Below are 55680 nucleotides of genomic sequence, written 5' to 3'. Positions count from 1 at the left end.
ATCGACGCGGCGGCATCGACCTACACCTGGCAATGTACCTGATCCTCTCAGGCATTTTGGGCGCCTTTGGTGGCGTCGCCACCTTCTCGGTGCTGCGCGCCAACGGACAGCTCGATCTCGTCATTGCCGTGGGCTTTGTGGTTCTGCTCGGCTTTGTCGGTATTCTGATGCTCCAGGAAGCGGTGCGGGCGCTGCTGAAGAGCCGGCAGGGCGTGGTGGTGCGCGAACGCCTGCCCAACCAGCATAGCTGGATTCATGGCCTGCCCTGGCGGGTGCGCTTCAAGAAGAGCCGGCTCTATATCAGCGTGCTGCCCGTCTTGGCGATCGGGCTTTTTATCGGCTTTGTCGGTTCGCTGCTCGGCATTGGCGGCGGATTCGTCATGGTGCCGGCGCTGGTTTATCTGCTGCGCGTGCCGGGCAATGTGGTGATCGGCACTTCGCTGGCGCAGGTCGTGGCCATGATGGCGGCGACGACGATCATGCATGCGGTGCAGAGCCAGAGCGTCGATATTCTGCTCGCCTTCTGCCTGATGGTGGGGGGTACGGCCGGGGCGCAGTTTGGCGCGGCGGCGGGGCAGCATCTGCGCGGCGAGCAGTTGCGGGGCCTCCTGGCGCTGCTGGTGCTGGCGGTTGCCATTCGTTTCGGCCTGTCACTGGTGCTGACGCCGGACGATGTGTTCTCCATGGCCGTGACGAGTGCGGTGCGATGAACCGCCTTTTCGCGCTTTTGCTTATCGTCCTGTTTTCGGCAGTGCCGGCGGGTGCGGCGGCGCGGCTGGTTTCGGGCGTTTCCAACGACACGATCCAGATCACGTCGAGTTTTGACGGCGAGCGTTTGACGTTTTTTGGCACGATCGCGCCGGAGGCGGGGTCGGAGCAGCGCTATGTCGAGGGACCCTTCGACGTCGTGATCGTGGTGCTCGGGCCAACGCAGGACCGGGTGGCGCGCGAAAAGACGCATAATTTCGGCATCTGGCTCAATACCGAGCAGGTCGAGTTCAAGCGCTTTCCGAGCTATTTTCATGTGCTCTCGAGCCGGCGACTGCTCGAGATCGCCGACATTAACCTCCTCAACCAGAATTTCATTCTGCCCGAAGCCCACGCCATGATCCCCAATATTGCGGGGTTCATGAAGACGCTGGTTTTCGGACGAGAACTGATCCGGCTGATGTCGGAACAGGGTCTGTTCGGGGTGCAAGAAAATGGCGTGCGGTTTCACTCCGACACGTTCTATTCGGCGCAATTGACGCTGCCAAGCAGCGCGCCGCCGGGGCCCTATATCGCCCAGACCTATGTGTTCCAGAATGGCGAGATCATTGCGCGCAAGTCCGAAGGGTTTGCAGTGCGCAAGATCGCCTTCGAGCGGTTTCTGGCGCAGTCGGCGACGCAATATCCGCTGCTCTATGGCATTGCCTGCGTGGTGCTGGCGCTGTTTACCGGGTGGTTGGGCGGGGTGCTGTTTAGGCGGTAGTCCCCTACCCGTGTTTGCCGTCCCCACCGGGATGGATTGCCGGGACAAGCCCGGCAATGACGACGGCGAAGGAGCCCGAGGCTATCCGCGCACCAGGCGCTTTGTGGACACCGGATAGGTTCGGTCGCGGCCCAGCATGGTCACTTCCACCGAGGGCCAGTTCAGCAGGCCGAAGAAGGCGGGCGACAGGATATTGAGGGCGCCGGTGGAGCTGCCATAAGCAGGCAGGATCAGCACGCGATTGTCGTGGACGAAGCAGGCGCTGCGGGCGGTGCGGCCTTCCATGGCGATGCGGGCGGCCGGGTGGAGGTGGCCGGCAACGAGACCGGTTTTGCCTTTGATGGGCTCGTGCGAGAGGGTCAGGCCGTCGAGTTCGAGTTCGGCGCAGCAGAGCCCGCCGATGACGTGGGGCGCGGGGTCGTGATTGCCGGAGAGCCAGGTGCAGTCAACGCTTTCGACGATGGCGTCGAGGCGCAAGCGTTCGGTTTGTCCGAGGAGCGTGCTGGAATCGGCGCGATGAAAAGTGTCGCCGAGAGAGATGAGTTTTTTCGCGCCGGTGCGCCTGAGATCGGCCTCGAGGCGGGAGAGGGTCATGCCCGTATCATAGGGCGGCAGCATCTGGCCGCGGCGGGCAAAGCTCGCCATTTTCTCGAAATGGAGATCGGCGACGAGCAGGGTTTGGCGCGCGTGCCAGAAGAGCGCGCCGGACGGCAGGGGCTCGAAATTGTGGCCGGCGAAGCGCAGCAAAGAGGTCTCCAAAGCGGGAGCGAAGGCAACAGTGCTCATCTGGTAGCTGTTCTGTCCAATCCCAATAGTGCTGCCTTCGTCACCTGGAGATTCCCGCTTTCGCGGGAATGACGCCGTGATGAAAGGCGGCCTCAGATTTCGCCGATGGCTTCACGGAGCAGTTCATCGGCTGCATCAGCCATAGCCGATTCGCGGGCTTCGCCGAAAATCGGCTCCTTGCCGATGTCGAGCATGACCGGCACGGCGAGGGGCGAAATCTGGTGCAGGGGCTTGTGGACGATGTGGGATTTGACGCGGGCCAGCATGTTGCCCAGGCGCTCGATGTCGAGGAGGCCGCGGGCAGCGTCGCGGCGGGTAGCCTCGATGAGGATGTGGTCGGGCTCGTGCTGGTAGAGCACGTCGTAGATGATGTCGCTGCTCATGGTGATCTGGCGGCCGGACTTTTCCTTGCCGGGGTGGCGGCGCTCGATCAGGCCGGAAATGATGGCGCAGTTGCGGAAGGTGCGCTTCATCAGGGCTGACTCATCGAGCCAGGACTCGAGATCATCGCCGAGCATGTCTTCGTCGAAGAGTTCGTCGAGCGAGAGGCGATCGGTGCGGATCAGCGCCGAGAGATCGCCGAGGCCCCAGACGGCTAGGGCATATTCGCTGGCGACGAAGCCGAGCGGGCGGGCGCGCATGCGTTCGAGGCGGCGGGTGAGGAGCATGCCGAGGGTCTGGTGCGCGAGGCGCCCTTCGAAGGGGTAGCAGACCATAAAATGGTTGGTGCCACGCGGAAAAGTTTCGACGAGCAGACTATCGCGGCGGGGGAGGACGGAAAAATCGCGCTGGAGGCGCAGCCAGTCGCTGACCTGGTTGGGGAGTTTTCTCCACTCCCCGGGCGTGTCCATGATGCGGCGGACGCGTTCGGCGAGATAGGTCGAGAGCGGGAATTTTCCGCCCATATAGGATGGGATTTTCGGGTTTTGGGCGACGGCGCGGGAGACGAAAGCCTCGTTGTCCTTCATGCCTTCGAAGGCGACGATTTCGCCGCCGAACATGAAGGTATCGCCAACCGAAAGCGTGCCGAAGAAGTATTCTTCCATTTCGCCGAGGACGCGGCCGCCGGCGCCGATGAGGCCGGTGGTGCGGCCGCGCTTCTGCTCCTTGGAGCGGATGAGCCGGACGCGGACCATGGGCTCTTCGATGATGGTGCCGATGTTCAAGCGGTATTGCTGGGCGACCGAAGGGTGGGAGAGGCGCCAGGTGCCATCGGGGTTTTGCTTGAGGCGCGCATAGCGCTCATAGGCGCGGAGGGCATAGCCGCCGGTGGCGACGAAATCGAGGACGCGGTCGAATTTGGGGCGCGTGAGGTCGCGATAGGGCCAGGCGCGGGTGATTTCGGCGTAGAGGTCGTCGGCGAGGAAGGGTTCGGCTGAGGCCATGCCCAGGACGTGCTGGGCGAGGACGTCATAGCCGCCGGGATGGGGGTCTTCGCTATCCTGGTGATTTTCCGAAACCGCTTCGACGGCCGCTTCGCATTCCAAAACTTCGAAGCGGTTGGAGGGGACGAGAAGCGCCTTTGAGGGTTCATCGAGCCGGTGATTGGCGCGGCCGATGCGCTGCAGCATGCGCGAGGAGCCTTTTGGGGCGCCGACCTGCACGACGAGATCGACATCGCCCCAGTCGATGCCGAGATCGAGGGTGGAGGTACAGACGACGGCCTTCAGCTTGCCGTCGGACATGGCGGCTTCGACCTTGCGCCGTTGCTCCACTGACAGAGAGCCGTGGTGGAGGGCGATGGGGAGCATGTCTTCGTTGATATTCCAGAGGCCCTGGAACAGCATTTCGGCTTGGGAGCGGGTGTTGACGAAGAGGAGCGTGGTCTTGTGCTGCTTGATCGTTTCGTAGAGTTCGCGATGGGCATAGTTGGCGGAGTGGCCGGCCCAGGGGAGGCGCTCTTCGGTTTCGAGAATGGCGAGGTCGGGCGGAGCGCCGCCGATCATGCGAAGGAGATCGGTGGGACGGTCGGGATGCGGCTGGGCGATCCAATCGCGGAGGAGGTCGGGGCGGGCGACGGTGGCGGAGAGCGCAGTGATCCGCATGTCGGGCGCGAGTTTGGCGAGGCGTGCGAGGCCGAGGGAGAGGAGGTCGCCGCGCTTTGAGGTGACGAGGGCATGGAGTTCGTCGAGGACGACGCGGCGGAGGGTGCCGAACATCAGTTCGGCATGGGGATGGGAAATCAGGAGGGCGAGCTGCTCGGGGGTGGTGAGGAGGATATGGGGCGGCTTTACGCGCTGGCGGGTGCGCTTGCTGGCGGAGGTGTCGCCGGTGCGGGCTTCCACTGATATGGGCAGGCCCATGTCGTCGATGGGGTTGGAGAGGTTGCGGTGCACGTCGACCGCGAGGGCTTTCAGCGGCGAAATGTAGAGGGTGTGGAGGCCCTGGAACTTGCCGTCGACCAGTTCGGAGAGCGTGGGCAGGAAACCGGCCATGGTCTTGCCGGCGCCGGTGGGGGCGATGAGGAGTTGGCCGGCGCCGGACTGGTAGCTCCGGAGGACGTCGAGCTGGTGCTGACGGGGCGACCAGCCGCGCGACGCGAACCAGTTGGCGATGATTGGAGGAAGAGCGGAGTCCGCGAAAGTTGACAACAGGCACCTACTGCAAATCACCCACAAGCCTATATGATGGTCTCAACACTGCCAAACGGAGCCGACCGATGACAGAAGACAGCCGACCCGCATCTCGTTCCGGTCTCGAGCGCCTATTGGGCGATCGGCCGGGGTCACTCGCCATCAAGCTGGTGCTGATTTCACTGTTTGTCGGCTTCATCATGTCGGTGTTCGGGTTCGATGCTGCCGATCTCGTGCGTGGGGCCGTGGACGCCGTGCGCGATATGCTGCGCGATGGTGGTGCAGTGTTCAGGCAGTTGGGGACCTATGTGCTGACGGGCGCGGCGATCGTCTTGCCGGTCTGGCTGATCCTGCGCCTGATGCTGAGGCGCTGATGCTTGAGGGACGGCTGAAGCTGACGCCGATCGATGCGCTGACCGAATTAACATGGAAGGCGCAGGAGCTGGCCGAGAAGGCGCAGGGGCGGCGGATTGCCATTGGGCTGGCTGGTGGGCCGGGCGTTGGCAAATCGACGCTGGCGGCGGAACTGGTAGCGGCGCTGAATGTGTCGGCGCCGGGCTCGGCGGCGCTGGTGCCGATGGATGGCTTCCATATGAAGCATGCCAAGCTCGAGGCCATGGGGCAGACCGACTTCAAGGGTGCGCCGCATACATTCGAGGGCGGGGAGTTCGTTGCATTTCTCGGGCGGCTGAAGGCGGCAACGGACGCGGTGAGTGGGCCGGGTTATTCGCGAAAAATCGAGGATACGGTCGAGGACGCTTTTACAGTGGCGCCCGAGGTGAAGGTGCTGGTGGTCGAGGGGAATTATCTGTTGCTTGGCGATGCACCCTGGGCCGAGGTGAAGCCGCTGCTGGATTTTTCGGCTTTCATCACTGTGCCGCGCGAACTGGTGCGGGCGCGGCTGATGAAGCGGCATGGCGAAGAGGGGCTCTTCACCGAGGAGCGCAATCGGGCGCATATCGAGCGCAATGATTTGCCGAACTATGATCGCGTGATGCTGTCGCAGGATCGGGCCGATGTGGTCATCGCGCTGGATGTCGAGCAGTGAACGCCTGGATCGTCGCAGCGGCCATTTTGGTCGGATCTGGAATCGTTGCTGGCGCGATACTGTTGCGGCCGAGCCCGTTTCGGGAATGCGTTGGGATCATCTCGGCCGATATATTTCGGCAGAATCTGACGGCGACGCTTGATCCGCGCGATGTCGAGGTTGAGGCGGCAAAAGTCTGCTCAGGGGCGGCATTGTAGCCACGTCCTCGTGGTTTGAGGCTTCGTTTACGCGACGCACTGCACCATGAGGACTGAGGCGTGGCTACCCTTATGAAACGTCGCCCTCCCCCCTTGCCCAGGCGTCGGTCTTGATGCCGACGAGTTCGGAAATGTTCTTCTTGCCGGCCGAGCGCACGCCGGCGACGAGGCCGCGCTTGATGCGGTCGAGGAGGTCAAGGCCGCCAAAGACCATGGCCGAATAGAGCTGGATGGCGTTGGCGCCGGCTTCGATTTTTGTCAGAGCCGTTTGCGGAGAATGGATGCCGCCGACGCCAACCAACGGCAAAGTGCCGACGCGCTGGCGCATCTGGGCGAGGCGCTGGGTCGAAAGCGGGAAGAGCGGCTTGCCCGAGAGGCCGCCGGTTTCGCCGGCGTTTTCCATGCCGGCGACGGGATCGCGCGAAACGGTGGTGTTGGAGACGATCAGGCCGTCGAGATCGGTCGCGAGGATGACGCGGGCGATGGCGTCCATCGCGGTCTCGTCGAGATCGGGCGCGATTTTGAGGAGGACCGGCACGCGGGTTTTTGCTTTGGCGCGGGCGGAGAGCACAGCGTCAAGAAGCCGGGTGAGGGCTTCGTCGGCCTGGAGATTTCTGAGGCCCGGTGTGTTGGGCGAGGAGATGTTGACCGTGAGATAGTCGGCGAGGTCGGCGAAGCGTTTTACGCCCAGGACATAGTCGGCGACGAAGTCTTCGCTATCCTTGTTGGCGCCGATATTGACGCCGAGGGCAGCCGGGACGCGCAGCCCCTTCAGGCGCGCAAAAGCGGCGTCGTGGCCTTCATTATTAAAGCCCATGCGATTGATGACGCCATCGGCGGGGGCGACGCGGAAGAGGCGCGGCTTTGGATTGCCGGTCTGCGGGCGCGGGGTGACGGTGCCGATTTCGACCATGCCGAAACCCATGAGCGCCAGTGGGCGCGGCACTTCGGCATTCTTGTCAAAGCCCGCGGCCATGCCGACGGGGTTTTTCAGTTCGAGACCGCAAACGGTCGTCGCGAGTTCGGGCGGATCCTTGTGCTCCTGCTGAGGCGCGAGACCCAAGCGCAGGGCGGTGATGGTGGCGCCGTGGGCGGTTTCGGGATCCATGCGCAGCAGCGTATCGCGCGTCAGATTGGCAAGGCCGGCATTGCGCAGCAGCGGAGCGAAGGCAGAGAGGATCATTTGACACCTGCGGGCAGCGAGCAGGACCCATCGGCAGCAACGCTGATCGGTTCTTCCCAGACGATAGTCGAGAGTTTCAGGGCCCCGCCATAGAGGTGCGGAAAAAGTTCGCCGCCGCGCGAGGGCTCCCAGACCAGGTCGTTTCCGAGATCGGCCGTGGGGACCGCAAGCAGCAGCAGGCCCGCCTGCCCGGCAAAATGCAGGCGCAGGGTTTCGGACAATTGCGCCGCCGTCGAGAAGTGCATGTAGCCATCCTTGTGGTCGATGGGCATGCCTTCGAAATGGCCGGAAACGCGTGCCGGCGCGTAGGCCACGGCAGTGGTGATTTTGTAGATCAGCTCGGGTGTCGACATGGGCGCGAACCTAGTTAAGTGAGCAAGTCTGGGCAAGCGTGATTGCGCGGGCTTTACAGGGGAGTGGGCGGGTATTAATCTAGGATTAATTTCCTTAATCCTGATCAATGTCCTTTTAACGGCTTCGACAATGCTTTCTCACCGGGCCATCTGGGATGGTATCGACGCGCTGGCGCAGCGCCATGGCCATTCGGTTTCGGCCCTGGCGCGGCTCGCCGGGCTCGATGCCACCGCGTTCAATGTTTCCAAGCGCGTCAGCAAGGACGGGCGCGAGCGCTGGCCATCGACCGAAAGCATTTCCAAAATTCTGGAAGCGACGGGCGAAGGGTTTGACAGTTTTCTCGCCGGAGCGGGAGCATTCATGCAGACCAGTAATACGCCCTATGGGCAGACCGTGCCGCTGCTGGGCCTAGCCCAAGCGGGTGCGGGCGGCTTTTTCGACAGCGCCGGTTTTCCGGCCGGGGAAGGCTGGGACGAGGTCACCCTGCCCTCGCCGGTCGATCCCGGCATTTATGCGCTCGAAATCCAGGGCGACAGCATGGAGCCGCTTTATCGCGAGGGCGACCGGGTGGTGGTTTCGCCCACCGAACAGGTGCGGCGCGGTGACCGGGTGGTGGTGAAAACGCGCGAAGGCGAGGTGATGGCCAAGATCCTCTATCGGCAGAGCGCCAAGCAGATCGAGCTGCATTCGCTCAATCCCGCCTATGAACCGCGGGTGCTCAATACCGGGGATATCGAATGGATCGCGCGGATCATCTGGGCCAGCCAGTGAGGGTTGCGTCGGCAACAAAGGCGGATGCCGCGGACTGGTTGGCCATGCGGACGGCGCTTTGGCCGGGCGGTCGCGATGAAGAACATGCGGCCGATATTGCCGAACTGCTTGATGATGCCGGAGAGACGATCAACCTGATCGCGCGTGGTGCGGACGGGGTGGCCTTGGGCTTTGCCGAGGCGGCGCTGCGGCGTGATTATGTGAATGGCTGCAAGACATCGCCGGTGGCGTTTCTCGAAGGGATTTTTGTAACACCCGAGGCACGTGGGCAGGGCGTGGCGCGGGCACTGGTTGGTGCGATCGAGGCCTGGGCGCGAGAGCAGGGCTGCACGGAATTCGCTTCGGATGCCGCGCCGGAGAATTTTGCGAGCCTCGATATGCATCGCGCGCTGGGGTTTGAGGAGACCCAGCGGGTGGTGTTTTTCAGGAAAGTGTTGTTGTAGCAGGGGTTTGTGCGTGGGACTCCACCCCCTCCCATCCTCCCCCATCAAGGGGGAGGTGCTGCATCGAGTGTTTGGCACCATCCTGCGCCCACCCACAGTCCCTGCACCTCCCCCTTGATGGGGGAGGGTGGGAGGGGGTGACGTCCCCGGTGCCTCAAGTCCAATCGCCATTCGAGCATAGCTCTCATGGCCTTCGCGCCTCTAATCGCGCCACTGGCGCGATTATCCCCGCGGGACGGCTTGAAGCTCTTCAGCCAGCGCCTTGGCGATGAGCTTGCGGGTGTTGTCGATGCCGTAGAGTGCGGCGAAGGAGCCGAAGCGGGGGCCGCGTTCCTGGCCAATAAGAACCTGGTAGAGCATCTGGAAGAAATCGCCGGAGACGCCGGGACCGCCCGTGGGGCCCTTCTTCGTGTGGTCCTGATAGCGCTCGATGGTGCGGGCGACGTCGAGGGCCGCATTCTGGATCGTTTCGTTGCTGGCATCGGCCGGGAGTTCGGCGAAGGCAGCGGAGACGGCTTCGAGCGCGGCGCGCTCGACATCGTCGGGCGCGCGATAGGTCTTCTCAACGAAATCGCGGAAATAGCGCATGGCATAGCCGACGAGCGCGTCGAGATGCGGATGCGTCTTGGCGGAGACACCAGGCGCATAGGCCGAGATATAGCCCCACATGACTTCCGGGGTTTCCGGGTTGGATGCGGTAGCGAGGTTAAGCAGCAGCGCGAAGGTGACCGGCATGTCGACCTTGGGCACATTGCCGTAGTGGACATGGAAGGCCGGGTTTTCGAGGCGTGCGGCAGCATCCTGCTTTTCGTAGGCTGCGACGTGGGCAAAGTATTCGTCGACGGCGCGCGGAATGACATCAAAGTGCAGGCGCTTGGCGACGCGCGGCTTCTGGAACATGTAGAGCCCCAGGCTTTCCGTCGAAGCATAGGTCAGCCATTCGTCGATGGTCAGGCCATTGCCCTTCGACTTGGAAATCTTCTGGCCTTCGGCGTCGAGGAACAGTTCATACACGTAGTGCTCGGGCGGGGTGCCGCCGAGGATCGCGCAGATCTTGTCGTAGATGTGCTGATTGGTCTGGTGGTCCTTGCCGAACATTTCGAAATCGACGCCGAGCGCGGCCCAGCGCATGCCGAAGTCTGGCTTCCACTGCAGCTTGACGTGGCCGCCAGTGACCGGGACGGTGGTATCGCGGCCGTCTTCGTCGGCGAAGGTGACGGTGCCGTCCTTGGCGTTGACTTCCTTCATCGGCACATAGAGCACGCGGCCGGAAATCGGGGAGATCGGCAGGAAGGGCGAATAGGTCGCCTGGCGCTCGGCCCCGAGGGTCGGCAGCATCACATCCATGATGGCCTGGTAGCGCTCGGCAGCGAGGCGCAGCACGGTGTCGAACTTGCCGGAGCGATAATAGTCGGTGGCGCTGGCGAATTCGTAGTCGAACCCAAAAGTGTCAAGGAACCGGCGGAGCATGGCGTTGTTGTGGTGGCCAAAGCTCTCGTATTCGTTGGTCCAGGGATCGGGAACCGAGGTTAGCGGCTTTTGCAGATGCGGCTCCATGGCCTCCTTGGAGGGGACGGTATCCGGGATCTTGCGCATGCCATCGAGATCGTCCGAGAAGCAGAGGAGCCGAGTCGGAATTTCATCGCGCGTGAGCAGGCGGAAGGCGGTGCGGACCATGGTGGTGCGCGCCACTTCGCCAAAAGTGCCGATATGGGGCAGGCCCGAGGGTCCATAGCCGGTCTCGAACAGGGCCTCGCCCTTGCCCGACTTTTCCAGCCGTTTGACGATCTTGCGGGCTTCTTCGAACGGCCAGGCGCGAGCGGACTGCGCAGGCTCAAAGAAATCGGGATCGAGGGCGGGCAAAACAGCGGGCGACACTGGGCGGAGGCCTTTCGGGTGGTGCAAGGAGGATAGAAGTAGGGCGGTGTCGCATTCCCTTCGGCTTACGTCAATGTCGCAGGTGGTTGCGAAACACGGCCGGGCAGCCTAGTTCTTGGAGCACTGCTCATTGCTGGAAGGCGCCATGACCATCTCTGCCCACGACGCTCTCATTCACCTGATGCTGGTGGCTGCCTCTTCGGACAGCACGATGACCGAGCGCGAGCTCATTCGCATCCAGGCGCTGATCGACCGGCTGCCGGTGTTCGAGGGCTTTGACAAAGCGCGGCTGACGGCAGTGGCGAATGAATGCGCGGATCTGCTCAACGGGCCGGACGGGCTCGACCGGGTGATCGACAATGCGCTGGCGGCGCTGCCGAAAAAGCTCGAGGATACGGCCTATGCGCTGGCCGTCGAGGTGACTTCGGTAGACCTTCATCTCGAGCAGGAAGAGCTGCGCTATCTCGAAATGCTGCGTGACCGGTTGTCGCTTGATCGGTTGACCACGGCGGCGATCGAAGTTGCGGCGCGGGCGCGGCACCGACGGATGCCGAGCTAGCAAAAACCTATGCGGTCTTGAGATCGAGCCTTCGGAGCAGGCCCAGAAGGTCCTCTACGGACGCCAGCGGCCTGTTGCTGTCGATCCTTTCCACCAGCACCAGTGCCGAATAGCCGTGGATGAGGCTCCAGACCTGGGTTTCGATCGTGGCCGGCTCGACCCCGTCGGCCACGAAGGGGGCGCAGGCGGCGGCCAGCACCCCATAGGCGCGGGCGCCGGCGCGGCCCAGTTCCGGCTCCTTGCCTGCCAGTGACCAGATCTGCCGGAACATCAGGTCGTAAAGGGCCGGATTGGCCTTGGCAAAGGCGAAATAGGCGAGGCAAATCGCTTCGAGCCGGGCGCGCGGCTCATCCGGCCCATTGGCCGCTTCCGCTTCCATGGCATCGGCGAAAAGCGTGAAACCGCGCGCGGCAATCGCATCCAGAAGACCGGCAATGCCCTGAAAATGATGGGCAGGCGCGGCATGGGAAACGCCCGCCATGGCGGCACATTTGCGCAAGGTGAGGCCGGCTGCGCCCTCGCTGGCCAGGAGCGACAGCCCAGCACTGACCAGCGCCTCACGCAGATTGCCGTGGTGATGCGTGTGCTTGGCAGGGGGAGCTATTTCGACCATGCACGACTCTATCGACTAAAACTTGACATTGTCAAGTTGACTGATCTTTACAGTGTCAAGTTTGAGGAGGACGACATGCTGGCATCGACTTTGAGAACAGGACTGATCTGGTTTTTGTGCCTTGGGATAGCGATCGCCTCTTGGCGCTTCCTCTGGGCGGGGGTCGAGTCCTCCATGGGCCATGTGGCCTATCATGCCGATTTACGACCCATTGCCTTCTACACCCATGTCGTCCTCGCCCCGGCGGCACTGGCGCTCGTTCCCTTTCAGCTCTGGAACGGATTGCGCGCTTCGAAGCCTGGCCTTCATCGCCTGCTCGGCCGCGCCTATGGCATTGCCATTGTTCTTTCCGGGCTATCGGGGCTCTGGCTGGCCCTGACGACAGAGGCCGGCGCCGTTGCGGCCTGGGGCTTTGGTCTATTGGCCATTGCATGGCTGGCGACGACCATCCGCGGTATTGGCCTGGCCATGCAGGGCGACCGCCTGGCCCATCGGCGATGGATGATCCGCTCCATCGCCCTGACGCTGGCGGCCGTCAGCTTGCGACTGCAGGTGTTTGCGACCCTGCTGCTCGACCTGCCTTTCGACACCGCCTATTCGGCAATAGCCTGGCTGTGCTGGGTGCCCAATCTCATTGTGGCCGAGCTGGTCTTGCGGCGGGGCACATCACTGCGGCTGCGAGCGGCCTGATCAGTAAAAGCCCACTGGGAACCAGCGCAGGTAGAGTTCATCCAGCGCGCCGTTTTCCTTGAGACGCACCAGGGCCCAATCAATGGCGTGGCGGGCCGCGTCATTGCCCGCGGGGACGGCGATGGTGAGGCCTTCGCCGAAAAGTTCGGGGCGGAAATAGGGTTCACCGGCAAAGGAGCAGCAGGCCGGATTGTCGTTGAGCCAGAAGGCCGAGCGCATGGCATCGCCGAAATAAGCGTCCACTTTGCCATCGCGCAGTGCCGTTAGGGCTTCGATTTCGGAAGCGAAGGTTTCCACCGTCACGTTGGGCAGGTAGCGCGCCATGTAATCGGCATGGGCGCTGCCGGCACGGATGGCGACGGTTTTGCCCGAAAGGTTTGCGACCGAGAAGCTGGCGGCGTCATCGGCGCGGGTGACGAAGCGACCGGGCAGCGCGAGATAGGTCGAGGAAAAATCGAACTTTTCGCCGTTTTCGGGCGTGACGGCGAGGCCGGCGATGAGGGCATCGCCCTGCGCATCGGCGAGAGCATTGGCGGCTTGATCCCAGGGCCAGGCCTGGAGCGTGCAGGCAATGTTGACCTCGGCGCAGATGCGCTTGGCGAGATCGACATTGAAGCCGATCAGCTCGCCATTGGTGTCACGAAAATTGAAGGGCGGGAAATCGGCTGTGGTGAGGAAACGGATGGCCGGGACGGAACCTTGCAAAGGCAGGATTTCGCGGGCGTCGGGATCGGAATGATAAGGGAGCGGCTGGGCGAGCGCGGGGGTGGCGAGAATGACTGCCATGGCGCCAAAAAGGCCAGCCCAGTTACGACGCATCAAATATCCCTCTACGGCCGGTCGGGCCCCGCCACTCGAGCGCAGCTCTCGTGGCCTTTTCACCTCAAATCGCTCCACTGGAGCGATTTGCCCCTGCGGGCCGCCTCAAAGTCCCATAAGGGGAGAAGGGAAGCCAGTGGCTCACGAAAAGCTCACACCTGATCGAGCGCGTACATCAGGTCCGCGATCAGATCATCGGCATCTTCGAGGCCGACCGAGAGGCGCAGGAGGCCCGGGGTGACGCCGGTTTCGAGGCGCACTTCCTCGGTGAGGCGCGCATGGGTGGTGGTGCGCGGATGGGTGATCAGCGATTTCGCATCGCCCAGATTGTTGGAGATCAACACCACCGCGAGCGAGTCCGAGAGCGTGAATGCCGCTTCCTGGCCGCCCTTGAGGTCGAGGGCGAGGAGGGTCGAGCCGCGGCTCATCTGGCGCTTGGCCAGATCGTATTGCGGGTGGCTCTTGTGGTGCGGATAGATGACGCGGTTGACCTTGGGGTGCGAAGCGAGGGCCTCGGCGATCTTTTCGGCGCTGTCGGTCATCTGGCGGATGCGCAGGGCGTAGGTTTCAAGACCTTTCAGCAGCACCCAGGCATTGAAGGCGCTGAGGGTGGCGCCCGTCTGGCGGAGGAAGGTGTGGACGTCGGCTTCGATAATGGCTTTCGAGCCCAGCACGATGCCGCCGAGCACCCTGCCCTGCCCGTCGATATGTTTTGTGGCTGAATAGGTGACGAGATCGGCGCCGAGTTCGAGCGGCTTTTGGTAGAGCGCGGTCGAGAAGACGTTGTCGACGATCAGCTTGGCGCCATGGGCGTGGGCAATGTCGGCGACGGCCTTGATGTCGACCAGTTCGAGCGTCGGGTTGGTTGGGGTCTCTATGAAGACGACCTTGGTATTCGGGCGCATGGCGCGGGCGAAATTTTCGGGATCGCGGCCATCGACCAGAGTCGATTCAACGCCAAAGCGCGGCGCATAGTCTTCCACCACATAGCGGCAGCCGCCGAACAGTGCTTGGGCGGCGACGATGTGGTCGCCGGCGCGGACCTGGCTCATCACTGCATTGGTGACGGCGGCCATGCCCGAGGCGAAGCCGCGGGCGGCTTCTGCGCCCTCGATCAGGGCCATGCGCTCCTGGAACATGTCGACGGTGGGATTGGCGAAGCGCGAATAATTGTGGCCCGCGATCTTGTTGAGGAACAGGTCCTCGGCGTGCTGCGAACTTGGGTAGGAATAGCCCGAATTAAGAAAGAGCGCTTCGCTGGTTTCGTTGAAGGGCGAACGCTTGCCTCCACCGTGGACCATCTGCGTCGCTGCCGAGCGCCGCTTGGGATCAAGGAGGGGATTTTTATCTTTAGACATAGCTTCGCCTTCAAACAAAAAAACCGGCACGCAAGTGGCGGCCGGTTACCAACGGTCTTTAGCAATTTGTTTTAAGTGGCTGCAAGCGACCGGCCAAATCACCACTGGAAATGACTAAACCGCAATTGGCCGGTGGCGTCAATGTTCAGGCTTTGCTAGGGAGAGCGACCCCTGATTTGCCGGAGCACCGCACCATGGCAGAGGCCTGGCCGCAAGGCGTCTTTCCTGCACGATTGATCGAAAAGCTGCATGCGCAGGGCGCTATTGCGACGGCGCAGCCATTCGATGCCGACCAGGTGCAACCGGCGAGCCTTGATCTCCGGCTCGGCGATGTCGCCTATCGGGTGCGCTCGAGCTTTTTGCCGGGGCCGGCCCATTCCATGGCCGATCGGATCGAAGCGCTCAAGCTGCATGAAATCGACCTGACGCGCGGGGCGGTGCTGGAGCGTGGCTGCGTCTATCTCGTACCGCTGCAGGAAAGCCTCGACTTGCCGACCGAGGTGAGCGCTTCGGCAAATCCCAAGAGCTCTACCGGACGGCTCGACGTCTTTACCCGCGTCATTGGCGATCGGGCGCGCGGCTTTGACCAGATGCCGGCGGGCTATAAGGGGCCGCTCTATCTTGAAGTCAGCCCGCGCACCTTTCCGGTCTTGGTGCGGACGGGGTCGCGGCTGAGCCAGATGCGCTTCCGCTGCGGCGATACGCGCCTTTCTTCGGCCGAGCATCAGGCGCTGCATGCCAGCGATACGCTTGTCATCGGCGGCGACCAGCCGGTTGGCGAAGGCGTGGCGCTCTCCATCGACCTTCAGGGGGAGGGCCGCAACGGGCTGATCGGGTTCCGCTCCAAGCGGCATACCGGCGTTGTCGATGTCGACAAGAAGAATGCGCTCGACGTGCTCGATTTCTGGGAGCCGCTCTACAATCGCGGGCATCTGGAGCTGACGCTCGACCCGGATGAATTTTACATCCTTGTCAGCCACGAAGCCGTGCATGTGCCACCAAGCCATGCGGCGGAAATGGTGCCTTTCGACCCGCTGGTGGGCGAGTTCCGCGTGCATTATGCCGGCTTTTTCGATCCCGGTTTTGGCCACTCTTCGGCCGGCGGCACGGGGAGCCGCGCGGTGCTAGAAGTGCGCAGCCGCGAAGTGCCGTTCCTCCTGGGCCACGGGCAGAGCATCGGCAAGCTGATCTACGAAAAGCTCGCTGAAAAGCCCGACCGTCTCTATGGCTCGGCACTCGGATCGAACTATCAGGCCCAGACGCTGAAACTCTCAAAGCACTTCAAGTCGTTTCCGTAAGGGCGGCTTGACGGCTTCACAGATTTCCCGCATCTAGTGGCGCGTCGCGGGTGTAGCTCAATGGTAGAGCAGAAGCTTCCCAAGCTTACGACGAGGGTTCGATTCCCTTCACCCGCTCCATCAATTTTTTCAATGACTTAAGCCGGCTTGCCGAAGGGCGAGACCCAGCGATTTTGCGCTCGGTTTGTCGCTGCATCGGCCCCGGCCGCGGAGCCGATCAGGCTTGAGGCGGGAGAACGGCGGCCCTGCCGAGTTCCGTCAGCCCGTAGACGCCACGGCTTTCCCTGACGAACCAGCCATAGACGTTACTACGCAAAATTGTCGGGGCTCTGGCGACCAGAACCTTTAGCTGCCTGGGGCTTTGGGGGCCGGCCAGCAAGGCGGTGGCGCAGACAATGCAGTCCTGCCGGTAGGCGGTCATGATCGGTTTGCCGCGGCCGCCGCCCAATTGTGGGTCGCCCACGCGGCGCTTGTGCTCATCAAGCAGCCGGGAGCGCCTTTTGGGGTCCCGGCGCGGTGTCGCTGCAAATGGCGCGACGATGACATCAACTACGCCAGAAGCCGAGACAGCGATAAGGCCGAAGCCCAGGCGTCGGCACAGATTGCGGAAGCGCGCGTCATGCTCGCGCCCCTTGCCGGTCTTGGAGGTGCGGGCGGCGAGCCAGACCTCGTCGCAAATCGCCGCGCGATTGACGCCCTGCATGACGAGTTCGAGATTGAACGTCAGCTTCATCTCGCAAACCACGACCACTTGCGGGTCGCCGTCTTTGACGCCGACCAGGTCGCAGCCATTGACTTCGCCTTTGACCGAGTAGCCGGCGCCCTCCATGAAGGCCTTCAGCGGCAGATAAAGGTCCGTCTCTACCATCAAACTCGCTTCGCCCGGATGCGCACGAATTTGATCTAGCTGAGTCTCGAAGCGGGCGCAGCGATTGCCGGCAATTGGGCAATCATTTTCGGTAAGGCCGACGTTTAGGGCTAGCTTCTCGCCCCGGCCGCTGGCGGCTGGACGCTTTCGGTGGAATAGCCGGACGCTGCCGTCAAACTGGCGTTGCCAGCCGAACGGCAGTTCCGGACCTCACCCTTTGCAGCCAATCACGACTTTACCGTCGTGGATTGCGAGGTTGCGGCCTCATATCTCGGCCGCCCTGCGGGCCGAAAGACGCTGAATATCGCACCGCCATTGCTGACACGGGATTGAACCAGCTCGAGGGCCCGGTCAGAGCCAATCCCCGGAAAAAGGCGCTTTCCCTGGCCAAGGATTAGCGGGAACGTGATCAGGTTGATTTCGTCGATCAGGTTGCGTTCGAGCAGCCAGCGAACCAGTTGCCCGCTGCCATGAACCTGAAGCTCGCCGCCCGGTTCGGCCTTAAGCTTTCGGATGGCCGTCTCGATGTCTGCCGAGATCACCTCCTTTGCCCATTTCGCGTCCTTCAGGGTGGTGGACACGACATATCGGGCGCGCGTGTTGAGCGCCACTGCCACTGGGTTGTCGGGAGGGATTTCCGCCATTGCCCCCCAGGATGCTGCGAAGACCTCATAGGTCCACCGTCCAAAGAGAAACGCATCCGCGCGCGCATAGATTTTTCCCAATTCCGCCGCCGCATCTTCATCGAAAAGGGGCAGCACCCATCCGCCGCGGTCGAAGTCGCCCCGGCGATCTTCGTCCGGCGTTCCCAGCCCCTGCATAACCCCATCAACAGAGATCATTGTTGTCGTAGTCAGCTTCATTTTGTTTCCTCCTCCAGCGCGCGGCGATGCCGTACGGGCAAGCCAACAGGCCATTCTGAGATGTTCGCCTGGAGCGAAAGCGCGGTAAGCGAGTGCGTGACCAAGCTAGACGTCGACGTTCCTGGAAGGCCCCGGTCGACAAAAACCTGCAAAAAAGATGATGCGACCCCGCCAGGTTGAGGCCCACGTGAGATGGCCACTGTCCGGCCTGGTAACGCGGGCGAACAGCAACGCGCCTCAGTTTGAGCCGCTGCACGCGTGGGGGCGCTACACCCCCGAACCTAGATACTCGCGGAAGCACCGAGAATTCGGCTTGACAGAACTTTGAGAAAAGGATTTTTCTTTTGTGAGAAAAGGGTTTTTCACGGGATCGACAATTGTCAGTGCTGCCGACCAAGCGAGTGCGAATTTATGACGTTGCGCAGGCGGCGGGCGTCAGTGTTGCGACCGCGTCGAAAGCGCTGAACGATACCGGACGCATGACGGACGAGACCCGATCGCGCGTCAAGGAAGCGGCAAGCAGCCTTGGGTTTCGGCCCAATGCGATGGCGCGTGGACTTATTCAGCGCCGCAGTTTTACGGTGGGCCTTCTTACGAACGACACCTACGGGCGTTTTACCCTACCCCTGATGGCGGGGGTTTCCGAGGCGCTGGTCGATCAGGGCGTGTCGGTTTTCCTCTGCGCCATCGAGGACGATCCCGCGCTCGCAAAAATCCATGTCGACGCGATGCTCGACAAGCAGGTCGATGGCATCATCGCCTCGGGCAAGCGCATTGACCGGCAATTGCCGGTCGACCTGACCAACCTCAGCGTGCCTGTCGTCTATGCCTTCACCAAGGGGCCGGACGATGCGGTGAGTCTCGTTTCCGACGATGCGGAAGGGTCGCGCGAGGCGGTCGAATGGCTCCAGAGCCTTGGCCGGCAGCGCATCGTGCATGTCACCGGCCCCAAGACCTTTGCCTCGGTGGAAGAGCGCGCCGGCGCCTATCGCGCTTCGGTCGGCGAGGGCGCCAGGGTTCTATATGGCACCTGGTCCGAGCAATGGGGCCACGAGGCCGTCGCCCAGCTCTGGGGCGAAGCGGCCGAAAAACCCGACGCCATTTTCTGCGGCAATGACCAGATCGCCCGCGGCGTGGTCGACGCGCTGCGCGAGCGCGGCGTAGCCGTTCCGGGGGACGTCTCGGTCGTCGGTTTCGACAATTGGGAAATTGTGGCCGCAGCGACGCGGCCGCCACTGACGACGATCGACATGAATCTGAAGGAACTCGGCCGGGAGGCCGGTCGCCTGGTTCTGGCTTTGGCAGCGGGAGAGACTGTCGAGCCGGGAATACGCAAGCTGCCATGCCAGCTTGTGATCAGACAATCCTGCGGGGGTGTTCCCCGCAGCTGAAACGCAGGGGCCGGCGCACTGGCCCACTTTGGGAGGAGTACATCATGATCCGCAAACTACTGGTCGCAACCAGTCTTGCCTCGCTGTGCCTTGTGTCGAACGCAGTGGCGCAGGAAACCATCAATATGTGGGTGCGCACCGGCATCGGTACCGCATTCACCTCGCTGGCCGACGCCTACAATGCCAGCCACGAAAACCAGATCGCGCTGACCGAAGTGCCGTTTGCCGAACTGGTGCAGAAATATGCGACGGCCATTGCCGGCGGCCAGGCGCCCGACGCGCTGTCGCTGGACCTGATCTACACGCCCGCCTTCGCAGCCGCTGGGCAGTTGCAGGACCTGACCGACTGGGCCAAGGGCCTCGACTACTTTGAGAGCCTCTCGCCCTCGCATGTTGCCCTCGGCACCTATGAAGACAAGGTCTATGGCCTGCCGCTGCTGGTCGAAACCTCGGTGCTCGCCTGGAACAAGGGCCTTTACGAGCAGGCTGGACTCGACCCCGAAAAGGCACCGGCCAATTGGGATGAAGTCGAAGCCAATGCCGAAGCCATTCGCGCCCTCGGTGGGGACAATTACGGTTTCTATTTCTCCGGCGGCTCCTGCGGCGGCTGCATGATCTTCACCTTTACCCCGCTGGTCTGGGCTTCGGGTGTCGACATTCTCTCAGAGGATGGCCAGACGGCGACGCTCGACACGCCCCAGATGCGTGCTGCGGTCGACAAGTATCGGTCCATGGTCGAAAAGGATCTGGTTCCAGAGGGTTCGGCGACCGACAATGGCGTCAATTTCCTGAGCTTCACCAATGGCAAGATCGGGCACCAGAGCCTGGGCGCCTTTGCCATCGGCACGCTGGTCAATGACTATCCCGATATCGACTTCGGCGTGACCCTGATCCCGGGCATCGAAGGGGGCACTTCGTCCTTTGCCGGCGGCGACAATATCGTCGTCACCAAGGACACGCCGCGCCTTGCTGCCGTGCAGGAATTCATCGAGTTCGCCTACTCGCCTGAAGGCCAGAAGATCCTGGCACAAAACGGCTCGCTGCCGACCCGCTCGGATATTGCGGCTCAAACGCTGGAAGGGCTCGACGCTCGCCTGCAGGTTGCCGTCGACGCCATCGGCGTGGCCAAGACGCCCTATACGCTGCTGTTCAACGACCTGATCAACAGCGCCAATGGCCCTTGGGCAACCTTCACCAATGCCGCCATCTATGGCGACGACGTGGACGGCGCCTTTGCCACGGCCCAGTCCGAAATGCAGTCGATCATCGACAACGCGCCCTGATGGGGAACAGCGGGAGGTTTTGGCTCGCCAGAGCCTCCCGCATCTTCAACCGGATCTTTCCATGTCCATGACTATCGCCACACCACTTGCGGCTGCAGACAAACCGCGACGCCGCGCGCGCAAAAGCCGGCAGTGGCAGGGGCTGCTCTATATCGCGCCGGCCATAATCCTCGTGACAATCTTCTTCGTCATTCCGGTGCTGTTCACCGTTTGGATGAGCTTTCACAACTGGCCGCTGCTGGGCCAGCCGAGCTGGATCGGGCTCGACAATTATATCAGAATGTTCAGCGATACGCGGTTTGCGGCGGCGCTGAGCTTTACCGCCTACTATACGGTCATTGCGACCATCGCGATTTTTGCCCTGGCCTTTCCGCTGGCGCTTTTCGTGCAGAACGAGCGGCGTGGGGTCAGCGCCTATCGTACCATTTTCTTCCTGCCGGTGGTGGTGGGTCTTGCGACGGCCTCGCTGCTTTGGGTGTGGCTCGCCAATGTCGATAGCGGGCTCTTCAGCCCGATCCTGCGCGCCTTTGGCGTCACCGGGCGGAGCGCCAACCTCCTCGCCACGTTCAACAATGCGTTTGCGACCATCATCGTCATGGTCGTCTGGAAGATCGTAGGCTTCACCATGATCATCCTGCTCACCGGGCTGCAGTCCATTCCGAGCGATCTGATCGAGGCAGCGCGCATCGATGGCGCCAGCCGCTGGCAGCGTTTTCGTTTCCTCACCCTGCCGCTGATGCGCCGGACGCTGGCGCTGGCGCTGATCCTGTCGGTCACCGGCTCAGTGCTGGCCTTCGACCAGTTCTACATCATGACCAGCGGGGGGCCGCAGAACCGCATGATTTCGGTCGTCTACTATATCTTCAACCAGTCCTTTGTGTCCTTTCAGCTCGGTTATGGCTCGGCGCTGTCGATCGTGCTTCTCGGCATCCTGGTGGCGCTCAGCGTCGTTCAGCTCTGGCTGCTGCGCGTGGGAGACGAGAAATGAGCGCGGCGATCAAACAGGCGCGCGCCCGGCGCAAATTTCTGGGCGGCATGGGCTTTCACGGCTTTGGGGTTTTGGCCTCGTTCTTCTTCCTCGCCCCATTCTTCTGGGCCGGGCTGTCGTCGCTCCGCCCGGGCAGCCAATCGCAGACGCCACCGCTGCCGCCGTGGCCGACCAATGGCATCAGTTTTGACAGCTATGCGACGCTCGACACATTTGGCTCCGGCGTCTGGCAGCACACGTTCAACTCGCTGCTGGTGTCGCTCAGTACGGTCGTGCTGACGGTGATCGTGTCGCTACTCGCCGGCTATGGTTTTTCCCGCTACAGGTTTCCGTTCAAGAACGTCTTCTTCGTCTTGATCATCGCCACGCTGATGATCCCGTTCCAGTCGATCCTGACGCCGCTCTTCATTATCCTCGCCAAGCTCGGGCTCAACAATTCGCTCGTCGGGCTGATCCTTGTCTATGTGACGCTGCAGCTGCCCTTCTCGGTCTTCATGATGCGCAATGCCTTCGATGCGGTGCCGCGCGAAATCGAAGAGGCGGCCCGGATCGATGGGGCGCGCGATCTCAAACTGCTGGTGCGCGTGCTGCTGCCGCTGGTTATGCCCGGGGTCGCGACGGTAGCGATCTTTGCCTTCCTCAATGCCTGGAACGAGTTCCTCGCGGCGCTGATCCTGCTCTCGGACAATGACAAATACACCCTGCCGGTGCTGATGACGGCCGTTCGCGCCGGGCGGCTGGGTGCCATCAACTGGGGAGCTGTGCAGGCTGGCGTGATGGTCATGACCATCCCCTGCCTCGTCATCTTCCTCCTGCTGCAACGCTACTACATGCGCGGCCTGATGGCCGGCGCCGTCAAATGACTTCCAACCCGATGGATCACACCATGACGCTCTCGCCCAATCGCCAATTCCGCCCGCTGCCCGTGCCTTCCGTAACCGTCGAGGGCTATTGGGGCGACTGGCAGGAAGCCGTGTGCGATCACACCGCTGCAGCCCTCCTCGATCGTTGCGTCGAAGCGGGCATGCTCAACCAGATCAATGTGGATGTGCCGAGCCCCGGCATCGTCATTCCCATCACGACCTGGACCGGCACGTCGCAGATGTTCTGGGACAGCGACCTCGGCAAATCGATCGAGACCATCGCCTATTCGCTCTACCGCAAGCCCAACCCGGAGCTTGAAGCCCGGGCCGATGCCATCATCGACATGTATGAGAAACTGCAGGACCCGGACGGGTACCTCAATTCCTTCTTCCAGCGCATCAAGCCGGAATGGAAGTGGACCAATCTGCGCGATTTTCACGAGCTTTATTGTGCCGGCCACATGATGGAAGGCGCGGTCGCCTACTATCAGGCGACGGGCAAACGCAAGTTCCTCGACATCATGTGCCGCAAGGCGGACTACCTCGTCAAAATGTTCGGCCGCGGGCCGGGACAGGTGCGCGGCTATTGCGGGCATGAGGAAATCGAGCTGGCTCTGGTGCGGCTGTCCCGCGCGACAGGCAAAGAGGCCTATATGGACCTCGCCAAATTCTTCGTCGACGAGCGCGGGCAGGACCCCAAATTCTTCATCGAGGAGGCCATTGCCCAGAAGCGCGACGTGCGCGGCCACCAGAAGGATACGCTGGGCTATGGCCAGTCGCATCTGCCAGTGCGTGAACAGACCAAGGTGGTCGGCCACGCCGTGCGGGCCATGTATCTCTATTCGGGCATGGCCGATATCGCGACCGAATATCACGATGACAGCCTGACCACGGCGCTCGAAACACTCTGGGCCGACCTGACGCAGAAGCAGATGTATGTCACCGGCGGGATTGGGCCGGCGGCGTCGAATGAGGGCTTTACGGACTATTACGACCTGCCCAATGACACCGCCTATGCCGAGACCTGCGCCTCGGTGGGCCTCGTCTTCTGGGCCAGCCGCATGCTGGGGCGGCGCCCGAGCGGCCTCTATGCCGATATCATGGAGCAGGCGCTCTATAATGGCGCCATCTCGGGCCTTTCCACGGACGGCAAGACGTTCTTTTACGAGAACCCGCTCGAAAGCACGGGCGGCCACCACCGCTGGACCTGGCACCCCTGCCCCTGCTGCCCGCCCAATATCGCGCGCCTCGTCACCTCGCTCGGCTCCTATATCTATGGCGTCGCCGACGACGAAATTGCCGTGCATCTTTATGCGGAGAGCCAGGCGCGGGTTGAGCTGGCCAATGGCGCAAAATTCACGCTGACGCAGAAGACCAATTATCCCTGGTCGGGCAATATCGACATCCATATCGAGCCCGAGGCTCCGGCCCGGTTCGCCGTCTCCCTGCGCATTCCGGCATGGGCGCATGGCGCCAAGCTGGCCGTCAACGGCAAGCAGGAGGACATCGCGGCCCTGACGGCCGATGGCTATGTGCGCATCGAGCGCGAATGGCAAAAAGGCGATGCGGTCAGCCTGGACCTGCCGCTCGAGCCGCGGACCTTGCGCGCGCACCCTGCCGTTCGGCACGATGCCGGACGCGTTGCCGTGATGCGTGGACCGCTGGTCTATTGCCTCGAAGGCACCGACAATGGCGCGGGCCTCAATTCGATCCTGTTGCAGCGTGGGCTCGGACAGGCGCAGACTGCGACCATTCCGAACCTTCGCGGTGCCATCGCCATCGACATTCCGGTGCTGCGCGAAAGCGCCGAGAACTGGGGCGACGCGCTTTATGCCGACAAGGCGCCGCAGACCGAGGCGGAGCAGGCGCGGCTCGTGCCCTATCATCTGTGGGACAATCGCGAGCCCGGCGAAATGCTGGTCTGGCTGCGCGAACGCTGAAGGAGCGATCATGGCAAATGCAACTGGCATGGCTCTGAGGCAGGTCCGCAAGAGCTTTGGCTCGACCGACGTTATTCACGGCATCGACCTTGATGTGCAGGCCGGAGAGTTCGTCGTCTTTGTCGGCCCATCGGGCTGCGGCAAGTCTACACTCCTGCGCATGATTGCCGGGCTCGAAGAGGTCACCGACGGGGAAATCAGCATTGGCGGCCGCGATGTGACGGATCTTGATCCCTCGCAGCGCGGCATTGCCATGGTGTTTCAGTCCTACGCGCTCTATCCGCATATGAGTGTGCGGGACAATCTCGGCTTTGGCCTCAAGATGGCCAATACGCCCAAGGCGGAAGTCGAGACGCGGGTCGCCGCTGCGGCAAAAATCCTCAAGATCGAGCCGCTGCTGGAGCGGCGTCCGGGCCAGCTGTCGGGCGGCCAGCGCCAGCGCGTTGCCATCGGCCGCGCCATCGTGCGCAAGCCGGACGTGTTCCTCTTTGACGAGCCGCTCAGCAATCTCGATGCCGAACTGCGTGTATCGATGCGGATCGAGATCGCGCGGCTCCACAAGGAGCTGGGCAATACCATGATCTACGTGACCCACGACCAGACAGAGGCCATGACGCTTGCCGACAGAATCGTGGTGTTGCGCGATGGCAAAATCGAGCAGGTCGGCACGCCGCGCGAAGTCTACGAAAACCCGAACAACATCTTCGTTGCCGGCTTCATCGGCTCGCCCAAGATGAACTTCATCGAAGGCGTCGTGGTGGACGGCGGCGTGGCGTTTTCCGGGCGGACCATCGGGCTGGGATACACACCGGCCGAGCCCGGAACTGCGGTGACCATCGGCATTCGGCCCGAGCATATCGAGGTGGGCGGTGGCGGCGAAGCGGCATTCTCGGTCGGCGTCGACTTCAGCGAGTATCTGGGGGGAACGCAATATCTCTATGCCACCCTGCCCGATGGACAGAGCCTGATCATTGAGCATCGTGAGAATAGCGACATTGGCAGGGACACCTCTCTGACGGTCTCCTGCGATCCCGGGCGGATCGAGGTGTTTTCGGCGGCGGGATCACGGATCGGGCGGCAGCGCTGACGAGGCGCTCCAAAACCTGCCAAACAATCGCAAATAGGACTAGCCAAAGCAGTGGCGGAAAGGTGTGATGCCGCACCTCGTGCAGCGCTCCCTGCGGCGACCGCACGCTCCAAAGGTGGAACGAAGGACTTTTGATGTCGCCACAGATACGCCAGGCACGCCCGGAAGACAGGTCTGCCCTGTTTTCGATCTGTCTCCTGACTGCCGATGCGGGCGCCGATGCTTCCGCCCTTTATTCGGACCCGGACTATCCGGGACTGGTCTGGTCTGTGCCCTATCTCGAATTCGCCCCCGAGCACGCTTTCGTGCTGGAGGATGACGGCGCCATCATTGGCTATGTCGTTGGAACAACCGACTCGCAGGCTTTCGAACGCCGACTTGATGCCGATTGGTGGCCCATGCTGGCCGAAAAATATGCCGGGCGCGAAGCTGTCGGCAAACTGGACAAGAATGTGCTCGATCGCATTCGCCAGCCCAAGCACGGCAATGCGTCGCTATCCGATCGCTATCCGGCGCATCTGCACATCAATCTCCTGCCGCCGGCCCAATCGGGCGGTTGGGGCCGCAGGATGATCGAGGCCGAACTCGACTCGCTGCGAAAGGCCGGTGCCAAGGCGATGCATCTTGGGCTGAGCCTGACCAATGATCGGGCCTATGGCTTTTACAAGCATATCGGCCTCAGCGAGATCGGGCGCGACGAGGCCATCTGGATGGGTATTGAACTCTAGGCGCTATTCGGCGGCGATGGTGGATATTGACGACAGGGCTGCCGGCTGACCTAGAGCCGTGACCGGGGCGCGCGACGCGGCGGCCTCGGCCACCAGCCATTGGCGGAAGCGAGCGATGCGCGGCAGGTTGGCCTTGTGCGGCGTGGCGGCGAAGAAATAGGAAAATTCCACCGGCCGGGGCTCGCCGAATGGCACGACGAGGCGGCCAGCCTCGATATCGGCGGCGGCGAGGCGGAGTTTTGCGAGGCCGACCCCCTGCCCTTCTATTGCCGCATCGATGATGAGCGAGGACTGGTTGAAGCGAAAACCGGGCGCGGCACTGGCGAGAGGCTTGCCGGTGCCCCGAAGCCAGGCGGACCAATCAGGGCAAGATGGGTCACGCTCCGGGCCGTCTTCATGGAGGAGCGGCGCATCGGCCAGTGCTGAGGGACCGGCGCGCAGGCCGTGCTGGACGGCGAAAGCCGGGCTGCAGACGGGCACGACGGCTTCGCCAAACAGCCGATCGACGGCGAGGCCCGGATAGGAGCCGAGGCCGTAGCGGATGACGCAGTCGGAATCGTCATTGGCCAAATCGACGAGACGGGCCGAGGCGTCAACGAGCACTTCGAGCTCGGGCAGAGTTTTGCGCAGGGCGGCAAGTCGTGGCACCAGCCACTTGCTGGCAAAGGATGGGGCGACTGAAATGCGGATCGGCGCTGTCTCGGTGTCCTCGGAAAGTCTTGCGACAGCATCGAGGACGCGGTCGAAGGCATCGGTCAGGCCCGGCATCAGCGCTTGACCGGCCTCGGTCAAGACGAGTTGGCCCCGATGGCGCAGGAATAGCGGCTGGCCGAGATGATCTTCCAGCTGGCGCACCTGCTGGCCGATGGCGGCCGAAGTCACATGCAGTTCCTCGGCAGCCCTCACGAAACTCAATTGCCGCGCCGCGGCAACGAAGGCGCGCAGCGATGTCAGCGGCGGCAGACGCGCCAGCGTCGTGGGGGCAGATCTGCTGCGATGGCGTCCATTGTTCTGCATGGCCAATAGCATGCACGCGGCTTGCGCAATGACGAGGCCGGGCTTTGCGAATGGGGCAGTACGGAGACAAATTGCTTCGCCGGAAGCGCCTGGCGATTGGAATAGCAATCTAAAAATTCTTAATGTCTATAATTTCAGTAGATTAATGACCACTGAAACGACTCCTTGCCGAGCGAAGATGCGCTGCCGGTCCGCGGCTAAGGTCCAGACAGTTCTGGAACAAACATATCGTCGAAAGGCATTCTTCTCGCAGCAGACAGAAAATCATTCTTCAACTTTGGAGAAAGCGGGGCGATGCTTGGTGCAGCACATTCCCGAGAGAGGCACATATGAGCACCCAAGCCATCAGCAAAGCGACATTGATCGACTGGCTCGGCGACAAGGCCGAACTGGCAGTTCTCGATATCAGGACGGCGGAAGAAGTGGGCTACGCCTCACCGCTTTTTGCCACCAACCTGCCCGCTGCGCGGCTCGATGCTGAAATCGACCGGTTCATTCCGCGCCGGGTGGTGCGGACTGTGCTGGTCGATGACGGCAAGGGCGCGGCCAAGGTTGCGGCGGAGCGGCTGGCCGGCAAGGGTTGGCAAAGCCTCTTCTATCTCGGAGGCGGCATTCCGGCCTGGATCGAGGGTGGCGTCGAAAGTCTGCCGACCTTTGATATTCCCGGTGTGCCCTTTGTCACAAAGGTGCGCGACGAAAAGGGGACGCCCGTGGTCAGCGCCAGCGAACTCAAGGCGCTGCGGGACAAGGGCGAAGACGTCATCGTGCTCGATAGCCGTACGGTGCCGGAATACTCCAGGGAGCATGTGCCTGACGCGGTGAGCGTGCCGGGGGCGGAACTGCTGCTGCGCTTCAAGGATCTGGTGCCATCGGCAGATACCAAGGTGCTGGTTTCCTGCGCCGGTCTGCCGCGCGCCATTCTTGGTGCACAGACGTTGATCGATGCGGGCGTGCCCAATTTCGTCGCCTATCTCGATGATGGCACCAAGGGCTGGACCAATGCCGGACTGACGCTCGAAACCGGCAAGACCCGCGCCTATGGCGACGCCAGCGAGGCGGCCAAGGCGTTTGCGGCCAAGCATGTCGAGGCGCTGTCCAAGGATGACAGCCTGCTGTTCATCGACCGCGCGACGGCCGAAGCCTGGGCCAAGGATGAGAGCCGCACGACCTACTATCTCGATGTTCGCACGCCCGAGGAATTTGCCGTGAGCCACCTGCCGGGCACGATTTCCTCGGAAGGCGGGCAATTGCTGGGCGTCGCCTATCGCACCATTGCAGTCCGCGGATCGCGCGTCATTCTCGTCGATGACCTGCTTGGTGTGCGGGCGCGCACCGTGGCGCACTGGTTGCGTCGACGCGGCTATGAAATCGGCATCCTGCTCCACGATTTTACTGCGGCTGAGCTCGGCGCCGTAGCCTGACCTCCGGGCCGGCCGTGGACGCGGCCGGCCGTTTCACCCCAATCCCGGACACATCATCATGCCTAAACTCTGGACGCCTTCGCGGCGCCATTTCCTCGGCTATTCCGCAGCTGCGCTCGGCATTGGCCTCGTCACGCGCCCCAGCTTTGCCCAGTCCACGCCGCAGCATGGGGGCACGCTGGTGGTCTCGCAGAGCAATGACCCGGTGGCACTCTCGGGCATTGCCCATACCGGTGTGAGCGGCGAGGCGAGCAAGGCGCTCGAAGGGCTGCTCTCCTATGACTTCGATCTCAATCCGGTGCCGCAACTGGCGACGGACTGGTCGGTGTCGGCGGATGGGCTGACCTATACGTTCAAGCTGCGGCCCGGCGTAAAGTGGCATGACGGACAGCCCTTCACCTCGGCTGACGTCGCCTTCTCGCTCAATGCCATCAAGGAGGTGCATCCGCGCGGCCGCGTGACCTTTGCGCCGCTGACCGAAGTGCAGACGCCGGACGAGCATACGGCGGTGCTAAAACTTTCGCGCGTGGCGCCCTATCTGCTGACGGCCTTTGCGGCAGTCGAGACGCCCATCGTGCCCAAGCATCTTTATGAGGGCACCAATGTCGCGGAAAACCCGCACAACAATGCGCCGGTCGGAACCGGGCCCTGGGTGTTCAAGGAATGGGTGCGCGGCAGCCATGTGCGCTATGAGCGCAATCCCGACTATTGGGACGCGCCAAAACCCTATTTCGATGCGCTGATCTATCAGGTCATTCCCGACGCGGCGGCCCGGTCCATCGCTTTTGAAACCGGCGAAGTGCATATCGGCGGGGGCGCCAATGTGCCGATCCCGGTGAGCGATCTCGCGCGCTTCGAGGCGCTCGAGCATATTGGCTTCGATCGCCGCGGACAGGGCTATATCAACGGCGTGCAGCGCATCGAATTCAATCTCGAAGTGCCGTTCTTCCAGGACCAGCGCGTCCGTCAGGCCTTTGCCCATACGATCGACAAGTCGGTGATCCACCAGACGGTTAATTTTGGCTATGGCTCGGTGATCCCCGGCCCGATCGCCGATACGCTGACGAAATTCTATGAGCCGGGCCTCAAAACCTATGCGATCGATACAGGCAAGGCGGAATCCCTGCTCGATGCCGCCGGTTTTCCGCGGGGTGCCGATGGCATTCGCCACAGGTTGACGCTCGACCCGCTCGGCGGGTCGGATCACCACAAGCGCGGCTCGGAATATATCAAGCAGGCGCTGGCCGGGATCGGGGTCGAGGTGAGCCTGCGGACCCAGGATTTCCCGACCTATATCAAGCGCGTCTATACCGACCGCGACTTTGAATTCTCCTATCACGGCATGAGCAATCTGTTCGATCCGACAGTGGGCGTGCAGCGGCTCTATTGGAGCAAGAATTTCAAGCCCGGCATCCCCTTCACCAATGGTTCCAAATACGAAAGCGCGGCGGCCGACGGGTATCTTGAGGCAGCGGCAATCGAGCAGGACCCGGCAAAGCGCCGCCAGTTCTTCACCGATTTCCAGAACCAGGTGATCGAGGACCTGCCCGACATCAACACCGTCAGCACGGTGGCCGCCACGGTCTACAACAAGCGCGTCGTCGACCACACGACCGGCGCACTCGGGCTCGCCGGCAATTTCGCCGACGCGCATTTCGTTTCCTAAGAGATCGAGAGGCCGACGCTCCATGACCAATATTGCTCAAGCCTGGGGCGCCGGTCCCTCGGAACGCTACGAAGCTCTTGCCACCCCGTTCCGCCCGATTTTTGCTGCCATTCGCGAGCGCGCCGTGGAGCGCGATCTCAAGCATGACCTGCCCTATGCCGAGATCGGCTGGCTGCGCGATGCCGGATTTTCAACGCTGCGCGTGCCGGAAGCGCAGGGCGGGTTGGGTTTCACCCTGCCCGAGCTTTTTGCGCTGTTGATCGAGCTTTCAGAGGCCGATGCCAATATCACCAATGCTTATCGCAGCCATCTCGGCTTTACCGAGGATGTGCTCAATTCCCCGCCGAGTGCCTGGCGGGCAACCTGGCTCGAAAAGCTCGGGAAGCGCGAGCTGATCGGCAGTGGGTTTTCGGAAACGGGCGAAGGCAAGATCGGCACTTATTCGACGCGGTTGTCGCTGCGTGATGGGCGCTACATTCTCAATGGCGAGAAGTTTTACACGACGGGCTCGCTCTATGCCGACTGGATCAATCTCGGGGCTGGGGACGACAATGGCGATCCTGTCGGGGCGCTGGTGCCGACCAAAGCCAAGGGAGTGGAAATTCTCGACGATTGGGACGGGTTCGGGCAGGCGCTGAGCGCCAGCGGCACGGCGCGGTTTACCAATGTCGAACTGACGCCGGACCTGATCAAGCCGACGGCGGCGCGCTTTCCCTATGGGGGCGGGTTTTTCCAGCTCGTGCATCTGGCGACGCTGGCCGGTATCGGCAGGGCGGCGACGGGCGATGTGTCGCGGCTGGTTTTTGAGCGCAAGCGCGTTTATGGGCGGGGCAATGCGGCGCGGACGGCGCTCGATCCGCAGGTGTTGCAGGTGGTGGGTCGGGTGCGTAGCGCCGCCTATTCGGCTGGTGCCATTGCGCTGAAAGCCGCTGAGGCGCTGCAGCGGTCTTATCTCGCCAATCTCGGCGAGGACGAGACGGCAAAGGCCAGTGCCAATCTCCATGCGGAGTTGGAGGTCAGCCAGTCAGTGACCGTTGTTACCGACCTCACTCTGAATGCGACGACGGTGCTTTTCGATGCGCTGGGGGCCTCGGCGGCGAAGAAGAGTGCGGGGCTCGACCGACATTGGCGCAATGCGCGGACGATTTCTTCGCATAACCCGCGCATCTATCACGACCGCGTCGTTGGCGATTATTCGGTCAATGGGACGATCCCGACGGCGTTTGGCGGCATCGGGGTTGCAGCGGATCTCTCGCCCAATCTGAAGATCGGGGTGAATTCACAGTGACGGATGCCGGCGCTTCCGAGTTCCTCTGGTACATTCCCAATGAAGTGCGGCCCGGCCATCGCGGCGACGCGCCGGCTGTTGACCACAATAGCCTTGATACGCTGGGGAGCCACGCGCAGGCGCTCGAGGACAATGGCTGGAAGGGTGCCTTGCTCGGCACAGGCTGGGGACGACCGGACACCTTTACCGTTGCGACGGCGCTGGCGGCGCGAACGACGAGGTTCGAGCCGCTGATCGCCGCTCGGCCCGGCTATTGGCGGCCGGCCAATTTTGCGTCGGCGGCGGCGACGCTCGATCATCTCTCGGGTGGGCGCGTGCGCATCAATATCGTCTCGGGCGCCGATAATCTTGCCGCCTATGGCGACAGCGAGGGGGATCAGGCGCATCGCTATGGCCGCACGAAAGAGTTCATGCGGCTGGTTCGCCGGCTTTGGACCGAGGAGGATGTTACCTTCGCGGGCGAGCATTTTGGCGTGACCAAGTCGACCGTGGTGCCGCGGCCTGTGACGAGTGGCGAGCGCAGGCATCCGCGGCTTTATTTCGGTGGCGCCTCAGAGGCGGCGGAGCGTGTGGCGGCGACGGAGGCGGACGTGCAGCTCTTCTGGGGCGAGCCGCTCGATGGGATTGCGGAGCGTATCGATCGGCTCAGGCATTTGAGCCGGACGCTTGATCGCGACCTGCCGCCGCTGCAATTCGGGCTGAGGATCACGACGCTGGTGCGCGACACCAGCGCGGAGGCCTGGCGAGATGCCGAAGCGCGAGTGGAAGAGATGGCCAAGGCGCAGGGCCAGTGGCATGACAATGCCCGCAAATTGGCTGTCGGTCAGCAAAGACTCTTTGCGCTGCAGGAACGCGGCGACGTGCTGGACGAGAACCTCTATACCGCGCCTGGAAAATTCGGGGGTGGCGGCGCGGGGACGACCTGGCTGGTAGGATCAGCGGAGGATGTGGCACGGAGCCTGCAAAAATATCGCGAGCTTGGAGTGACGCAGTTTGTGCTCTCGGATACGCCCTATCTCGCTGAAATCCAGCGGCAGGGGACGCAGCTGCTGCCGCTGCTCAGGGGCGAGGGTTTGGGCGGGCCAATTTCGATCCCAGAACGGCCAGCGGTATGACGGCGAACACGCTAGTGGTCGAGAGCTGCCAGCGTCAGTGAAACAATCTGGGCAGCGTTGGACAGACGCGCCTAGAAGACGCGGCCTTCGTCGAAATCGGCGCGGGTGCCGTTTAGGTAGAAATCGCCCAGCACGCGCCCGCGCAGGGCAGCGGGGTTGTGATTGCACAGGGTGCGGATATTGCGCCAATGCCGGTCGAAATTGCGCTTTCGCGAGGTGGCGGAGCCGCCGCCGGTATCGAACAGCTGCTGGGCGGCCTGAAGGGCCAGCTTGCCAATAAGAACTTGGCCTTTTGAATTGGCGAGCTGGGCGGCAAGGACGAGGTCGTCGACATCGGGTGCGCCGGCAAGGATGGCGGCGGCGGAGGCATCGAGCTTCCGGGCGGTTTCAGCAATGAGGGTATCGATGGTGTGCGAGGTGGCGGCGATTTCGCCGACGGCCAGTTGCACGAAATGATCGCCGCGCGCCGTTTCGGAGGCCGAATGCTTGGCCGAGCGAGCTTGATCCTGAACGTAGTGGACGGCGTCAGAGAGGACATTGCGGACGATGCCCGCGACCACCGCCATGAGATGCAATTGCGCCCTTGCCGCATTATGGCGGCGGGCATAGGGGCTACCGCCGGTGCGCAGGAGATTGAGTTCGTGCGGCTCGATGCGCACGTTTTCGAGGTGGACGCTACCACTGGCGCTGAGGCGCTGGCCCATGCCGTCCCAATCATCGAGAATGCTGACGCCATCGCGGTTGGCGGGGACCATGACGCCGGTCGGGTTGCCGTCTTCATCCACCGCGCTGAAGCTGGTGTAGTCGGCATAGATGGCGCCGGTGGCGTAATATTTCTGGCCCGTGAGGCGATAGTGGTCCGCATCCTTGCGCAGGGTGGTGCGGATCATGTTGGGCCGCGGTGTGCCCACTTCCATATGGGCGCCGCCGAAGAGTTTTCCAGCCAGCACTTCGGGCGCGAAACGGCGGCTGGTTTCGCTTTCGGGCTCAAGCGCTATGGCTTCGAGAAAACCGAAATGACCGCGCAGGGCATGGGCGATGCCGGAATCCGCCGCAGCCAGAGCGCAGGTGACTTCCACCTGATCGGACAGGCTGCCGCCCGGACCACCGAGATTTTGGGGAATGCGCAGGGCGGTGAGGCCGCTGGCGCGCAGGAGATCGAAGAGTTCGTGCGGCAAGCGGCCCGCAAGTTCGCGCTCGGCGGCGCCTTCGGCGATTTTCTCGGTAATGGCGGGGAGACCTGAGAGAATCTCATCGCGCGAGCGAGGCTGGGAAACCGCCCGGCGCGGCTCGAAGTCGGATACGGTCATTGCTGGTCCCTGGCTGCTGCCGGTGCCCGGCAGAAACGTCAGGGCACGATACGCCGGGCCGCAAACAGATCAATAATGTACATGGAAATTGTAGACTATATGCCTTTGGGCACGCGGTTGAATTTTTCGCGGGAGGCCTAGTTTGGCGTGTGTGCCAGCTTGGTTTCGGCAACAACATTCCAGATGGCGTCAGCCAGCGCGGCTTTGCTCGTCACGGCAAAATCGCGTGGAGTCTGACCGCGTGCTAGGAGCGTGCCGCCATTGGTGCCGACCTGGAAGCCGGTTTCGCTGCTCTCGCCGATGCGGGCCACCGGGTTGGCGAATAGGAAATCCAGCCCCTTGCGCTCGAGCTTGAGCTGGCCGTTTTCAACGACGTCATCGGTTTCGGCGGCAAAGCCGAGGAACCACTGGCCACTGGCGGCGTCGCGGAGCGAGCCGAGCACGTCGACGGACGGCACGAGATCGAGCGTCGTGGCTTCGTTCGCGCGCTTGAGCTTTTTGGCGGAGGGCGTCGCTACGCGATAATCCATGACGGCGGCCGTGGCGATAACGCCACTGGTTTCGGGCAGGATTTTGAGGGCGGCGGCGGCCATTTCCTCCGCCGTGCGAACTTCGACGACGGAGAGACGTGAACTGGCGCCGGTCGGTGCCACGGGACGGATGACGCCCTTGTCGACACCAAGCACCATGCTGACGCGCGCGCCACGGCGGAGCGCTGCCTCGGCCATGGCGGCGCCCATGCGGCCGGTCGAATGATTGGTGATGTAGCGCACCGCATCGATCGGCGTGGTCGTCGGGCCGGAGGTGATGAGGACATGAACGCCGGCCAGATCCTGGCTGGTGGTCTCGTCGAGTTGAGAGTTGATCCCCTGGACGATGCTGTCGACGCTGGCCAATTTGCCGACGCCCACTTCGCCACAGGCCAAAATACCGGAGGCGGGATCGACGAAGCGTGCGCCGGTATCGGCAAGGCTGCGCAGGTGCGTCTGGGTGATCGGCTTGTTCCACATTACCGTGTTCATGGCCGGGGCGATGAGCAGCGGGGCTTCGGTGGCGAGGGCCACGGTGGTGAGGAGATCGTCGGCAAGGCCCAGGGCAAGCCTGGCGAGCGTGTTGGCGCTGGCCGGGGCAATGACGAACAGATCGGCCCAGCGTGCGAGATCGATATGCTCGGTGCCAGAAATGTCGGCGCCGAAAATGGCGGAACGCACAGGATTGCCGCTGAGGGTTTCGAGCACCAGCGGGGTGACGAACTGGGTGGCGCTTTCCGTGAGGATGCAGCGCACCTTATGGCCCTGCTTGGTCAATTGCGAGACGACATCGGCCATCTTGTAGGCGGCGATGCTGCCGGTGATGCCGATCAGGATATTGCTAGCCATTGAGCTGCCCATAGCGGAAGAGCCCCAGCAGCGTCAGGTCTGGCTGGATATCGAAGCGGGGCGAAAGGGTGATGAGCCGCGTGCAGCCGCCAGTGGCAATGAGCTTGGCGCCTTCGAGGTTGGCATCGCGCAGGAGGCGGTCGGCCAGGCCTTCGATCAAGGCTTCATAGCCCTGCAGAACGCCGCTCTGGATCTGCGTTTCGGTGGTGTTGCCGACGGCGCTTTGCGGCCGGACCAGCTCCACCGAGAAAAGCTTTGCCGCCCGGCTTTGCAGCGCCCGCCAGCTGGTATCGAGGCCCGGCACGATGGCACCGCCGACATAGGCCGGACGCGCGTCGATAAGGCAGAAGGTGGTAGCCGTGCCCGCATCGACCAAGAGGAAGGGCGGCTCGGCGATGGTCAGGGCGCCGGCGACATTGGCGAGACGGTCGGCGCCGAGCTGATCTGGAAAGGGCAGATCGAGCTCAAAGTCGCGCTTGAGTTTTGAGGAGACTGAAATCACCTCAATGGAGCGCTTGCCGCTCTGGCAGGCGCCCCGCACGGTCTTTTCGAGGACCGGAACGACCGTCGACAGGATCGCGCGGTCGGCAACTTCCCAGATGCTGGCCTGAAGGTGCTCAGCAAAAAGCTGGTGCAGATGCACCCGGTATTCATCGGCTGTTGCCAGCGGGTCGGTGCGAAAGCGCAATTCGCCCACGACCTTGCCGGCTTCGCTGAACAGGCCCGCTACTGTGTGGGTATTGCCGATATCGAGCAGCAGCCAGTGTTTCGTCATGTCGTAACCAGTCTTTCAGCCGTGCCTTATGCAGCGGCTTTCAAAACATGGGCGTCGTTGTTTCGCAAGCGGCGCAGATAGAGATCGACGAAATCTGCGGGGGCCGCCTCCTTGACACTGGGACGGGCGGCAAGGTTTTTCCGCCAGGCGGCGACCTTGGGCAGGTCTGCGGTCAGGCCCGTCACCGCCACCGTTTCAAGCGCATCGAGCTGGCGGAAAGCCGGAGCGAAAACGGCATCCACGAGGCTGAACTGGGTGCCGGCAAAGAACGGTCCGGCGATTGTGTCTTCGAGCCGGCGGAGCTTTGCCGCTAGCGCCTGGCTGGCACCATCGAGCTCGCTTTGGTCCTTGGCCGCGCTCAACCGCCAGAGATCGCCCAGGACCTGCGAACCGAACTCGATCCAGGAGCGGTGCTGCGCGCGTTCGAGCGCATCGCTCGGGTGGAGCCGCTTTTCGGTGATGGTATCTTCGAGATATTCAAGAATAACAGCGCTTTCGAAGACGATGGCAGGCTCGTGGCCATCGCGCTCGACCTTGAGCACCGGAACCTTGCCGAGGGGCGAGAGGGCCAGGAACCAATCGGGCTTATTGGCGAGGTCGATATAGACGACGTCGAAGGGCACGCCCTTTTCCTTCAGCGCAATGACGGCGCGCTGCACATAGGGACAGGTGGGGAAGCTGATCAGGGTGAGCTTGGACATGGAATTCTTCTATGACGGGCGACCAAGATTGGTCGGGCAAAGGCATGATGGGCCAGCATAACCGGTCGAGGTGCTTCAGGCGAGAAAGCCAGTGCCCCGCGAACCACGTGCCGGACAATGAAAGAGCGCATTACGGCCGCTCTCGGCAAAACCGTGTCGTGCTCCTGGGCGCGACTGGTCGGGCTGTCCCGTGATCGGACTCTTTTTTGCAGCTTGTTAAAGTTAACCAGAAATAGACCGACATGCTCAAATATTGGGCAGTGAATGCCAGCGCCCTTCAGGGCTGCTTTCGGCGTCTGGGAGGAAGAAGTGCGTCTTAATTCTCTACCCGTCAGGGTTTCCCTGTTCGCGGGACTTGTCATTGCATTGGTATTTTGTCTCGGAATGACCTTCCTGGTGCAGCGCATCGGAAGCTCGGTCGAGCAGCAGACAACGGAACTGCAGGCCGAAACGACGCGGTCGCTTTCCGAAAAGGTCTCGCGCGATCTGGTCCTCGCCAAACAGGCGGCAGCCGATATCGGCAGCGCCACGGCGGCGATGCGGAGCGCTGGTGTGCTTGACCGGGCCAGCTATGACAGCGTGCTTCAGAATGTGCTCGCCGAAAATCCGGAACTATTGGCGACCTGGGCAGCCTGGGAGCCGAACGCGCTTGATGGCAAGGATGCCGAATTTGCCGGCGTGGCGCCCTGGGACGCCACCGGACGTTTCGTGCCCTACTGGCAGCGCGGCGGCGGGCCGATCGTGCAGGAAATGCTGATCGACTATGACAAGCCCGGCGTCGGCGACTATGCGCTCTTGCCGAAAAACCTCGACCGGGCCGTGGCCATCGAGCCCTACCCTTACGTGGTCAGCGGCCAGGAAGTGCTGATCACCTCGTTCGGCGTGCCGATCAAGGTCAATGGCACCTATGTCGGCACGGCGGGCATCGACCTGTCGCTCGGCGCCATCAATGAAGAACTGGCGGCGATGCGTCCTTTCGAAACCGGCAATGTGGCGCTGGTTTCGGCAACAGGCATTGTCATCGCCCATCCTGATGCGAGCCTTGTCGGCACAACGCTGGCAGCTGATTCAGAACTGGCGCAAGTCGCCACGGCATCGAGCAAGAGCGACAGCTATGTCGAGGCAGAAGCCACCGGCTCGGACGGCGCGCCTTGGCGCTATATGGCGGTGAGTTTTGACGCAGGCGGCACGCAGGATCGTTGGAGCGTCGTCTCCATGGTGCCGCAGGCGACCCTTGGCGCCGCAGTCTCGGAAGCGCGCTGGACCATTATCGGGCTTTCGGCGATCTGCGTTATCGCCGCTGTCGGCATCGTCTTCGGGCTGATGCTGTGGCTGGTGGGCCGGCCGCTCAACCAGCTGGGCGCCACGGTCGAAACCATGGCTGATGGCAATTACGACCTGACCGTGCCCTTCATGATGCGGCAGGACGAAATCGGCACGCTGTCGCGCTCGGTGGAAGTGTTCCGCGACAATGGCATCAAGGTGGCGCAGATGACCGAGGCGGAAGCAGCCCGGATCATTCGGGATCGCGATGCGCGGGCGCAGATGATGACGGAGCTGCAATCGGCCTTCGGCAATGTGGTGGACGCCGCCATCGACGGCGATTTCTCGCGCCGGGTGGAAACGGAATTCCCCGATGCGGAGCTCAATTCGCTGGCGGCGGGGATCAACAAGCTGGTCGGTACGGTGGAGGGCGGGCTCGACGAAACCGGTCAGGTTCTGTCAGCCCTTGCTGATACCGACCTGACGCAACGAATTCGCGGCGACTATCGCGGCGCCTTTGCCAAGCTCAAGTCCGACACCAATGCCGTGGCCGATCGCCTGGCGGATGTCGTTGGGCAGTTGCGCGGCACTTCAAGGGCGCTGCGGACGGCTACGGCGGAAATTCTCTCCGGCGCAAATGATCTCAGTGATCGCACGACCAAGCAGGCGGCGACGATCGAAGAGACTTCGGCAGCGATGGAGCAACTGGCGCGGACCGTGATCGACAATGCCAGCCAGGCGGAAGTGGCTTCCAGCAAAGCGGGCGAGGTTTCCCGCTCGGCCGAAGAAGGCGGCAGCCTGATGGAAGAGGCCAATGGCGCCATGGACCGGATCACCCAGTCTTCGGCCAAAATCTCCAACATCATCGGCATGATCGACGACATTGCCTTCCAGACCAACCTGCTGGCTCTCAACGCCTCGGTCGAAGCAGCGCGGGCCGGTGAGGCGGGCAAGGGCTTTGCCGTGGTTGCCGTGGAAGTGCGGCGGCTGGCGCAATCGGCGGCCCAGGCATCTTCTGACGTGAAGCAGTTGATCGAGCAGAGCAGCGGTGAGGTTTCGGCAGGGTCGCGGCTCGTGGCCAATGCGGCCAATCGGCTGCTCACCATGCTGGAGGCGGTGCGCGAGAACAACGAACTGCTCGGAAGCATAGCCCGCGGCAGCCGCGAGCAGGCTTCAGCCATCGAGGAAGTGACCACCGCCGTGCGGCAGATGGACGAGATGACCCAGCACAATGCGGCGCTGGTCGAGGAGATCAACGCTTCCATCGAACAGACGGAGGCGCAGGCGACCGAGCTTGATCGTGTGGTCGATGTGTTCAGGCTGGCTGATAGCGGCTCACGCAGTGCTACGCCGGATCGCCGGACTGCTCCGCGGAAGCCTGCGCCGGTCTACCGGAGCCAAGGCAGTGCGGCTATCGCGCAGGATTGGTCGGAGTTTTAGTGCCGCCCCAAAATGCAGTCATTGCCCGGCGCGTCCGGGCAATGACGCTACCACCTGAGGCCCGATGGGCTGGGGCGCTTGAAGTGTTCGGTCAGGGCGATCAGCACGACCATGTGCAGGCGCTCTTTCGAGCCGGGATCCTTGAGGCATTTGACGCGGGACGACACGGTGAATTTGAGGCCATTGCGCAGCCCCGTTGCCGTATAGGAGAGCAATTGGGCGGCAGCGTCATAACTGGCTGCTACGACCTTGAACTCCATCGTCGACATCGCCCTCGTCCACCAACCGACCGAAGCCATCATGGACCCGAGGGGCGGATTCCTTCAAGGGGTGCGATCGATCCCGTCGACCCACACATGGGCAATATTGGCGCGTGTCGTGCCGTAAATGAGCTTCTCGAACACAGCATCAGGGCTCGTTTCGTCGAAAAGGCGGATGGCGCCGGCTCGCGCATTTGTGTCCACGGCGAGGACGTCGAAGCGATAACCGGGCGCGATGATGCCAATGGGAAGATCGAGCGCGACACCACCGCCCGATGTCGCGAGATGGAACGCTGTGACGAGGTTGACCGCAGAATTTGGGCGGCCGCGTTTGTCAGCCGGCAAGGCAGGGTCAGTGCCTTCGGCGAGCATGCGGGAGGACTGGACCGTAGTGCGGACGGCTTCGAACATTGAGGCGGAGGGGCCGCCGGAGATGTCGGTGCCGAGGCCGACATGCACGCCCTTTTCCAGTGCATGGCGCAACGGGAAGACGGAATTGGCGAAATAGATATTGGACAGGGCGCAATGGGCCACCGCGGCGCCGCGGGAGGCGAGGCGGTCCATGTCCTCGTCGGTGAGAAAATTGGAGTGGGCGAGGACGCTTTTACGCGTCAGTAGCCCAAAGGAGTCGAGTGCGGCGGCGTCGGTGATGCCGAACCGGGAGAGCACGTGACCATGGGCCCAGTCGCTTTCCGAGCAATGAGTCTGGACGTGGCAGCCGCATTCCTGCGCCAGGGCGCCGAGGCCGATGAGGGCTTCGGCGGTGCAGGACGGAATGAAGCGCGGGGTGATGACCGGAAGGACGCGCCCTGCCCCGTTTTCGGGGTGGCTGCGGATGTGGTCGATGACGGCACGGGTTTCGGCGACTGCGGTCTCGGCGTTGTCGTCACGATAGTATTCGGGACAGGCGGCAGGGTCGTCCATCACGACCTTGCCGACGAGGGCGCGCTGGCCTTTTTCGAGGCAGATATCGGCGAGGAGTTTTGTCGCCGCTTCGTGCTGGGTGGCGAAATAGAGGGCCGTGGTGGTGCCGGTGGCGAGGAGGTCATCGACGAGGGCGGTATAGCGCTCGCGGGCGAAATCGAGGTCGGCATAGCGGGCTTCGAGCGGAAAAGTGTATTTTTTCAGCCAGACTTCCAGCGGCTCATCGAGAGCGAGGCCGAGCTGGGGGTATTGGGGCGCGTGGATGTGGAGATCGACGAGGCCGGGGAGACCGTAGTACCCCTCGGGCAAGCGATGGAGACGGTCGCCGAGTTCGGCTTCGACCAATGTCCGCATGGAATCGCCGGCGGGGTGGATGTCGGTGATTGTGCCGGTCTCATCGACGCGGATGAGGACGTTTTCCAGCACCTCCAGCCGGTCGCGAGTGGGCGCGTGGAAGAAGGTGCCGATGATGCCTGCGCCGGAAATATTCATGTTCACCAGACGATCTTGTGCGTTTCGCCCGTTTGTACATTCACGAAGCCTTCCGGGCAAAGCTCGGAGGGGGCGACGAGCACCCAGCGCCAGGGCGAACAGGTGAGCGTGGCGAAGATCAGGAATTCGGGGAAACCGGGCTTCCACCGATTCATGGCGGCAGGCGCATAGACCCAATCGACCTGCTCGGCGCGGGCGAGGAATGCCTTCATGTCAGCGTCGAACGTTTCGGCGGGGCGCGCGGTCATCAGGCCGGCGATTTCGAGGCGGACTTCGGCGACGACTTCGCCTTTGTGCACAAGCACCCAACCGCCATCGTTTTCGGCGAGGCGATTGACGGCCTTGGCCATGGCCGCGTCCGAGGAGCCGATGCACCAGATATTGTGACTATCGTGGGCGACAGAGCAGCAGAGCGCCGTGTCGGGGTCTGAGGGGCCGACGCCGCTCCAGAACATCGAGGCGACTGCGCCATCGCCGCGATAGCGGTCGATCATCGACCATTTGGTGATGAGTTTTTGGGGGGCACGCTGCACTTCGCCGTTTTCGACCGGCAGGGTTTCGACGGCGAAATCCTCGTTCCAGGCGAAGGGCCGGGAGATGGCGGCCTGCATGGTCAAGCGGCCGGGGTCGGCCTTGATGGCAAAGTCAGCGGCGGTCAGGGTGCGGCCAATATTGACGGAGCCAGAAGCCCAATCGGGCCAGTCGACGCGGACGTCTGGGCCGGCATAGGTCTTGCCGTTCGAAACGAGCTGGCCGTCGGAATAGACATGAGCGATGTCGATCGAGGGGACATCGCGCAGAAGCACTATGTCGGCATAACGTCCTGGGGTGATCGAGCCGACCCACTGGTCGATGCGCATATGGCGCGCGGGATTAATGGTGGCGCATTGGATGGCGATCTCGGGCGAGAGGCCGTAGTGGATCGCATGGCGAACGTTGTGATCGGTGGCGCCATCCTTCAACGTATCGCTGGCGCTGCGGTCGTCCGTCGTGAAGGCGATGTTCGACCAGTCCTTCAGGCCCTTTGCGAGAAGGCCGGGAATTATGGCATCATAGGAGAAGGGACGCAGTTCGGTGAAGAGGCCGCGCAGCAGGCGGTCCCAGGTTTCTTCAAGGGCCCAGACTTCGTGGTCGGAGGAGAGGCCGGCGGCAGCGAAGGCGGAAATGTCGTGGAGGTCGGTGAGGCCGTTGCCATGGCCTTCGACGACGCCGCGCATTTCAAAGGTGGCGCGGATCATGCCCCACATGCGCTGATAGCCCGGATTGGTCGGGTCCCAGACCGAGGGCCAGTCCATGACTTCGTCGAGACTGGTTACCGAGAGGAGTTCGGAGAGGAACTGCTTTTGCTCCTCGTAACCAAAATAGCCGCCGGATTGCTCCCACGGCGTGGGCGGCACGGCGGAGCCGGGCTGGATGAACACTTTTAGGGGCGAGCCGGCGCGGCGGGCTTTTTCCCAGAACTCGATGTTTTTCGGGCCGTTGACGTTGGCGAACTCGTGGCTCGCCTCGCAGGTCCAGGTATTGCCGCGCGGCAGGACCAATTCGGCTTCGAAATCGGGCGTCAGGTGGGTGGATTCGATGTGCTTGTGCACTTCGCCGAAGCCGGGGACGGCCGAGAGGTCGGGATAGGAGACGCGTTTGGTGACTTCGCCGCGATAGGAGCCGATGGGGCCGACATAGGCGATGCGGCGGCCGGAGACGATGATCTCCTGGTTTTCCATCCACTCATTGGCGTGGACGGCGAGGAGGCGGCCGACCTCGATGGCGAGATCGGCGGGCTTTTTGCCGAGCGAAACGAGTAGTAAATGCTGACGGACTGTTACCTCTTGGGCAGCATCAAGGATCAAATCGTCAGGTTGCGTCATATCTTGGAAAGAGTCCGCATCTGCCGGGCACGCTGCGCACGGTAGGAAAAGAGGATGAGGGCGAGGACCGTCACCACGAAGGGGATGGTCTGGATCATCTCACCGGGGATCCAGTTGAAGAGATTGGGCATGACAATGGCGAGGGCTTCGAAGATGCCGAAGAGCAATGCTGCAAGCATGGCACCGACCGGATGACGGGCGCCGAGCAGCACGGCGCCAAGGGCGATGAAGCCACGACCGGCGGTCATGTCACGGGTAAAGCCGATATAGTTGAACATGGCGAGCTGGGCGCCGCCAATGCCGGCCAGAGCGCCTGAAGCCACAAGACTCCACGCGCGGACTTTTGCGACGGGAATGCCGGCCGCTTCGGGCGCTGCCGGATATTCGCCGACGCCACGCAGCCACAGGCCATAGGGCGTGCGGAACAAAAAGTACCAGACCGCAAAGACCATGAAGACGCCGAGCCAGGAGAGGATCGAGTGGCCGGAGAGGAGGCTCTTCAGCGTCGGTCCCACGGCCGGGATGGCTTCGAGGAAAGAGAGGTCCACCGCCGGTACGGCTTTGGAGGGCAGGTTGATGGAGGTGCCCTTGTCGCCGCCGGTGGCGCGCGAGAGGGCGAAGACGGTGCCACCCGTGGCGAGGATGTTGACGGCAAAGCCGACGAGGATGATGTCGGCCTTCAAACGGAGATGGAAGAAGGCCATCAGCGCGCCGAGCATGGCGCCGGCCGCGACGCCCGAAAGCACGGCGACATACCAGGGGGCATAGACCGAAACGATGACGGCGGTCAGTGCCGCAATCAGCATCATGCCTTCGAGAGCGACGTTAAGGGCGCCCGACAGGTCGGAGATGAGGCCGCCGAGCGCTGCAAAGAGTAGCGGCGTGGTGGTGCGAACGACGGTGACGAAGAAGGTGGCGGAAAAGACCGTGAGCAGGAGTTCGATCATTTTGCGGCCTCCGGCGTAGCGGCATTGGCTGATTTCTGGCCCATGAGGCGCGCGAAGAGCTTTTTGCCCGGCAGGGAGAAGGACGAGGCGACGAGCAGAATGATGATGGCCTGGACCACGGAGATCATTTCGGTGGGCACGTCGGTGCGGATGCCCATTAGCTGGGCGCCCTGGCGGAGATAGCCATAGGCCAGGGCAACGATGGGCACGGCGAGTGGCCGGGAGCGGGCGACGATGGCGATGAGAATGCCTTCAAAGGCGAGGTTGCCGTCAAAATTCTGCGCCAAATTGCCGAAGGCGCGGCCCTGCACGAAGACCGAGCCGAGAAGACCGCCAAAGGCACCGGCGACGGTCATGGCCGAGACCATGATGAAGCTCGAGCGGATGCCGGCATATTCGGCAAATTTGGGATTGTGGCCCACAAGGCGAAGTTTCAGGCCCCAACTGGTGCGATAGAGCAGGAACCAGACGGCGAAGGTGGCGACAAGGGCAATGACGATGCCGAGATCGAAGCGCGTGCCGGGAAGGATGGCGGGGAAGATCGCTGTGTCTGGGAACTTTGCCGTCATCAACTGGCCGGTGCCGGCGGGCGCGAGATGGGCGCGGATGAGGTAGTTCACCACCAGAATGGCGATGTAGTTGAGCATGAGCGAGGAGACGATTTCGCTCGCACCAAAACGGGCCTTGGCATAGCCGGGAATGAAGCCATAGACGGCACCCGCGCACATGGCGGCGAGCATGGCGATCGGGATCGCCAGGTGTGTCGCGCCGATGGGCGACATGGCGATAAGCGCGGCGAAAAGGCCGCCCATATAGACCTGACCCTGCACACCCATGGAGAATTGCCGCGCCTGAAAGACGAGGCTGAAGGCAAGGCCGGTGAGGGTCAATTTGGCAACGTCGTCGATCCAGAGGCCCATGGTTCGGTTGGACGAGAGCGGCGCGGCGAGGAGGGTCTGGAAGGCGGCGCCGGGATCGGCCGATGTAAGAAGAATGACGACGAGGGCGACGGCCAGGGCAATGACCAGCGCGGTCAGGGCGCGGCCGGTTTCGTTGCGAATGGTTTTCCAGCGGGAGGGAGAGGTGGTGCTCATTGGAGGGCTGCCCGCATGGTTTCGGGGTCCTGGCTCGAGAGGCCAAGCATATAGGTGCCCAGCGTTTCGGCGGTGAGGTCATCGGAATTGACGAAGGCGGCAACGATCTTGCCGCGATAGAAGACGACGAGGCGATCGGAGAGCGCCAGGAGTTCGGAGAGGTCGGCAGAGCTCAGCAGCACCGCGGCGCCACCATCGCGGGCGTCAGTGAGGGACCTCCAGATGAACTGGGTGGCGCCGAGATCGACGCCGCGGGTCGGCTGATTGACGAGGAGCAGTTTGGGCTGTTCCGAGAGTTCGCGGGCAACCACGACCTTTTGCATATTGCCGCCCGAGAGCGTGCCGACGGCATAGCCGGGCCCGCCGGAGCGGATGGAAAAACGCTCGATCAGCGAAAGGGCATTGGCCTTCATTGCCTTCAAATCAAGGAGGCCATTGCGCACGAAACGCTTGTCGGCAAGGCGCGTAGCGATGAGGTTTTCGGCGATGGTGGCGCCGGTGGCGAGGCCGCGGGCGATGCGGTCTTCGGGGATGCTGGCAAGGCCCTGTTCGCGGCGTTCGAGGACGCTTTTGGGGCCAAGGCTCGTGCCATTGAGATAAATGACGCCATCGGCCACGGGGCGGAGGCCGGCAATGGCTTCGAGCAGTTCGGCCTGGCCATTGCCCTCGACGCCGACGAGGCCGAGAATTTCGCCCGAATGCACCTTGAGGTTGAGGTCCTGGGCGATGGTGACGCCGCTCTCGGCGGTCAGTTTCAGCGCCTTGACCTCGCAGGCCACATCGCCGCGGGTCTTGGCGCGATCGACGCGCAGGGCGATTTCGCGACCGACCATCATGGTGGCGAGGCTGTCCTCGGTGACATCCCTGGCATTGACGGAGCCGACGGTCTTGCCGCCGCGCATGACGGTGATGCGATCCGAAATTTCCAGAACTTCGGGGAGCTTATGCGCGATGAAGATGACGGTGCGGCCCTGAGCGACCAGCGCGCGGACGGCGACGAAAAGCTCTTCGACCTCCTGCGGCGCGAGCACGGCCGTGGGCTCGTCGAGAATGAGAATGCGCGCGTCCCGATAAAGGGCCTTGAGGATTTCCACCCGCTGCTGCTGGCCGACAGGGAGTTGGCCAACCGGCGGCAGGGGATCGACCGCAAGACGGAACTTTTCGGAGAGCGCGCGCACTTTTTCGATCGCCTCGCGGCGGTCGAACGTTATGCCGTTGCGCGGCTCGGAGCCGAGCACGACGTTTTCATAAACCGAGAAGGAGGGGACCAGCGAGAAGTGCTGAAAAACCATGCCGATGCCGTGGTCGATGGCTTCGCGCGGATTGGCGAAGCTGACGACTTTGCCATCGAGGCGGATTTCGCCGCGATCGGGCTGTTCGATACCGAACAGGATCTTCATCAGCGTGGATTTGCCGGCACCGTTTTCGCCGACGACGGCATGCACCTCGCCCGCCGAAACGGAGAGATTGACCCCGTCATTGGCGACAGTGCCGCCGGGATAGGTCTTGCCGATGGAAATGGCTTCGAGCAGCGGCGCCATCGCGGATCCTCGTAAAAACAAAAACCCCGCCCTTTGGAAAGGGCGGGGTCTGAAGGCTTAGTTCATGGCGCTTTCGACGGTGATTTCGCCGGCGATGATCTTGGCTTCCTGAGCATCGACTTCGGCGCGCACTTCGGCGGGAACGAGCTTTTCATAAAAGCTGTTCTTGGAAATGCCCACGGCACCATCGGCAAGGCCGAGGATCAGGTTGGTGCCATAGGGGGCAGTGCCTTCGATGGTCTGCTGCAGGGCGGTGAAGAGCGAGTCACCGACCTTCTTTTCGACCGAGGTGAAGATCACATCGGCCTGGGCCGGATCGGTCGGAGCGAAGATTGCCGCCTGATCGCTGTCGACCCCGACAGCCAGCTTGCCTTCATCACGTGCGGCCTGTAGCGCGCCGATGCCGGTGCCGCCGGCAATCGGGAAGACGATATCGACGCCCTGAGCGAACTGGGCCAGCGCCAGTTCCTTGCCCTTGGCCGGATCGGTGAAGGAACCGGCGACGGCGCGGGTTACTTCCACATCGGGATTAGCAGCTTTGGCACCCTGCTCGAAGCCGAGGGCGAATTCGAGAATGGTCGCGCCTTCGACGCCGAGGATTTCACCGAGCTTGCCGGTCTTGGAGATTTTCGCGGCCGCATAGCCGGCCAGGTAGCCGGCGGTCGAAACGCGATAATTGATGGCGAGAATGTTGGAATTGGCGCCGCCGGTGAAATCGGGGGCATCATCGAAAATGATGAATTTTGTATCGGGATATTCCGGGGACAGCTCGGCCATGAAGCCGGTCATTTCCCAGGTGCCGCCGATGACGACATCATAACCCTGGTCGGTGGCATCGGCCAGAGCCGGCTGCCAGCGGCCGCGATCGAGGCCGGCTTCGATGACGGTGACATCAACGGGAAGCTCGGCTTCGGCGCGGTCGAGGCCGGCAGCGGCGGAGTCAAAGAAGCTCTTGTCGCCGAGATTGCCGTGGACGACCAAGGCAACCTTGAGCGGGTTTTCCTTGGTGTATTCCTGCGCCATGACGGCACCGGCGGAAACCGAGGCCAGGAGGCCTGCAGCAAGCAGGCCGCTAAAAGCGCGACGCGAGAATTTAGGCATGGACATTGACGGAGCTCCCTTGGCTTTGTCAGATATTGGCGCGGTAGGCGACGGAAGCGCGATAGAGCGCCACGAGGCGATCAACCCTGGCTTCCTCGATAATGGTCACCATGGGCGTGCCCAGGCGGCCGGTTGGATCAACCACCGTCATGCCGCGGGTGATGCCGGGCGAAAGCGCCACATCCATCGAGGCACGCAGGGTCTTGGTCACGAGTTCCGGCTCGATCACCGCGGCAATGGCCAGGGGATCAACGAAGCGGAAGTGGTCGGGGCCGCCATAGCCGACCGTGGTGCGGCGGGCATGTTCGACAAGAGCGACCGAAAAGGTCTTTTCCGGGCTTTCCGGAATGTCCTTCAAGAGGGCCTCGACTTCGTCGCCGGTCATGAAATGGGTAACGCAGGGTTCCCATGGGGCGATGAGCATTTCAATCTCGGTGCCAAAAACGATGGCAGCGGCTTCCGGGTCGGCATAGATGTTGAATTCGGCAGCCGGGGTGGTGTTGCCGCGGCCATAGACGGTGGCGCCCATGATGGTGAGCTGGCCGATGCCGGCGGTGATATCGGGCGCCAGACGCAGCGCGAGCGCCAGATTGGTCAGCGGCCCGATCATCAGGATATCGACCTTTTCACCAGCCTTGGCGGCCGCGCGGAAGGTGTCGACGAGATAGCCGACGCCGTTGGTGCCAGCGACTTCCGGAATCTTTGCCGGACGCGGGGCGCCGCCGAGGCCGTCTTCACCGTGGATATACTTTGCGTCGATGACCGGCTGGGTCAGCGGACGATCGGCGCCCTTGTGCACCGGCACTGAGCCTTTGCCGGCGACTTCGAGCACGGTGAGAATATTGCGGGTTGCCGCATCGAGGCCGACATTGCCGAAGACGGTGGTGATCGCGTCCGGCGTACGGCCATTGGCGATCAGCATGAGAAGGGCCTGTGCGTCGTCGACGCCGCCATCAGTATCGAGAATGAGTTTTCTTGCCATTATGCCACTTTCCGGGCCGCTTCGACGCGCGCCCAGAAATCCTTGTAGGTGTTTGAGTAATCGGCCCGGATCTCGGAGAAGGGCCGACGCAGGAGCTGCCTGTCGGCCACCAGCTGCTCGCCGGCGACATAGACATGGCGCACATCCCGTCCACTTCCCGAATAGACGAGAAGCGTTTCGATGTCAGGGGTTTCAGAATAGCCCGCACCGGAAATATCGAGGGCAATGATATCAGCGGATTTGCCTATTTCGAGTGAGCCGATCTCGTTTTCGAGGCCCAGAGCCTTGGCGCCCTCGATGGTCGCCATGCGCACCAGTTCGGCGCTGGAAATGGGCTGCGCCCTGCCCTCGCGATGCGAAGCAACGAGGCCGGCGACGCGCATTTCGTTGATCATGTCATAGCCGTTGTTGGCGGCGACATTGTCGGTGCCGAGCGCCACGGTGACGCCGGCTGCTTTCAAATCCACGACTGGACATATGCCTTCGCGGCCGGAGCGGAGGCCCGCCGTGGCATTGTGGGAAATGGATGCATGCGGGGCGCGAGCAAAAACCTCGATGTCTTCGGGACTGAGATCGAGGCAGTGCGCAGCGTGGATGCGGCCATTGAAGAAGCCGAGCTTTTCGAGCGCGACGGCAGCCGTCGTGCCATAGCGGCGTTCGGTTTCTTCATTGTCCTCGGGACCGCAGGCCATGTGCAAGTGCAGACCCACGCCATATTCATTGGCGACCGCAACCTCGGCCAGCAGCAGGTCTTCGGTATTGTCGACATAGGGCGCGTGCGGACCGAACCAGGGGATAACCCGACCATCAGCGGAGCGCTGCTGTTTCAGGAAGTTCGTGGCTAGAGCCAGCTCCTCTTCGCCGCGCTGCTTGTCGCCGAGCTGCACGATGCCATAGGCGATCACGGCGCGAAGGCCGGCTTGCTTGACCCCTTCGGCAATCTCTTCGGCGAAGAAATACTGGTCGCAGAAGGTCGTCGTGCCCGTAAGAACCATTTCGGCGCAGGAGAGGGCGACGGCGGGACCAATATCTGAGGCGACCAGCGACAGTTCCGGCTCGCGGATGGAATTGTACCAGCCTTCCATGGTGAGAAGGCTTTGCCCTTCGGACCGACCACGGAAAAGCACCATGGCTGAATGAGTGTGGGCATTGACGAGGCCCGGCATGACCACATGGCCATCGAGCGCCTTTACGTCGTCGAAATCACTGTCCGGCGGGCAGGTCTCCATGGGGCCTACGCCGGTTATCCGTCCGTCAACAAAGGCCACCCAGCCGGAGGGAAAGACGGCATTGCCGCTATCCACAGTGAGAACCGTTGCATTGCGAAGGAGTGTAGAACCCATTTGACCTATCGCTAGTAAAGCGCTTTACATAGCTGATCTAACGACGGTTTCGCGGGGGTTGTCAAATGCTATCACGCTGGATTTGCACAAGCGCTCACCGCACGAGATTTCTGCATATTTCTTTGGCAGCCTGCCTATGAGTATCAATCCGTTTGCCGCGGATTCAGCCGTTCCTGCGCGCCTTGCGGCGATTGGACCCGAGGTTCGTGCGGCTATAGCCGCGCGGGTGAAGGCGGCGATTTCGCCGCGAAACAGGCAGCCGGCGAGCAATGATGGCAGCGTGCTTGCGGCCGGCGTCGCCACTGAACTCGTGAGCGAATTCGGCCTCGCTTCCGTGCGCGATCTCATGTGTCTGCTGCTCGATGTTGCCAAAAATATTGCGCGCCCCAGCATTTCCGATTTTCATGTCGGTGCGGTCGGGCTCGAGGCGGAAACGGGCAATCTCATCCTCGGCGGCAATGTCGAATTTCCGGGCACGCATCTTGGTTTTACCCTCCATGGCGAGGGTTTTGTCTTCATCCGCGCCATGAGCCGGGGCACCAATATTTCGGTGATTGCCATTGGCGAGGCGCATCCCTGCGCCCATTGCCGGCAGTGTCTCGCCGAATATGCAGCAAGCGACAAACTCGAATTGATCGATCCCCTGGGGCACACGCTGACGCTGGCCCAGCTTTATCCTTGGCCGTTCGATCCCAATTATCTCGGGGAGCGCGGCGCCGTGCCGGGCCTCGAACTCTGGCCGGCGCTGAAATTTGACGGAGACTCTGCCTCGCCCCAGTCCGACGCACTGCTGGCCAAAGGACGGCGCAGCCACTCGCCCTATAGCAAATGCCCCGGCGCAGTGCTGTTGCACCTGAAGGATGGAAACGCGGTGTTGGGTCTCGCCATCGAGAGCGTCGCCTTCAACCCCACGATCCATCCCATTCAGGCGACCGTGGTTGATCTGCTCGCCCATGGCTACAGCTATGCTGACATCTCAGCGGCAACGCTCGGAACGGTGCGCGGCGGCGCTGTCGACTATTCGGTGAGCACGCGCGAACTGCTGGCGCGTGTGGCGCCAGACGCGCCCTTGCAGATCCTGGGATGGACGCCATGAGCAGCTCGGATTTTTCCCGCACCCCCTGGGTCGATGTTGCCAAGCGTATCGAGGATGGCACGTTGGCCGTACTCGCTCTTGGCGCCTGCGAGCAGCATGGTGCACACCTGCCGCTGACCACCGATACCGACATGGCCCATGGCGTCGGCAAGCGCCTCGCGGACGAACTCGACGCGCTGCTTCTGCCGCCGATCACTTATGGCGATGCCTGGACCGCCAGCGCCTATCCCGGCACGATTTCCATCTCGCCGCGCACGCTGCAGGCGATGATGGAGGATATCGGCCACGAACTGCTGCGCATGGGCGTGCAGGGCCTCGTGATCGTCAATGGCCATTTTGGCAATCGCGAGCCAATGCTGCTTGCCGCCCGCACGCTGACGACGGCCGGCCTGCCCGTGTGCCATCTCGACTATCCCGGGCTCGAGCGGTTCGCCGCCGAAATCTGCGACAGCCAGCCGGCGGGACCGGGTTTTTATCACGCCGATGAGGTCGAAACGGCGATCATGCTGGCGGTCGCGCCCGAGGGCGTCGATATGGAGCGGGCGGCCCCCTTCTATCCCAGCTTTCCGCCGACCTTTGGCACCGAACCCTTGCAGTTTCGCGACTTTAATCCCTCCGGCGTTTTCGGCGATCCGCGCCCGGCCACTGCCGCCAAGGGCGAGGCGCTGATCGCGGGCATTCTGGGCGAGAGCCTGCACATTGTCGCGGCCTGGAGGGAGCGTCATGGCATCTAGGGGGCAGAGATGGCCACGCTGAGCGATGTCGCTGCCGAGGCCGGGGTGTCGCCCACGGCCGTGTCGCGTTATCTCAACAATCGTATCGACCTGCCCCAGGCAACGCGCGACCGGATCGATGCGGCCATAGCCAAACTCGACTATCGCCCCAATCTCCTGGCGCGCCGCCTCTCCACCGGCAAGTCCGAAGCCTTCGCGCTCGTCACGCCCGACATTGCCAACCCGTTCTTTGCCGAATTGGCTGCTGCCGTCGAGCGCCAGGCCCATGCCAGCGGCTATTCGGTCTATATCACCTCCACGGGCGGCCATGCCGATGCTGAGATCAATGCGATCCGCCGCATGGCCGACAGCCATGTCGATGGGCTGATCATGACCACCAATCGGGTGGATGACGGCTCGCTCGCCAATCTCCTGGCGGGCAGGGAAAATGTCGTGTTGCTCGACGAAGATATCGATGGCGTCAGCGTGCCGCGGGTTTTCGTGGACAATGCGGAAGGCACCTATCTCGCCGCGCAGCATCTCATCGCCATGGGGCACAGGGATATTGCGTTGATCGGCGGACCGCACCGGCTGATGAGCGTCAACGAGCGTCTCGCCGGTTTTACCCGTGCCATGGACGAGGCCGGCCTGCCGGTGCGTCCGGGCTGGGTGCTGCTGGGCGACTATACGCGCGACTATGGCGTGGCGGCCGCTTCAGTACTGCTGGACGCCGTCGATCCGCCGACCGCCATCCTCGCCTGTTCCGACTACATCGCCATCGGCGTCATGCAGGTCGTGCGAGAACACGGGCTATCCATTCCCAATGATATCAGCCTCGTCGGCTTCGATGACATGGCTTTTGCCGCCCTTGTTGATCCGCCGCTGACCACTATCCGCCAGCCGGTCGCCGCTATGGGCGAGCTGGCCGTAAAGCATCTCCTCGCCCTTCTCGAAGGGCAAACCCCGCCAGCCGAGACAAGGCTGCCGGTCGAATTGGTGACGCGCCAATCCGTCGCCGCCCCCTCTAGATAAGGCCTGACCATGACAAAGCGCATCCTGATCGCCGGTGAATCCTGGACCGTGCATTCGATCCACCAGAAGGGCTTTGATAGTTTTACGACCACCGAATATGCCGAAGGCGTGCGCTGGCTGAAGGCGGCGCTCGAAAAGGGCGGCTGGGACGTGACCTTCCAGCCTTCGCATGTCGCCGCCCGCGAGTTCCCGTTCACCGCCGAAGAACTCGCCGCCTATGACGTCGTTCTGCTTTCCGATATCGGCGCCAATACGCTGTTGCTGCATCCCGAGACTTTTACGAAGTCAAAGGTCTTGCCCAACCGCCTGGCCTCGATCCGCGACTATGTCGTCAAAGGCGGCGGCCTCGTCATGGTCGGCGGCTACCTGACCTTCCAGGGCATCGACGCCAAGGCGCAATATGCTGGCTCACCTATCGAAGAGGCCCTGCCCGTAACCATCGAAAAGGGTGACGATCGCGTCGAGGCACCGCAGGGTATTGAACCGGTGGTTGCCGATGCTGGCCACCCCATCGTAGCCGGCCTTGAAGCGACCTGGCCAATCCTCCTCGGCTACAACCGTATCGCCGCCAAACCGGACGCGACGCTGGTCGCCAGTGTTGGCCAGGATCCGCTCATCGTTGCCGGCAATTTCGGCAAGGGTCGCAGTGTCGCCTTCGCTTCCGATTGCGGCCCGCATTGGGCGCCGCCGCCCTTCGTCGATTGGGCCGGCTACGAAAAGCTCTGGACGCAGCTTTGCGATTGGGCTGCAGGCAAGGCCTGATCTGGCTTGCTCCGCCAAGCCGCCCTATGGGACAATGCAAGAGGTCGGCGCCACGGCGCCGACCTATCTATTTTGAGACTGGATATTCCGTGAGCACTCCCCTTCCCGACGACCTTATTGTCAACGCCAAGGACGAAGTGGCGATCCGCAAGCATCTTGCCCTCGTCGCTCTGGGCAAGAAACCGGCGGATCGTTCTGTGCGGGTCGGGCGACTGCTCGATACCTATGGGCGCAATTGGCATGAGGATCAGGAGATCATCATTTCGGGTCGACGCGTCGCCTGGGTCGGGCCGGCTGGCGCCTATCCCGGCGAGGTCGGCGAACGGATCGACCGCCGGCAGTTCAGCGCCGTGCCCGGCTTTGGCGAGGTGCATAAGCACATCGAATCGAGCCACCTGACGCCCGAATGGGAGGCGGCGCTGGTGCTGCCGCATGGCTGCACCTGGACCTGCGAGGCGAGCCATGAGTTTTCCAACGTCAATGGCCCCAAAAATCTCGAATTCTGGCTGACGGCGCGGCGCGCCGGCTCGCCCGCAAAGATCTTCCCGCTGCCCGGTTCGGCAGTGCCGCCGACCGCCTATGAGTGGGGTGGTGGGCATTTTGGTTTTGCCGAACAGAACGAATTTCTGCGCGATCACCTGTTGGTCGCTGGCCTCGACGAGGTGATGGATTGGCCGGCGGTGTGGAACCCGGAAAACCCCTCGCATGAGCGGCTCTGGGGCATGATCGAAGCCACCTTTGCGCAGCGCGGCGTGGTGGAAGGCCATGCCGCCGGCATGCGCGCCATCAATGATATCAACGCTTTCGCCGGTGCCGGCATGGCTTCGGACCATGAGGCCTGGACGCCGGAAGAGGTTGCCGACAAGTTGCGGCGCGGCCTCTTCATGGAGCTGCGGCCGCATTCGCTCAAAGACATCATCGCGGGGCTCCTGGCACAGGGCCAGCAGGACTGGTCGAATTTCGCGCTCTGCACCGACGATCGCAGCGCGTCGGATACGATGAAGCTTGGCGCGACCGACCACAATGTCCGTCTCGCCATGGAAGCGGGATTGCCGCTCGAGATCGCCGTGCAGCTCGTAACCATCAATCCGGCACGCCACATGCGGCTGACGCCCTGGGTTGGCGCGATCGCGCCGGGGCGCTTTGCCGACCTGGTGCTGCTCGACGACGAGCAAACACTCGGCATTGCCGAGGTTTGGGCAGACGGGCTGCAGGTTTCTGCGGGAAAAACCTATACGGCCGATGTGCCAAAAATCGACTGGCCGGAATGGGCGACGTCTTCCGTCAATGTCCAGCGCCAGCTGACCACCGAGGATTTCGCGATTGCCGCTCCGGCGAATCGTCAAAGCGTCAACGCGGCGCTGCTGCGTCCCTTTCATTGGCATGATGAGTTCATCACGACCGAACTGCCCGTAGTCGATGGCTTGGTGCAGCGCGACAGCGAGCGCAACATCACGAAATTTGCCATCGTCGATCGCTTTTCCGGCGAAGCACGAACGGCAAAGATGTTCTGGCTGGGGACGGGACCGAAGACGCCCGATACGGCCCTCGCCTGCTCGATGGGCCACGACAAGCACAATATCTGGGTTGTCGGCTCGTCCGACGAAGCCATGGCGCTGGCGGTCAACACGCTCAACGAGATCCAGGGCGGCTGGGCGCTGGTCAGCGGCGGCAAGGTCTTGGCGACGGTTCGCTACGAGGTTGGCGGGTTGATGACCTGCCGGCCGGCGCCAGAACTCGACAAGGAAATGGTCGAACTATACCGCCAGGGCGAGACCATTGAATGGATGTATGAACCAACCTTCTCGCCGCGCTGGTGGCCAGGTTTTCCGGAACGCCTGGCCTTTGCGACGCTGACCTGTTCGCCCTGGCGCTGGGTGCTGGTGGCGCCATCGCCATTGGTGCCGGACGGTTTCGTCAATGTTTCCAATGGCCAGACGCATCCAATTGTCTGGTAGAAATGCAAAAGGCGGGCTTTGAGCCCGCCTTTTTCGTATCTGCTGCCGACGCTCCGGCGCCCAGCTACTCAGTCTGGTTCTAAACGACAAAAGGCCCTCGCTAGAGCGAGGGCCTTTTGTAATTTTGCATTGTAAAGAGACAT

Annotated in this window: 50 protein-coding genes, 1 tRNA gene and 1 riboswitch (1 of these 52 only partly in view); of the genes, 27 read left to right on the top strand and 24 right to left on the bottom strand. The window is 62.6% G+C overall.

The features are described 5' to 3' along the window. Together ACSQ2A_RS00255 and ACSQ2A_RS00250 are read left to right on the top strand one after the other, a co-directional pair. Positions 1-710, top strand: partial view of a sulfite exporter TauE/SafE family protein gene (locus ACSQ2A_RS00255; protein WP_295416594.1) — the 3' portion only. The gene continues 217 nt to the left of window position 1, outside the view; 710 of the gene's 927 nt are visible here — the last part of the coding sequence; its start codon lies off the left edge, out of view; the stop codon is at positions 708-710. Continuing rightward, complete coding sequence (locus ACSQ2A_RS00250; protein WP_436070615.1) at positions 707-1471, top strand: TIGR02186 family protein; 765 nt, start codon at positions 707-709, stop codon at positions 1469-1471. Before ACSQ2A_RS00255 ends, ACSQ2A_RS00250 begins: the two co-directional genes overlap by 4 nt. An 81-nt stretch (positions 1472-1552) precedes the next feature. Here the strand turns inward: ACSQ2A_RS00250 and pdeM are convergent, their stop codons facing one another. Both pdeM and ACSQ2A_RS00240 read right to left on the bottom strand, forming a co-directional pair. Then, positions 1553-2257, bottom strand: a complete 705-nt coding sequence (gene pdeM, locus ACSQ2A_RS00245) for a ligase-associated DNA damage response endonuclease PdeM (RefSeq protein WP_436070614.1) — start codon at positions 2255-2257, stop codon at positions 1553-1555. 92 nt (positions 2258-2349) lie between these two features. Then, positions 2350-4851 carry a ligase-associated DNA damage response DEXH box helicase gene (locus tag ACSQ2A_RS00240; protein ID WP_436071609.1) on the bottom strand — a complete coding sequence of 834 codons (2502 nt, stop codon included), beginning with the start codon at positions 4849-4851 and terminating at the stop codon, positions 2350-2352. A 65-nt stretch (positions 4852-4916) separates the two neighbouring features. Here ACSQ2A_RS00240 and ACSQ2A_RS00235 point away from each other — a divergent pair, with 65 nt between their 5' ends. Then, a complete protein-coding gene (locus tag ACSQ2A_RS00235; protein ID WP_436070613.1) occupies positions 4917-5204 on the top strand; it encodes a DUF6460 domain-containing protein in 288 nt (95 codons plus the stop codon). Beyond that, positions 5204-5878, top strand: a complete 675-nt coding sequence (locus ACSQ2A_RS00230; protein WP_436070612.1) for a nucleoside/nucleotide kinase family protein — start codon at positions 5204-5206, stop codon at positions 5876-5878. The genes ACSQ2A_RS00235 and ACSQ2A_RS00230 overlap by 1 nt, the downstream gene beginning before the upstream one ends. A gap of 267 nt (positions 5879-6145) precedes the next feature. Here ACSQ2A_RS00230 and ACSQ2A_RS00225 read toward each other — a convergent pair whose 3' ends face one another. Both ACSQ2A_RS00225 and ACSQ2A_RS00220 read right to left on the bottom strand, forming a co-directional pair. Further along, the gene (locus ACSQ2A_RS00225; protein WP_436070611.1) at positions 6146-7258 is read right to left on the bottom strand and encodes a quinone-dependent dihydroorotate dehydrogenase; all 1113 of its coding nucleotides are present in this window, start codon (positions 7256-7258) and stop codon (positions 6146-6148) included. Beyond that, complete coding sequence (locus ACSQ2A_RS00220) at positions 7255-7611, bottom strand: DUF952 domain-containing protein (RefSeq protein ID WP_436070610.1); 357 nt, start codon at positions 7609-7611, stop codon at positions 7255-7257. Before ACSQ2A_RS00220 ends, ACSQ2A_RS00225 begins: the two co-directional genes overlap by 4 nt. 130 nt (positions 7612-7741) lie before the next feature. Here ACSQ2A_RS00220 and ACSQ2A_RS00215 point away from each other — a divergent pair, with 130 nt between their 5' ends. Both ACSQ2A_RS00215 and aac(6') read left to right on the top strand, forming a co-directional pair. Beyond that, entirely contained in the window at positions 7742-8383 is a 642-nt protein-coding gene (locus ACSQ2A_RS00215; protein WP_436070609.1) for a S24 family peptidase, read from the top strand. Further along, positions 8350-8826, top strand: coding sequence for an aminoglycoside 6'-N-acetyltransferase (gene aac(6') / locus ACSQ2A_RS00210; protein WP_436070608.1), 477 nt, complete (start codon positions 8350-8352; stop codon positions 8824-8826). The genes ACSQ2A_RS00215 and aac(6') overlap by 34 nt, the downstream gene beginning before the upstream one ends. A 222-nt stretch (positions 8827-9048) precedes the next feature. Here aac(6') and ACSQ2A_RS00205 read toward each other — a convergent pair whose 3' ends face one another. Next, entirely contained in the window at positions 9049-10704 is a 1656-nt protein-coding gene (locus ACSQ2A_RS00205; protein WP_436070607.1) for a lysine--tRNA ligase, read from the bottom strand. Positions 10705-10849: 145 nt separating this feature from the next. Here ACSQ2A_RS00205 and ACSQ2A_RS00200 point away from each other — a divergent pair, with 145 nt between their 5' ends. Next, entirely contained in the window at positions 10850-11263 is a 414-nt protein-coding gene (locus ACSQ2A_RS00200; protein WP_295416569.1) for a tellurite resistance TerB family protein, read from the top strand. Positions 11264-11270: 7 nt separating this feature from the next. On the opposite strand, the gene ACSQ2A_RS00195 is transcribed toward ACSQ2A_RS00200, so the two are convergent. Next, positions 11271-11876 carry a TetR/AcrR family transcriptional regulator gene (locus ACSQ2A_RS00195; RefSeq protein ID WP_436070606.1) on the bottom strand — a complete coding sequence of 202 codons (606 nt, stop codon included), beginning with the start codon at positions 11874-11876 and terminating at the stop codon, positions 11271-11273. A 75-nt stretch (positions 11877-11951) separates the two neighbouring features. Between ACSQ2A_RS00195 and ACSQ2A_RS00190 the strand changes: the two genes are divergently transcribed. Further along, the gene (locus ACSQ2A_RS00190; protein WP_436070605.1) at positions 11952-12566 is read left to right on the top strand and encodes a DUF2306 domain-containing protein; all 615 of its coding nucleotides are present in this window, start codon (positions 11952-11954) and stop codon (positions 12564-12566) included. Here ACSQ2A_RS00190 and ACSQ2A_RS00185 read toward each other — a convergent pair whose 3' ends face one another. Both ACSQ2A_RS00185 and metZ read right to left on the bottom strand, forming a co-directional pair. Further along, positions 12567-13385 carry a transporter substrate-binding domain-containing protein gene (locus ACSQ2A_RS00185; RefSeq protein ID WP_436070604.1) on the bottom strand — a complete coding sequence of 273 codons (819 nt, stop codon included), beginning with the start codon at positions 13383-13385 and terminating at the stop codon, positions 12567-12569. A 152-nt stretch (positions 13386-13537) separates the two neighbouring features. Continuing rightward, the gene (gene metZ, locus ACSQ2A_RS00180) at positions 13538-14743 is read right to left on the bottom strand and encodes an O-succinylhomoserine sulfhydrylase (RefSeq protein WP_436070603.1); all 1206 of its coding nucleotides are present in this window, start codon (positions 14741-14743) and stop codon (positions 13538-13540) included. 39 nt (positions 14744-14782) lie between these two features. Continuing rightward, positions 14783-14858, bottom strand: a riboswitch (SAM riboswitch). Between the two features lie 79 nt (positions 14859-14937). Between metZ and ACSQ2A_RS00175 the strand changes: the two genes are divergently transcribed. Further along, complete coding sequence (locus tag ACSQ2A_RS00175) at positions 14938-16041, top strand: 2'-deoxycytidine 5'-triphosphate deaminase (RefSeq protein WP_436070602.1); 1104 nt, start codon at positions 14938-14940, stop codon at positions 16039-16041. 46 nt (positions 16042-16087) lie between these two features. Continuing rightward, positions 16088-16161, top strand: a tRNA-Gly gene (locus tag ACSQ2A_RS00170). A 97-nt stretch (positions 16162-16258) separates the two neighbouring features. Here the strand turns inward: ACSQ2A_RS00170 and ACSQ2A_RS00165 are convergent. Both ACSQ2A_RS00165 and ACSQ2A_RS00160 read right to left on the bottom strand, forming a co-directional pair. Continuing rightward, complete coding sequence (locus ACSQ2A_RS00165; RefSeq protein ID WP_436070601.1) at positions 16259-16909, bottom strand: DUF2161 domain-containing phosphodiesterase; 651 nt, start codon at positions 16907-16909, stop codon at positions 16259-16261. A gap of 227 nt (positions 16910-17136) precedes the next feature. Next, complete coding sequence (locus ACSQ2A_RS00160) at positions 17137-17772, bottom strand: dihydrofolate reductase family protein (protein ID WP_436070600.1); 636 nt, start codon at positions 17770-17772, stop codon at positions 17137-17139. A 377-nt stretch (positions 17773-18149) separates the two neighbouring features. Here ACSQ2A_RS00160 and ACSQ2A_RS00155 point away from each other — a divergent pair, with 377 nt between their 5' ends. From ACSQ2A_RS00155 to ACSQ2A_RS00125, 7 genes are all read left to right on the top strand, one after another. Further along, on the top strand, positions 18150-19163 hold the full coding sequence (locus ACSQ2A_RS00155; RefSeq protein ID WP_436070599.1) for a LacI family DNA-binding transcriptional regulator: 1014 nt from the start codon (positions 18150-18152) through the stop codon (positions 19161-19163). 44 nt (positions 19164-19207) lie between these two features. Beyond that, positions 19208-20446 carry an ABC transporter substrate-binding protein gene (locus ACSQ2A_RS00150; RefSeq protein WP_295416544.1) on the top strand — a complete coding sequence of 413 codons (1239 nt, stop codon included), beginning with the start codon at positions 19208-19210 and terminating at the stop codon, positions 20444-20446. A gap of 67 nt (positions 20447-20513) precedes the next feature. Further along, positions 20514-21434 (top strand): carbohydrate ABC transporter permease, encoded by a 921-nt coding sequence (locus tag ACSQ2A_RS00145; protein WP_295416901.1) that lies wholly within the window; start codon positions 20514-20516, stop codon positions 21432-21434. Next, positions 21431-22297 carry a carbohydrate ABC transporter permease gene (locus ACSQ2A_RS00140; RefSeq protein ID WP_436070598.1) on the top strand — a complete coding sequence of 289 codons (867 nt, stop codon included), beginning with the start codon at positions 21431-21433 and terminating at the stop codon, positions 22295-22297. Before ACSQ2A_RS00145 ends, ACSQ2A_RS00140 begins: the two co-directional genes overlap by 4 nt. Before the next feature lie 23 nt (positions 22298-22320). Then, positions 22321-24237, top strand: coding sequence for a glycoside hydrolase family 127 protein (locus ACSQ2A_RS00135; protein WP_436071608.1), 1917 nt, complete (start codon positions 22321-22323; stop codon positions 24235-24237). 10 nt (positions 24238-24247) lie between these two features. Then, positions 24248-25324, top strand: coding sequence for an ABC transporter ATP-binding protein (locus tag ACSQ2A_RS00130; RefSeq protein ID WP_436070597.1), 1077 nt, complete (start codon positions 24248-24250; stop codon positions 25322-25324). Between the two features lie 134 nt (positions 25325-25458). Next, positions 25459-26052: a GNAT family N-acetyltransferase gene (locus ACSQ2A_RS00125; protein WP_295416535.1), complete on the top strand. Its 594-nt coding sequence runs from the start codon at positions 25459-25461 to the stop codon at positions 26050-26052. A 3-nt stretch (positions 26053-26055) separates the two neighbouring features. Here ACSQ2A_RS00125 and gcvA read toward each other — a convergent pair whose 3' ends face one another. Further along, entirely contained in the window at positions 26056-27069 is a 1014-nt protein-coding gene (gene gcvA, locus ACSQ2A_RS00120) for a transcriptional regulator GcvA (RefSeq protein ID WP_436070596.1), read from the bottom strand. 329 nt (positions 27070-27398) lie between these two features. On the opposite strand from gcvA, the gene ACSQ2A_RS00115 reads away from it, so the two are divergent. Genes ACSQ2A_RS00115 through ACSQ2A_RS00100 form a run of 4 tightly spaced genes read left to right on the top strand, consistent with a single transcriptional unit; the run spans position 27399 to position 32559 of the window. Next, complete coding sequence (locus ACSQ2A_RS00115; RefSeq protein ID WP_436070595.1) at positions 27399-28490, top strand: rhodanese-like domain-containing protein; 1092 nt, start codon at positions 27399-27401, stop codon at positions 28488-28490. A gap of 58 nt (positions 28491-28548) precedes the next feature. Continuing rightward, positions 28549-30156, top strand: a complete 1608-nt coding sequence (locus tag ACSQ2A_RS00110; protein WP_436070594.1) for an ABC transporter substrate-binding protein — start codon at positions 28549-28551, stop codon at positions 30154-30156. A 22-nt stretch (positions 30157-30178) separates the two neighbouring features. Continuing rightward, the gene (locus ACSQ2A_RS00105; protein ID WP_436070593.1) at positions 30179-31444 is read left to right on the top strand and encodes an acyl-CoA dehydrogenase family protein; all 1266 of its coding nucleotides are present in this window, start codon (positions 30179-30181) and stop codon (positions 31442-31444) included. Beyond that, positions 31441-32559: an LLM class flavin-dependent oxidoreductase gene (locus ACSQ2A_RS00100; RefSeq protein ID WP_436070592.1), complete on the top strand. Its 1119-nt coding sequence runs from the start codon at positions 31441-31443 to the stop codon at positions 32557-32559. Before ACSQ2A_RS00105 ends, ACSQ2A_RS00100 begins: the two co-directional genes overlap by 4 nt. A 71-nt stretch (positions 32560-32630) precedes the next feature. Here the strand turns inward: ACSQ2A_RS00100 and ACSQ2A_RS00095 are convergent, their stop codons facing one another. The 4 genes from ACSQ2A_RS00095 to ACSQ2A_RS00080 form a co-directional block, all read right to left on the bottom strand. Beyond that, the gene (locus ACSQ2A_RS00095) at positions 32631-33869 is read right to left on the bottom strand and encodes an acyl-CoA dehydrogenase family protein (protein WP_436070591.1); all 1239 of its coding nucleotides are present in this window, start codon (positions 33867-33869) and stop codon (positions 32631-32633) included. 137 nt (positions 33870-34006) lie between these two features. Continuing rightward, positions 34007-35248, bottom strand: a complete 1242-nt coding sequence (gene coaBC, locus ACSQ2A_RS00090) for a bifunctional phosphopantothenoylcysteine decarboxylase/phosphopantothenate--cysteine ligase CoaBC (RefSeq protein WP_436070590.1) — start codon at positions 35246-35248, stop codon at positions 34007-34009. Next, the gene (locus tag ACSQ2A_RS00085; protein ID WP_295416513.1) at positions 35241-36023 is read right to left on the bottom strand and encodes a type III pantothenate kinase; all 783 of its coding nucleotides are present in this window, start codon (positions 36021-36023) and stop codon (positions 35241-35243) included. The genes coaBC and ACSQ2A_RS00085 overlap by 8 nt, the downstream gene beginning before the upstream one ends. A 26-nt stretch (positions 36024-36049) precedes the next feature. After that, positions 36050-36724: a glutathione S-transferase family protein gene (locus ACSQ2A_RS00080; RefSeq protein ID WP_436070589.1), complete on the bottom strand. Its 675-nt coding sequence runs from the start codon at positions 36722-36724 to the stop codon at positions 36050-36052. A gap of 384 nt (positions 36725-37108) precedes the next feature. Here ACSQ2A_RS00080 and ACSQ2A_RS00075 point away from each other — a divergent pair, with 384 nt between their 5' ends. Continuing rightward, positions 37109-39427, top strand: a complete 2319-nt coding sequence (locus tag ACSQ2A_RS00075; protein ID WP_436070588.1) for a methyl-accepting chemotaxis protein — start codon at positions 37109-37111, stop codon at positions 39425-39427. Positions 39428-39474: 47 nt separating this feature from the next. On the opposite strand, the gene ACSQ2A_RS00070 is transcribed toward ACSQ2A_RS00075, so the two are convergent. The 9 genes from ACSQ2A_RS00070 to ACSQ2A_RS00030 are packed head-to-tail and all read right to left on the bottom strand — an operon-like array spanning position 39475 to position 49976. Beyond that, positions 39475-39696 carry a hypothetical protein gene (locus ACSQ2A_RS00070; RefSeq protein WP_295416505.1) on the bottom strand — a complete coding sequence of 74 codons (222 nt, stop codon included), beginning with the start codon at positions 39694-39696 and terminating at the stop codon, positions 39475-39477. 54 nt (positions 39697-39750) lie between these two features. Next, the gene (gene guaD, locus ACSQ2A_RS00065) at positions 39751-41103 is read right to left on the bottom strand and encodes a guanine deaminase (protein ID WP_436071607.1); all 1353 of its coding nucleotides are present in this window, start codon (positions 41101-41103) and stop codon (positions 39751-39753) included. A 2-nt stretch (positions 41104-41105) separates the two neighbouring features. Then, a complete protein-coding gene (locus tag ACSQ2A_RS00060; RefSeq protein ID WP_436070587.1) occupies positions 41106-42968 on the bottom strand; it encodes an adenine deaminase in 1863 nt (620 codons plus the stop codon). Beyond that, complete coding sequence (locus ACSQ2A_RS00055; RefSeq protein WP_436070586.1) at positions 42965-43915, bottom strand: ABC transporter permease; 951 nt, start codon at positions 43913-43915, stop codon at positions 42965-42967. Before ACSQ2A_RS00055 ends, ACSQ2A_RS00060 begins: the two co-directional genes overlap by 4 nt. After that, positions 43912-45009 (bottom strand): ABC transporter permease, encoded by a 1098-nt coding sequence (locus tag ACSQ2A_RS00050; RefSeq protein ID WP_436070585.1) that lies wholly within the window; start codon positions 45007-45009, stop codon positions 43912-43914. The genes ACSQ2A_RS00055 and ACSQ2A_RS00050 overlap by 4 nt, the downstream gene beginning before the upstream one ends. Continuing rightward, positions 45006-46550, bottom strand: a complete 1545-nt coding sequence (locus tag ACSQ2A_RS00045; protein ID WP_436070584.1) for an ABC transporter ATP-binding protein — start codon at positions 46548-46550, stop codon at positions 45006-45008. The genes ACSQ2A_RS00050 and ACSQ2A_RS00045 overlap by 4 nt, the downstream gene beginning before the upstream one ends. 57 nt (positions 46551-46607) lie before the next feature. After that, positions 46608-47657 (bottom strand): BMP family lipoprotein, encoded by a 1050-nt coding sequence (locus ACSQ2A_RS00040; protein ID WP_436070583.1) that lies wholly within the window; start codon positions 47655-47657, stop codon positions 46608-46610. Between the two features lie 22 nt (positions 47658-47679). After that, positions 47680-48633: a nucleoside hydrolase gene (locus ACSQ2A_RS00035; RefSeq protein WP_436070582.1), complete on the bottom strand. Its 954-nt coding sequence runs from the start codon at positions 48631-48633 to the stop codon at positions 47680-47682. Next, positions 48633-49976: an amidohydrolase family protein gene (locus tag ACSQ2A_RS00030; RefSeq protein ID WP_436070581.1), complete on the bottom strand. Its 1344-nt coding sequence runs from the start codon at positions 49974-49976 to the stop codon at positions 48633-48635. Before ACSQ2A_RS00030 ends, ACSQ2A_RS00035 begins: the two co-directional genes overlap by 1 nt. A 136-nt stretch (positions 49977-50112) precedes the next feature. Here ACSQ2A_RS00030 and ACSQ2A_RS00025 point away from each other — a divergent pair, with 136 nt between their 5' ends. Genes ACSQ2A_RS00025 through ACSQ2A_RS00005 form a run of 5 tightly spaced genes read left to right on the top strand, consistent with a single transcriptional unit; the run spans position 50113 to position 55537 of the window. Then, positions 50113-51072, top strand: a complete 960-nt coding sequence (locus ACSQ2A_RS00025) for a hypothetical protein (RefSeq protein WP_436070580.1) — start codon at positions 50113-50115, stop codon at positions 51070-51072. Continuing rightward, positions 51069-51806 (top strand): creatininase family protein, encoded by a 738-nt coding sequence (locus ACSQ2A_RS00020; RefSeq protein WP_436070579.1) that lies wholly within the window; start codon positions 51069-51071, stop codon positions 51804-51806. Before ACSQ2A_RS00025 ends, ACSQ2A_RS00020 begins: the two co-directional genes overlap by 4 nt. A gap of 9 nt (positions 51807-51815) precedes the next feature. Continuing rightward, a complete protein-coding gene (locus tag ACSQ2A_RS00015) occupies positions 51816-52817 on the top strand; it encodes a LacI family DNA-binding transcriptional regulator (protein ID WP_436070578.1) in 1002 nt (333 codons plus the stop codon). A 9-nt stretch (positions 52818-52826) separates the two neighbouring features. Continuing rightward, positions 52827-53579 (top strand): glutamine amidotransferase, encoded by a 753-nt coding sequence (locus tag ACSQ2A_RS00010; RefSeq protein WP_436070577.1) that lies wholly within the window; start codon positions 52827-52829, stop codon positions 53577-53579. A gap of 26 nt (positions 53580-53605) precedes the next feature. Next, complete coding sequence (locus ACSQ2A_RS00005; RefSeq protein WP_436070576.1) at positions 53606-55537, top strand: adenine deaminase; 1932 nt, start codon at positions 53606-53608, stop codon at positions 55535-55537. Positions 55538-55680: the final 143 nt, after the last annotated feature.

Origin of the sequence: Devosia sp. LjRoot3 (genome assembly GCF_964252865.1) — a bacterium.
In the GTDB taxonomy this organism is placed as follows: Bacteria; Pseudomonadota; Alphaproteobacteria; order Rhizobiales; family Devosiaceae; genus Devosia.
Note: the sequence above shows the minus strand (reverse complement) of the source record. Positions and strands in the feature narration are given on the sequence as shown.

What these genes read in the sequence shown, in the direction of transcription:
- ACSQ2A_RS00150 (WP_295416544.1), top strand. Translation starts at nt 19,208, where the DNA reads ATGATCCGCAAACTACTGGTCGCAACCAGTCTTGCCTCGCTGTGCCTT.
- ACSQ2A_RS00060 (WP_436070587.1), bottom strand. Translation starts at nt 42,968, where the DNA reads ATGACGCAACCTGACGATTTGATCCTTGATGCTGCCCAAGAGGTAACA.
- pdeM (WP_436070614.1), bottom strand. Translation starts at nt 2,257, where the DNA reads ATGAGCACTGTTGCCTTCGCTCCCGCTTTGGAGACCTCTTTGCTGCGC.
- ACSQ2A_RS00050 (WP_436070585.1), bottom strand. Translation starts at nt 45,009, where the DNA reads ATGAGCACCACCTCTCCCTCCCGCTGGAAAACCATTCGCAACGAAACC.
- ACSQ2A_RS00115 (WP_436070595.1), top strand. Translation starts at nt 27,399, where the DNA reads ATGAGCACCCAAGCCATCAGCAAAGCGACATTGATCGACTGGCTCGGC.
- ACSQ2A_RS00230 (WP_436070612.1), top strand. Translation starts at nt 5,204, where the DNA reads ATGCTTGAGGGACGGCTGAAGCTGACGCCGATCGATGCGCTGACCGAA.
- guaD (WP_436071607.1), bottom strand. Translation starts at nt 41,103, where the DNA reads ATGAATATTTCCGGCGCAGGCATCATCGGCACCTTCTTCCACGCGCCC.
- ACSQ2A_RS00075 (WP_436070588.1), top strand. Translation starts at nt 37,109, where the DNA reads ATGACCTTCCTGGTGCAGCGCATCGGAAGCTCGGTCGAGCAGCAGACA.
- ACSQ2A_RS00030 (WP_436070581.1), bottom strand. Translation starts at nt 49,976, where the DNA reads ATGGGTTCTACACTCCTTCGCAATGCAACGGTTCTCACTGTGGATAGC.
- ACSQ2A_RS00110 (WP_436070594.1), top strand. Translation starts at nt 28,549, where the DNA reads ATGCCTAAACTCTGGACGCCTTCGCGGCGCCATTTCCTCGGCTATTCC.
- gcvA (WP_436070596.1), bottom strand. Translation starts at nt 27,069, where the DNA reads ATGCAGAACAATGGACGCCATCGCAGCAGATCTGCCCCCACGACGCTG.
- ACSQ2A_RS00190 (WP_436070605.1), top strand. Translation starts at nt 11,952, where the DNA reads ATGCTGGCATCGACTTTGAGAACAGGACTGATCTGGTTTTTGTGCCTT.
- ACSQ2A_RS00140 (WP_436070598.1), top strand. Translation starts at nt 21,431, where the DNA reads ATGAGCGCGGCGATCAAACAGGCGCGCGCCCGGCGCAAATTTCTGGGC.
- ACSQ2A_RS00015 (WP_436070578.1), top strand. Translation starts at nt 51,816, where the DNA reads ATGGCCACGCTGAGCGATGTCGCTGCCGAGGCCGGGGTGTCGCCCACG.
- ACSQ2A_RS00020 (WP_436070579.1), top strand. Translation starts at nt 51,069, where the DNA reads ATGAGCAGCTCGGATTTTTCCCGCACCCCCTGGGTCGATGTTGCCAAG.
- ACSQ2A_RS00040 (WP_436070583.1), bottom strand. Translation starts at nt 47,657, where the DNA reads ATGTCCATGCCTAAATTCTCGCGTCGCGCTTTTAGCGGCCTGCTTGCT.
- ACSQ2A_RS00025 (WP_436070580.1), top strand. Translation starts at nt 50,113, where the DNA reads ATGAGTATCAATCCGTTTGCCGCGGATTCAGCCGTTCCTGCGCGCCTT.
- ACSQ2A_RS00135 (WP_436071608.1), top strand. Translation starts at nt 22,321, where the DNA reads ATGACGCTCTCGCCCAATCGCCAATTCCGCCCGCTGCCCGTGCCTTCC.
- ACSQ2A_RS00215 (WP_436070609.1), top strand. Translation starts at nt 7,742, where the DNA reads ATGCTTTCTCACCGGGCCATCTGGGATGGTATCGACGCGCTGGCGCAG.
- ACSQ2A_RS00185 (WP_436070604.1), bottom strand. Translation starts at nt 13,385, where the DNA reads ATGCGTCGTAACTGGGCTGGCCTTTTTGGCGCCATGGCAGTCATTCTC.
- ACSQ2A_RS00055 (WP_436070586.1), bottom strand. Translation starts at nt 43,915, where the DNA reads ATGATCGAACTCCTGCTCACGGTCTTTTCCGCCACCTTCTTCGTCACC.
- ACSQ2A_RS00165 (WP_436070601.1), bottom strand. Translation starts at nt 16,909, where the DNA reads ATGGTAGAGACGGACCTTTATCTGCCGCTGAAGGCCTTCATGGAGGGC.
- ACSQ2A_RS00130 (WP_436070597.1), top strand. Translation starts at nt 24,248, where the DNA reads ATGGCAAATGCAACTGGCATGGCTCTGAGGCAGGTCCGCAAGAGCTTT.
- ACSQ2A_RS00200 (WP_295416569.1), top strand. Translation starts at nt 10,850, where the DNA reads ATGACCATCTCTGCCCACGACGCTCTCATTCACCTGATGCTGGTGGCT.
- ACSQ2A_RS00085 (WP_295416513.1), bottom strand. Translation starts at nt 36,023, where the DNA reads ATGACGAAACACTGGCTGCTGCTCGATATCGGCAATACCCACACAGTA.
- ACSQ2A_RS00095 (WP_436070591.1), bottom strand. Translation starts at nt 33,869, where the DNA reads ATGACCGTATCCGACTTCGAGCCGCGCCGGGCGGTTTCCCAGCCTCGC.
- ACSQ2A_RS00045 (WP_436070584.1), bottom strand. Translation starts at nt 46,550, where the DNA reads ATGGCGCCGCTGCTCGAAGCCATTTCCATCGGCAAGACCTATCCCGGC.
- ACSQ2A_RS00005 (WP_436070576.1), top strand. Translation starts at nt 53,606, where the DNA reads ATGGGACAATGCAAGAGGTCGGCGCCACGGCGCCGACCTATCTATTTT.
- ACSQ2A_RS00225 (WP_436070611.1), bottom strand. Translation starts at nt 7,258, where the DNA reads ATGATCCTCTCTGCCTTCGCTCCGCTGCTGCGCAATGCCGGCCTTGCC.
- ACSQ2A_RS00035 (WP_436070582.1), bottom strand. Translation starts at nt 48,633, where the DNA reads ATGGCAAGAAAACTCATTCTCGATACTGATGGCGGCGTCGACGACGCA.
- ACSQ2A_RS00175 (WP_436070602.1), top strand. Translation starts at nt 14,938, where the DNA reads ATGGCAGAGGCCTGGCCGCAAGGCGTCTTTCCTGCACGATTGATCGAA.
- ACSQ2A_RS00235 (WP_436070613.1), top strand. Translation starts at nt 4,917, where the DNA reads ATGACAGAAGACAGCCGACCCGCATCTCGTTCCGGTCTCGAGCGCCTA.
- ACSQ2A_RS00105 (WP_436070593.1), top strand. Translation starts at nt 30,179, where the DNA reads ATGACCAATATTGCTCAAGCCTGGGGCGCCGGTCCCTCGGAACGCTAC.
- ACSQ2A_RS00220 (WP_436070610.1), bottom strand. Translation starts at nt 7,611, where the DNA reads ATGTCGACACCCGAGCTGATCTACAAAATCACCACTGCCGTGGCCTAC.
- coaBC (WP_436070590.1), bottom strand. Translation starts at nt 35,248, where the DNA reads ATGGCTAGCAATATCCTGATCGGCATCACCGGCAGCATCGCCGCCTAC.
- ACSQ2A_RS00080 (WP_436070589.1), bottom strand. Translation starts at nt 36,724, where the DNA reads ATGTCCAAGCTCACCCTGATCAGCTTCCCCACCTGTCCCTATGTGCAG.
- ACSQ2A_RS00010 (WP_436070577.1), top strand. Translation starts at nt 52,827, where the DNA reads ATGACAAAGCGCATCCTGATCGCCGGTGAATCCTGGACCGTGCATTCG.
- ACSQ2A_RS00125 (WP_295416535.1), top strand. Translation starts at nt 25,459, where the DNA reads ATGTCGCCACAGATACGCCAGGCACGCCCGGAAGACAGGTCTGCCCTG.
- ACSQ2A_RS00070 (WP_295416505.1), bottom strand. Translation starts at nt 39,696, where the DNA reads ATGTCGACGATGGAGTTCAAGGTCGTAGCAGCCAGTTATGACGCTGCC.
- ACSQ2A_RS00250 (WP_436070615.1), top strand. Translation starts at nt 707, where the DNA reads ATGAACCGCCTTTTCGCGCTTTTGCTTATCGTCCTGTTTTCGGCAGTG.
- metZ (WP_436070603.1), bottom strand. Translation starts at nt 14,743, where the DNA reads ATGTCTAAAGATAAAAATCCCCTCCTTGATCCCAAGCGGCGCTCGGCA.
- ACSQ2A_RS00160 (WP_436070600.1), bottom strand. Translation starts at nt 17,772, where the DNA reads ATGAAGCTGACTACGACAACAATGATCTCTGTTGATGGGGTTATGCAG.
- ACSQ2A_RS00145 (WP_295416901.1), top strand. Translation starts at nt 20,514, where the DNA reads ATGACTATCGCCACACCACTTGCGGCTGCAGACAAACCGCGACGCCGC.
- ACSQ2A_RS00195 (WP_436070606.1), bottom strand. Translation starts at nt 11,876, where the DNA reads ATGGTCGAAATAGCTCCCCCTGCCAAGCACACGCATCACCACGGCAAT.